The sequence below is a fragment of the Fodinibius halophilus genome (genome assembly GCF_011059105.1).
Lineage (GTDB): Bacteria > Bacteroidota > Rhodothermia > Balneolales > Balneolaceae > Fodinibius > Fodinibius halophilus.
Map to the genome: position 1 here is coordinate 1 of NZ_JAALLS010000006.1, position 57,671 is coordinate 57,671.

Sequence of the window (57,671 nt, forward strand, 5' to 3'; positions counted from 1 at the left end):
ATAAATCATACCCGGAAAGTCCGACAGACTCCTAGCAATCTCAAATCTCACAGTCTCAATACTCACCATCTCACATCTCATAGTCTCATACCTCACAATCTCAATACTCAAATCTCAAAATCTCATCTCTTTATACTCTCGACATCGATAATATTTAGGCCTGCTATCAAGACGAACATGCAACCAAGCCACACCTCCGCCGGCCGTGTTCAACCAAATGGGCTGATCTGATATCTCATCCTGAACCACCGCTCCCACCTTTTCCCAAAGGGTATGCTGTTGTTGTACCGGGGCCTCTTCCAAAAACACACCGATATGAGAATAATTCAACCCTTCAGCTACAGGCTCAGGAGCAATCAATTTGGCATCCTTCCCAAGGTTATCAAAAACGGCTATTCCCTCGTCAGTATAAGAATCATTAAAATAGGAGCGAAACGGCCCCGGATCAGGTGGTAGATCGATACCTGGGGTTCTGGTCACTACAAATTCAAAAGGTTGGTCAACGATACTTTTGTTTAAGGGCGGGCACTCCCAGTGATAAGCACGGAATGGCACCTCTGCTAAGAGTTCTATTAAAAAAGAACGAAAAGCCTCATCCCGTTGTAGCAAAAACAAAAAGTCCTGATATAAAATGGCTTTGTCACTATCATATATCTGAAACTTTATTGCAGGTGCTGTTGCCTCCAGTTCTGTCCGATCTGCCTTATACATCTGATCGTTAATACATTACATAAATTGAATCAACTTCCCACTGGTGATCACATTTTAATGAACTAATCCCCCATCTCATAATCTGAATACTCACCATCCATACCTCATAATTTCCATACTCAAAAAAGACCGTCACTCCGAAGAATGCCACTAATGAGAAGTATCAAATCAGATAATTAGCAAGCAGCTACTGCAAAGATGCTGTGCTACTATTAGGAGTTGATACTCCTCACTACGTTCGGAGTGACAACTGAAGGAAGGACTAAAATAACGGTTTATAGTCACTCGCAGCTTCGCTTAACAGGGTTACACAACAAACCCTCAGCAAGTCACTCCGAGAAATGCGATGACGAGGAGTATCAAACCAAACTACAAGCACGCCGCCATACCTAGAATTCTGTGCTACAATGCGGATTGAGACTCCTCACTACGTTCGGAGTGACAAAGAGCGGGGAAACATTAATAACACCTTGTCGTCACCGGCAGCTTCACATACCCGGCTATACGACAAAACCCCGCCCCCGTCAAGTCCCTCCGAGGAATGCCAATGACGAGGAGTATCACACCCAACACCAAGCAAAAACCCATACGCAAGAATCCCCACCCCCAAAACAGATTTATACTCCTCACTCCGTTCGGAGTGACAAGAGCGGGGAAACATTAATAACACCTTGTCGTCACCGGCAGCTTCACATACCAGGCTATACGACAAAACCCCGCCCCCGTCAAGTCACTCCGAGGAATGCCAATGACGAGGAGTATCAAACCAAACAACAAGCAAAAACCCATACGCAAGAATCCCCACCCCCAAAACAGATTTATACTCCTCACTCCGTTCGGAGAGACAACCAAGGAAAAGAGCTATTACAAAACCCAGCCATCACCAGCAGCTTCGCTTATGCAGACAACACAACGTACCCCAATCCCCAGAATGTCACTCCGAGGAGCCCACGACGAGGAGTCTCAAACCAAACTACAAGCACTCCCCCATACTAAGCCCTCCTGCCATAATACCGTTTGAGACTCCTCGCTGCACTCGGAGTGACAATGGGCCGGTGGACTATAATAACGGTTTATCGTCACCGGTAACTTCGCTCCTAAAATAAAATCACCTTCAACCATGCCACCCAATGAGTTTCACTCCCCACATCTCACATTCTCAATACTCACAATCTCACATCTCATAATCTCAAATCTCCCAATCTCAAGTTCTCTACTGAAAACCCAATCCATTTTGTTATTTTAGGAGCGATACTCTTATTTTCGACGTCCGAAAATTAACTGCGAAATTATTATTTATGTCTAAACGTACGCTTGTTACTTCTGCACTGCCCTATGCCAACGGACCAATACATTTGGGCCACCTGGCCGGAGCTTATCTGCCCGCCGATCTGTATGTACGCTATAAACGACTTACCGATCAGGATGTCATTCATATTTGTGGCTCAGACGAACACGGAGTTCCCATTACTATAGCAGCAGAAAAAGATGGGGTAAGCCCCCAGGATATTGTGGATGAGTATCATAACCGCAACAAAAAAATATTTGAAGAGTTTGGAATCAACTTTGATTACTACGGGCGCACGAGCTCCGAAGTGCATCACGAAACATCACAAGCATTTTTCAAGAAGCTTTATGGGGATGGGGTTTTCGTGCAAAAAACACAGGAGCAGCTCTATGATCCCGAAGCAGAGATGTTTCTGCCCGACCGTTATGTAAAAGGCACCTGTCCCAATTGTGGATACAATGAAGCGTACGGAGATCAATGTGAAAGCTGCGGCAAGTCGCTCTCTCCTACAGAACTGATCGATCCCAAAAGTGCTATCACCGGCGATACACCCGAAACCAAAGAAACCGAACACTGGTACCTGCCTCTTGGTGATTTTCAAGAAGATCTGGAAAAATGGCTGGAGACCCGCGAAAACTGGAAGCCCAACGTAGCCGGACAGGTTAAAAGCTGGCTCAATGATGGACTGGCTGACCGAGCGGTGACCCGCGACTTAACCTGGGGAGTACCTGTACCTATTGAAGGCGCCGAAGGCAAAGTACTGTATGTATGGTTCGATGCCCCTATCGGCTATATCTCTGCCACCAAAGAATGGGCCGAAGAGCAAGGAGATCCCGAACGGTGGAAAACCTACTGGCAAGATGAAGAGACCGATCTCATCCACTTTATTGGTAAAGACAACATCGTTTTCCACTGTATCATGTTCCCCGCCACGCTCATGGCGCACGGCGACTATGTGCTACCCAAAAATGTACCTGCTAATGAGTTTCTGAATCTGGAAGGCAAAAAGCTATCGACCTCTCGAGGCTGGGCCGTTTGGCTGGATGAGTACCTCGAAGATTTTGATGCCGACCTGCTACGTTATGTGTTAGGTACGACACTTCCCGAAACAAAAGATTCCGACTTTTCCTGGGAAGACTTCCAGAACAAAGTAAACAGTGAGCTGGCAGATATCCTCGGTAATTTTGTCTATCGAACCACCTCATTTACCGAAAATTACTTTGAAGGCACGGTTCCCGAGCTTATCAATCCCACCGAAAAGGATATGGAAACGCTCAGCCAGATCAACAAACAGAAAGAAAAGATCAGCGAAGCCTACGAAAACTTTAAGCTGCGCGAAGCCATTACCCAGACAATGAATTTGGCACGGATCGGCAATAAATACTTTACAGAGATGGAACCATGGCAGACTCGCAAAGAGGAGCGCCAAATCTGCGGAAACACCCTACATATATGCCTGCAAATTACAGCAGCACTGAGCATCCTCTTCGATCCCATTTTGCCAAATAAAATGGCCGAACTGCGAAATGAGCTTAACATCACAGAAAAACCAAATCTCAATCAAATATCGGGTAGTATTCTTCAGAGTGGATCCACTATTAATAAAGGAGCTATTCTGTTTAAAAAAATTGAAGATGAAGAAGTAGAAGAGCAACTTGAAAAACTAAAAGAACGGACTATGGAAGACGAAGCCGACCAAAAAGAATACGAACCGTTAAAAGAGAATATGCAGTTCGATGATTTCATGAAGATGGATCTTCGTGCCGGTGAAATTGTAGAGGCTGCTGCTATCGAAAAAGCCGACAAACTGCTTAAACTGAGTGTAGATCTTGGTTTTGAGACCCGTACAATTGTATCGGGCATTGCTAATGATTTTGACCCCGAAGAAATTGTTGGCCAAAAAGTTTGTGTGGTGGCAAATCTCGCTCCCAAAAAACTAATGGGGGTAGAAAGTAATGGCATGATACTGATGGGAGAAGAGGAAGACGGATCCTTAAAATTTGTTGGAACCGAGGCTACACCCGGCAGTCCAATAACCTAAAAAGTATCTGTATATCGTATTATAAGAGGGCTTTGCAAAACCTTTGATTTCGTCATTCTGAGCTTGTCGAAGAATCTCCAGTATCCATCTGCTGCCGTTGAAAGGGAGATCCTTCATTACATTCAGGATGACTGCCTGGTTTTGCAAAGGTCCCTATAAGGGGCAAAATCATTGTGTATGATTTATTTGCCCCTTATTACTATTCCACACATTTAGTGAGATACAGGGATATTAACATATTTTCAAAAATTTGATTTGTATGTGATCTTCTTGCATTACATTTTAAGGCAAAATTATTTACAACTAGTGTGAAGCACTCGATAATTAAAATTAACGGTGAATAACTTTGGCTCAGACAGAAACATCATCTCGGGGTAACTGGAATTCGAAAGTTGGGTTTATACTTGCGGCAGCAGGATCAGCTGTAGGGCTTGGCAACATTTGGCGATTCCCTACAGAAGTAGCTTCTAACGGCGGGGGCGCTTTTCTTCTCATCTATCTTATCTGCTGCTTTGCCATCGGGTTTCCCGTTATGGTTGCAGAGCTGAGTATCGGCCGAAAAACAGACCGTAACCCTGTTGGAGCTTTCAAAGCGTTAAGTTCTAATAAATTCTACCCTCTCATTGGATTCTGGGGCGTTCTCTGTGGTGTCATGATCCTCTCTTTCTACACCGTTGTTGCCGGCTGGACCTTCAGCTACGTTTTTGAAGAGATATTCTTTTTTATGGGACTCGAAAGCTGGGCCAACTATTTTGCTGAAGTCTCCAATGGCGTAAAAAATGGAATCTTTTCTACCATATTTATGGGTGCCACGGTGTCAATTATTCTGGGCGGTGTAAGCGATGGTATTGAACGGGCCACCAAATTTTTGATGCCTGTTCTTATAGGTATTTTAATTATTATGATTGGATATGTTTCCTTTCAACCGGGTGCTGGCACTGGTTTTGCCGAATATCTGAAACCGGATTTTTCTCAAATTTCTGCTCCCCTGATCTTTAGTGCAATGGGGCAAGCTTTCTTCTCTCTTTCTTTGGGGATGGGAGCTCTTATAACCTATGGGTCTTACCTAAGTAAAAAAGAAAATATCCCTGAAGCAGCCGCTTATGTAACTTTGGCCGATGTGGGTATTGCCTTTTTAGCTGGACTACTCATTATGCCTGCAATGTATATGGCCGAATCGTTTGGAGTAAGTATTTTCAGTGAGTCTGGAGAACTATTGGCCAGTACTGATCTTATTTTCCAGGTGTTACCTGCACTCTTTCACAGTTTAAGCACTACGGCCGGAATGATCTTCGGTGTTAGCTTTTTCTTACTTCTTTCAATGGCAGCGTTAACCTCTACCATTTCACTGCTCGAGGTCCCTACCTCCTACGTTATTGATGAATATAATGTAAAGCGTAAAAAAGCCGCTATGATGATCGGTGGCGGAATACTGATTATCTCGCTTATTATCTCATTTGATATTTCTTTAATAGGAACCATCGACTTTATCTTTAGTACCGTTGGCCTGCCGCTCGGTGGTTTCCTGATCTGTTACTTCCTGGGCTATGTATGGACCGTTGAAAATGCCCTTGAAGAACTTGAGCATGGTTATCCAGCTCTTGACAGCTCAATCTTTAAAGCAGTATGGCCAATTTTCATTAAGTTTCTGGCACCGCTCGCAATTTTATACAACCTGTTAGAAGCAATAGGCCTTGTATCGTACATAGAACAACTATTTTAATGCTTGTTATCCTTCATCCGACATGGTATTTTTGTGCCACTAAATTTGAAGAATTATAAAACAGATTTATGGCAAAAGTTTCGACCTCAAATTTCCGAACCGGAATGGTGATAAAAATCGACAATGAGTTATACTCCGTTGTCGATTACCAACACGTTAAACCGGGTAAAGGCGGGGCATTTCTCCGCACCAAATTAAAAGGCGTCGTCAGCGACAAAAATATCGAAAAGAAGTTTCGATCCGGTGAGGATGTTGAAGAAGTTCGGGTTGAGCACCAACCCTACCAGTTCTTATACAGAGATGGTAATCTATACTACTTTATGCATCAGGAAACCTATGAACAGATTCCTGTTGAAGAAGAAAATATCAACAAGGCTGAATTTATTGCAGAAGGCCAGGTATGTACCCTGGTTGTAGATGTGGATAACGAAAAAATATTGTATGCTCACCCGCCAGATCAGCTTATAGCTAAAGTAGCAGATACCCGACCCGGTCTTAAAGGCGACACTGCCCAGGGAGGCAGTAAACCTGCAACCCTAGAGTCTGGTGCTACCATTCAAGTACCATTATTTATTGATGAAGGCGAAGAAATAAAAGTAGATACTCGCACTTCCGAATATATTGAACGTGTAACGTCAAACTAATTTTATATCATGGATTTAAAAGTCATTGAAAATCTTCTTGATCTCATTGCTGAAAGTGAAGTCAATGAAGTATCAATAGAAGAAGGAGATTTCAAAATTAAGGTTAAAAAGAAGCCTGATGTTAAAGAATCATCAGCGCCGCAAATGCCGGTACAATATCAAATGCCTGCGCAACCGCAGCAGCCGCAACAACCCCAACCGGCGGCCCAACAACAGCCACAACAGGCGCAACAACCGGCTTCTGGTGAAGAATCATCCGGCGGTGGTGAACCTTCCGGAGAAACCGTAACCTCTCCTATTGTAGGGACCTTCTATCGGGCCCCTTCTCCTGATGATGATCCCTTTGTTTCTGTGGGAGACAACGTAGAAAAGGGTGAAACCCTCTGCATTGTAGAAGCAATGAAGATTATGAATGAAATTGAATCTGAATACTCCGGTGAAGTAAAAAAGATCCTTGTTGAGGATGGCGAACCGGTTGAATACAACCAACCTTTATTTATCATCGGATAAATCAGAAAAAAATATAATTCATGTTTAACAAAATTCTTATCGCCAACCGCGGCGAAATTGCACTTAGAGTTATTCGTACATGCAAAGAGATGGGGATTAACACGGTAGCCGTGTATTCCAAAGCTGACGAGGATAGTCTCCACGTCAAGTTTGCTGATGAGGCTGTATGTATCGGCCCTCCCCCTAGCAACGAAAGCTATCTTAAAATTCCCCGTATCCTTGCTGCTGCTGAAATTACCAATGCCGAGGCTATCCATCCCGGCTATGGCTTCTTGTCGGAAAAGGCCGAATTTTCTCGGATATGCGCCGAACACGACATTAAGTTTATAGGTCCATCTGCTGATAGTATTGCCCGTATGGGTAACAAAACGATGGCCAAAGAAACAATGATTGATAGTGGTGTTCCCGTAGTGCCCGGCAGTGATGGTGTTGTTGAAAGCTATGAAGAAGCTCGAGAAATTTGTGACGATATTGGCTATCCCGTTATTGTTAAAGCTGCCTCAGGTGGTGGTGGACGTGGTATGCGGATTGTTCACGAGGCCGAAAATCTGCAGAAGTCGTACAGTATGTGTAAGACCGAAGCGGAATCAGCTTTTGACGATCCCGACGTGTATATCGAAAAATTCGTTGAAGACCCCCATCACGTCGAAATTCAGGTGCTCGGAGACCAACACGGCAATGTTATTCACCTTGGAGAACGTGACTGTTCCCTACAGCGGCGTCACCAAAAGATCTTGGAAGAAGCTCCCTCTCCCCTTATGACTCCTGAACTCCGGGAAGAGATGGGACAGGCAGCGATTGATGCCTCTAAAGCAGTAGACTATGAGGGGGCGGGTACCGTAGAGTTTCTCGTCGATAAAGACCTAAACTTCTACTTTATGGAGATGAATACTCGTATCCAGGTAGAACATCCCGTTACTGAAGAAGTAACCAATTACGATTTGGTTGCAGAACAGATTAAGGCTGCCGCCGGACACGAGCTGGAAAAGAAAGAGCTTAAAATGCGCGGACATGCGATCGAATGTCGTATTAACGCCGAAGATCCGGAACACAATTTCCGCCCCTCTGCCGGTATGATTGATGTCTTCCATACGCCCGGGGGCCATAGCGTACGAGTTGATACCCATGCCTATGCGGGATATCGCATTCCGCCCCACTACGATTCTATGATCGCAAAACTTATTGTAAGCGCCCCTACTCGGGAAGATGCTATAAAACGCATGAAGCGATCACTGGAAGAGTTTATTGTAGAAGGCATTAAAACAACCATCCCTTACCATATTCAGCTTATGGACGATGAGAATTTCAAGAAGGGAACCTTTAATACAAAGTATCTCGAAGAGTTTACATTTAATCCGGAAAAATAGATTAATCACATTATGAGCTATCCCAGCGATCTAAAATACACCAAAGAACACGAATGGATCCGAGACAATGACGACGGTACCGCTACCGTGGGCGTAACTGATTTTGCTCAAAGCGAACTCGGCGACATCGTTTTTGTTGAAATTGAACCCGAAGGGTTTGAATTTGAACAGGATGAAGTATTTGGAACTGTTGAAGCGGTAAAAACAGTATCAGAGCTTTACGCTCCCGTAGCAGGAGAAGTGGCTGAAATTAATGAAGAGCTTGAAATGGAACCCGAACTCGTTAACGACGACCCCTACGGTGATGGCTGGATGGCAAAAATAAAGCTCAGCGATGACTCGCAGCTCGATGAGCTAATGACCGCGGATGAATACAAAGAAATCGTAGCCTAAATTAATACCGGGCATCCGTACAAACGGATGCCTTTTCTTTTATACATACCTCTCTACTTTTTATGCAACATCGACCAGAAGATTGGATTCTAATTCTAGACTTTGGCTCTCAGTATACACAGCTTATTGCTCGCAGAGTCAGAGAGTTTAACGTCTACTGCGAAATCCACCCTTTCAACAAAGATCTTAACGATTTTAACGGTAATCGCCCTGCCGGTATCATTTTATCGGGTGGCCCCAGCAGCGTAAACGACAACGGCGCTCCTGAACTCAATACCGATATCTTCAACTGGGATACCCCCATTCTCGGTATCTGCTATGGACTGCAGATTTTAGCTCATAACGAAATTCCGGGCAGCGTTGAAAAAGCCGAACGCCGAGAGTTTGGCCGCTCAGATCTTATTATTGACGACCGCAGTGATCTGTTTAAGGAGATCCCTGAAGAATCAGTGGTTTGGATGAGTCATGGCGACCATATAAAAGAACTTCCCGCGCAATACGAAATTATCGGTCATACCGACAATGCAAAGGTTGCTGCCGTTCGCCATGTTGATAAACAGATTTTCGGAGTCCAATTTCATCCCGAAGTAGTACATACGGTCTACGGCAAACAGATTCTTGGTAACTTTGTTTCTAATATCTGTAATCTGGAAGGAAGTTGGACGGCAAAATCATTTATTGAATCTACAATCACCGAAATTCGTGAAAAAGTAGGCGATGACCGCGTAGTATGCGGGCTGAGTGGTGGAGTAGACTCTACCGTTGTGGCCACCCTCGTACACGAAGCTATTGGCGATCAGCTGCAATGTATTTTTGTGGATAATGGTCTGCTTCGGAAAAACGAATTCCAGAATGTATTAGATATCTACGAAGACAAACTACACCTCCCTGTTAAAGGCATTGATGCCAGTGAGCAGTTTCTCGAAAATCTGGAAGGGGTTTTTGATCCCGAAAAGAAACGAAAAATTATCGGTAATACCTTTATCGACGTTTTCGATGAGGCCATATCGCATGATGATACCTTTAAATACCTGGCCCAGGGCACGCTTTATCCGGATGTGATCGAAAGTATCTCTTTTAAAGGACCTTCGGCAACGATCAAGTCGCACCACAACGTTGGTGGCTTGCCCGAAGAGATGAATCTTGACCTGGTAGAACCGGTTCGTGAACTTTTTAAAGATGAAGTTCGAAATGTAGGCCGCGAACTGGGAATCCCCGATGAATTTATTAAACGTCACCCCTTCCCCGGACCCGGCTTGGGAATTCGCGTAATATCTGACGTAGATAAAACTAAGTTGAATATGCTGCGCGAAGCGGATGACATCTTTATTAGCGAGCTCAGAAAACAAGATTTGTACGATGAAGTGTGGCAAGCCCTTGTAGCTCTGCTGCCTGTTCAAACGGTAGGTGTTATGGGCGATGAACGCACCTACGAATATACAGCAGCACTGCGGGCAGTAACAAGTGTAGACGGAATGACAGCCGACTGGGCACACCTTCCACATCCATTTTTGAGCCATGTTTCTAACCGGATCATCAATGAAGTTCCCGGGATAAATCGGGTGGTATACGATGTTAGTTCAAAACCGCCCTCAACTATTGAGTGGGAATAAACAAGAGAACATTTTTACTTCGTATCAGTTAGTATCAACGAATCTCATTCGTTAATTCATCTTTACGCTATATGGAATCTATATCAAAACGGCAGCAGTTCTTCTTACCACTAAGTGTACTGCTGCTACTCCCCTTATTCGTGCTGCTTCCTTTCAATGCTGAGGCCCAATCTTTTGATGAAGGGCTGAAACTATATCAACAGGGAAAGTATGAAGAAGCGGCTTCAATATTTACCCAACTGAAAACAAAACGTGGCTATCTTTTTTCAGGCAAATCCTATTTTGGGTTGGGTAAATACCTAACTGCCAAATCATATTTAGAACAACTTAGCGCTAAAGATAACTCGGAACTCTATCTGGAGGCGCAATATAATTTAGCGTTGACAGATTTCCAGCTCGGTCAGTATGGAAATGCATTAAATCGGTTATATCCCTTTAAAGATCAGCAGCGCAAAACACAGCTCGTTACCGATGCTATACATTTCTATGACGATATTTTGCACTTCCTGACGATGAACCAGCGGAAAAATGCCTTCCAACAGGCAGAGAATGCTCAAATAAAATATGATCTGGTCAAGGCTGCCTTTAGCAATGTGGATTATCCCATTGCTAAAATGCTGTACAATCAGTTGGTGCAAACGAAGATAGATACCACCATTCCGGCCATGCAGAAGTTATCGAAAATGATTCGGGATTCTGTTAGTTATGCCGTTGAAAAATCATATAACAGCCGACCGAATACGCCCAGCGGGATGACATATAATATTGGCGCCGCACTGCCCTCCTATGATAATGAATCAGCTGAATTTGAAGTTGCCCGCAACTTATATTTTGGATTTGTCTTGGCAGCCGAGACATTTAATCAGCACCACACCGATAAAAAAGCATTTATCAGGTTCCAAAATACGGCTGCTAATAAAGATACAGCAGCATTTGCTATGACTAACTTTGCATGGAATGTAAATGCTGATGCAGTTTTGGGTCCGCTTTTTTCAGAACCGGCCAAGCGGATGACCGAATATGCCGAACAGTATCAGATTCCGATGCTGGCACCACTGGCCAATTCCGGTTCTCTTAATACCGATAACCCTTATGTCTTTCAGGCTAACCCAACGCTTGGAGCACATGGTAAACAGATGGCTGAATATGCCGTAAATACCCTTAATATGGATACCCTGGCTGTAATAGCTGAAAAAAACACGCTGGGCGTAAATTCTGCTTATACTTTCCGTGACCATGCAGAACGATTAGGAGCACGGGTCTCTTACTTTTTTGTTGAAGATTTCGCATCCCAAGGTTTTGATTTAACCGATTATACCAAATACTTTACTACTGATACGGTCAAGATTGACAGCCTCCGGTACCATCATGTTGATGGCATTTACGCCCCCTTCACCGGACAGGCTGCCCCCACCCTTGCCGAACTCCTGTGGGTTGATCTGGAAGGCATGAATAGCTCTATACCCGTTCTTGGTTCTCAAGTTTGGGGAGATGCAAACATCCCGAAAGAACAACTTGATAATCGAGAAATCTATTTCTCTGAAAGTTTCTACCTCAATAAAAAAAGTCAGAAGGTAGAACAGTTTAGCGAACGTTTTAAAAAACGCTTTGATATAGAGGCTAATCGATTTTCTATGATCGGTTATGACACAGCAGAGTATATTCTCCGCACGTTAAATAGAGTAGGTAATCCTGCCCTGTTGAAAGACGCCCTGAAACATCAGCCGCTCTATGAGGGCTTAATAAGCAACATCTCTTTCGAAGGGACCCATGTGAATCAACAGGTTAAAATCTTTACCGTCTCAAAAGCAGGCGTACAACCGGTGCTTGAATACCGGTAAAAAGATTAGCGAGAATTTTCTTTCCGTTTTTCTTTAATGCGATACTGTTTTTGTAGCCATTTTCTCCATTTGGCACTTTTTCGCTTGTGCTCTTCAAATGTTTTAGAAAAGGCATGGCTACCATCCGGACTGGCTACCATATATAAATAATCATGCTCTTCTGGATATAAAGTAGCTTTAATTGCATCTAAGCTCGGGTTTGTAATTGGACCCGGCGGTAATCCACGGTATTGATAGGTGTTATAGGGATGATCTATTCGGTAATCCTCATATAGCAATCGACGTCGTTCCCCAATGGCAAAATTCACAGTAGGATCAGCCTGCAGCCTCATGCCTCTCTTCAACCGATTCCAATACAAGCCACTAATGGTTGCCTGTTCGGCTTTCGATTTCGCCTCCCACTCCACTATCGAAGCAAGGGTAATAATTTCATCAATAGAATAATCAAGCGTTTTAAACTGGGCCTTATGAGGGTTAATAACTGCCTTTTCAAATTCATTGAGAATTCGTTTAAAGACTTTCTTTGGCGTTGCTGTCCAAAATAATGAATAAGTATTTGGATACAACCGGCCAATCACACCATGGGTATCCACCTTTCCAGCACTTAAAATGGTACTATCGGTTAATACTTTTCGAAATGAAAGTGAATCAAACTGCATATTTTTTGAGACCATAGCAGCAATTGATCCCATATCTTTCCCCGGCAATATTGTGACCGAAACAGGATCCTGAATTCCACGCGCTAATTTTGAAAGAAAAGCGTCATAAGTATACTTTTGGTCAATAAGATAATGTCCCTCACGAAAACGTTTCCACCCTAAGAGCTCGGCGGCCCACCGAAGCTCTTCCCTACTTTTAACGATCCCTGCTTGGATAAGTGAATCACTTAACTCAGCAAGGTCTGTTTTTTTATCTAGATAGAGGTGGTAGGGCGAGTCCGATGCTATTGCCTGTTCGCTATTTAAGCGCGACCAGCGCGACTCTGCCACCAAAAAGGCAGATATGAAGAGTACTAAAAGCCCAAAGATGAACTCATCACTGGAAACAGCAATATGAGGCTTAATATTCAAAATAATTCCGTCTTAGAACTAACGATTCTGTAGCTTAGAAAGTAAGCGTAAAATTTCGATATACAGCCATACAAGAGTAATCATAAGGCTAAAAGAAGCATACCATTCGAAATATTTTGGTGCACCAGCCTGAGCTCCTTTCTCAATCATGTCAAAATCGAGTACCAGGTTTAAGGCAGCTACCCCAACAATAATCAAACTAAAACCAATACCCATTAATCCGCTACCGTGAATAAGGCTAACATTAATCCCGAAAAAGCCTAACACAAAGCTAGCAAGGTACACCAGAAAGATACCTCCTGTGGCAGCCACTACGCCCATCTTAAAGCGTTTTGTTACCTGGATAAGCCCCGATCGGTAGGCTATCAGCATAGCTGCAAAAACTCCTAATGTTAATATTACGGCATTAAATACAATACCTCCATAGGCCTGGGCATACATTAAAGAAATGCCCCCAAGAAAAAGTCCCTCCAATCCGGCATAAATTGGCGCTGTTATCGGTGCCCATTCCTTTTTGAAAATTGTGACCATGGCCATAATAAATCCTCCTATGGCTCCTCCCCACACAAATATAGATGAAGGAGTATACCAGCTTATAGAAGCACCTATCAGTAAAATTAAAAACAGTATACCTGTTTTGTTTATGGTGCCTTCAATGGTCATTCGTTGATGGGCAGACTGTATTTGGCCTGCCTCTTGAAAAGTCTTTTCACTTAACGTTGGGTTTCCAGAAATCATAATTTTGTCCTTTTTAAAATTCGAAGATAAATATACCGTCTTCGGAGTAGGATTAACAGAATTATTTCTCAAAAAAAATCCAATTAATCTGTAACAATCATTTTAGTTGTTCGTAAAGGTTACCGGAAGAGCAACAATTTGGATGCTTCTCAAGCTCCAAATGCCCTAAAGAAAAAGCTCCCAACTTTGAACGGTTGGGAGCTTCTTTTATTTATCAATATTACTTCTTTTAACTCCGTATTTCTAACATTAGTTTCTTTATTTTTTGTGCATCAGAATGTTGGATTAAACCTAATCCAAAATACCGGAGCCCGACTGGTTCTATTTAAATCCCAGGCCAGTTCTGCACGTATCAAGCTCGATCCTACCCCTATTCCCCCATTATGTTTTAGTTCAGAAATAGCGAAATCGCTGAATCCTCCGATCGGACTGTTTGCATCAACTAGCTTCGGGTTATAATTAACCCACCCCGAATCCAGAAATAAGCTCAAATAGAAATCATCAAAATCGATCCATTCTTTAGATTCGAAATCAGGTTCTCCAAAATGGATCTCAAAGTTATTTAGAATCATTTCGTTACCACCTCCCAGCGATTTATAAGGCAATGCGCGTAAGCTGCCTATACCCCCTAAGTATAACTGCTTAAAACGAGGTGCATTCCCGTTTATACCTGATAATCGTAAACGGTGTTTTATAACTCCCCCCGGTTCAAAATTGAGATATGATATGAGCTCACCCGTAAACTTCGTATAATCAAATTCTGAAGACCCAAAACTTGGATCCGCATATTCACTAATCCCGTTAAAGGAAACGGAAAAATGCCGGGTTAACAATAACTGTTTGGGATTGAAAGAAGCCGAAATATAAATACTGGAAAGGTTAACTTTATCGACCGGACTCCTGTTCTGAATATCAACCGGCGGATTGGATCTATATCGCCCACCTGCCCCAAATAAAGCCCAGCCCGTTTCTCTTTTGATACTGCTAAACTGGTCATCTGCGAAGGCCACTCCTCCCTCAAAATATTGCCTTGAACGTGCAAGCAGGTATGCTCCCCATCCGCGCTGATTATAATAGTCAAGATAGTCGTACCCGGCGGCAAATGACGTTAAAGAGGTTTCGTTAAGTCCTACCCGCCAGCTGTCGTTGGTTGTGGTTGCATTATGATATTCACCGCCGATAATAATATAGTCCCGTTCACCAATTGCTTTCTCAAGACCCAGTGAATATTGCCAGTCTTTCTGTCCCGTTGAATACCCCAACAATCCATGCATGCGGATATTAGGAATATCAAGCCAGTCGCCATCATCGTACCACTGCATACGCTCTTCTCGATATCCCAGGAATAATGAATTAACCCTGTTGAAATGGATCATGGGTAGATGAGGATATACAGCATACAGAGGATTCGAATTATAAGGACCTGCCTCAAACACCCCCTCAAAATCCAACCCTTCTGCATTTAAATCTGTAAAGACATGATCATTGGTCTCAGAGTGGTTTTCGTCTTTATCTTCATCTGATCCCCCGAAGAACTTTTTGATAGGGTCATTAAAATAGGGATCATTTTTGAACGGATCTTGGGTCTTTTTAGAATCACTTGATGACTGTGCCTGAACGAAACCACAAAATCCTACTATGAAACAAATGGTTAATATAAAGCTACGCATTAGTTTCCTCATCTTTATTTGTTAAAAAGTCTGTAGATATTACGTAATCAAATGATCAAAAGTTACAGCTATTGTTTGGCTTTCATTACTAATACCGTAATGTCATCCTCCTGATCTTTTGAGCCTGACCACTGGTCTTTTAATTTCGTTATTTGGGTTAAAATATCAGATGCTGAAGAATCAACCGTTTCCTTTATTGTACGTTTAATACGCTCTAAACCAAGCTGTTCACGGTCTTCATTAAAGAGTTCCATCAAACCATCCGACATCAACACTAATGTATCTCCTTCTTGTACCTGGAACTGCTTATTTTTATAGGGATATTTGACTTTGCTTCCCAGAGGCATCCCCTTCAGCAAAATCTCCTCTAATCTATTTTCTTTACCCCGATACCAAAGACAGGGTGGCATCCCCGCTGAGGTAATCTGTACCGTATCATCCTTGCATTTCATGAGCATCAAACCCATGTACATCATATGCAGATCCATATTGCGGATACCTGATGACATGCGTTCAATAATGCCCAAATTATCATGGTCATTGGCCAACGTATGAAAGTAACTCTTCGCTGTTGCTACCATGATTCCCGCTTTCATTCCATGCCCGGTAGCATCTCCTAAAGCAACGGTAAGAGTTCCGTCATTAGATATACTAAAGTCGTAATAATCGCCCCCTACCTCTTGTGCTGTTTCCATAAATACGGCGATATCCCATTTTTCAGTTTGCGGAATCTGTTTGGGCAGCATCGAAAGCTGAAGCGTTCGGGCTTTTTCTAACTCTTGGGATTTTCGTTCATTTTCAGCTTCCAAGAGTTTCCGCTCAAGTTCTTTTTGCTTATTTATTCGTTCCTGTTTGAGGGATTTTTCAGATAGGCGTTGTACCTCTTTAAGCTTTTCTTTGAGATGTTGTTGAGTCTGCGCAAAATCGCGTGACAAATATATCGACATAGAAAGAATTAGCACCGACGATCCCACAATATTTCCCCAAACCGGGTCGCCAGTAGCAATATCAAGATTGGTTAAGACAGTATAAAAAATACCACCCGCAAAACCGGCAAGACCGCCCCCAATAATTAAAACCCCTTTTTTATTATTGGAGAAAAGCTTTGTCAATACTCTTGATATTTCAACCAATGTTATCAGCACAAATAATTCACGAAAAAGACTGAGTTCCCCGGCATTAAACCAAGTGCCAACAGCCAGTAAGAGTCCAACCCCCAAAAATACCCAGAACTGCCTTGGAGTTTGGTCAGATAATAGACTGTAAGAAAAACGTAATGCATAAATCACTGACAGTAACCATGATACCAGGGAAAATCGGAAAAGAGTTATTGCCATTAACGGAGACTCTGAATAGTTACTTTTTACCAAGGAATAGGTTAATGCAGCAAGAAAAAAAGTAAATATTGCAAAATATAAGTGCTGTTTTTCTGACGGATAGAATACATATAACAAAAAATGGATCACGGTAAATGCTATCAACCCCCCGGCAAAAAACAATTGCCACCATGGTGAATTTATTGTTGACTCAATAGTAGCATCAATAGCGTGTTCTAAATCACCTATCAGAAAACGAAATCCTGCGGTGCTATTATACTCTTCAAAAGTTGAAGCCTCGTAATTAGCAAAACGAACAGCTAATACATGACGAGCCGTATCCGGTATTATTAAGGGGCGAGGTTTATTATCTCGCTTTGGGATATTTTTTTCTGGATATGTTGACACCTCCCCAATTTCATAGAGCAACTGTCCGTCTAAGTATATTTCTGAGGCCCCATTATGCTGTTCCATTATCAATGCCAAGGGATGGTTAACGAGTGAACTGTCGACTTTAAAATGAAAGCGGAACCACCCAATTCCATTCCAGTCAATAAGCCCGAGTTCAGAAGATCCCAAATAGGTACTGGCCTTTTGCCATGTTGTATCGGTAAAAGACGGTGATGCCCACTCTTCGTTATCTCCCGATTTAAATAACCAACTGTCTGTAATATAAATGATCTTTTCATCTGTACTAATGTCAGACTGACTGATTTCTACGACATTATCAGAAGTTTGAGCATAGCTCTTATGCGAAGATAAAAGCATAAAAACTGATAGCACGACTACTCCCAAACAGTAAATATGTGGAACGAAATCCCTCAAAAGAGTGCCCTTATTATTTAATTTCTAACATAATTTTTCCGGCATATGTGCGAAGCTCTATTGGCGGACCAGAATCTCCATAGCGACCCTTTATATGATCCGTTTCTATTTGTCCATCTACTTCATCTGATTCAGCGAATTGTATTTTAGATCCTCTTAGCATCAACTGATAACCAGTTCTATTCGGGACCTCAACATCTATATCACCCGCTGTAGTCTCCAGATTAATTCCTTTACCAACACGAATAAATCTAGCACTAATATCTCCGTTTTTAACGCGGCCGAGCATGGTCCCGGATATACGTTCAGATAATATATTCCCCTCTTTCGTCCGCAAGCGAAATTCTCCACTGCTACGGTCAATCCTAATATCGCCACTTTCTGACTGAGCATAAATAGTACCTTGACTATCTTTAATCTCAATATTGCCTGCCGAAGTATACCCTTTAAACTGTCCACTGGCATCAGTTACACTAATATGTCCCCCTCCTGTTTTAACCATCTGCTGGCCATGCACTTCAGCCAAAGAGATATCACCGGAAAGGGTCTTTAATTCAGAAGACATTGACTCAGGTACATATATTTTAAATGAAAAGCTAATACTCCCGCTAAAAAGCCCAGTATCTCTTTTTTTACGTTCAACAGAAGCAACAATTTCATTATCTCTTTTAAGTATTGTGATTCTGAAATTGTCAAGGTTGTTAGCATTAGACCAAAAGGAAAATCCCCTGTCTACATACAGCTCAACTGTCACCTGATCTATGGAAGAAGATGGGAGAACATCAATATTACCATTAGCTGTAAATGCTTTTAATGCTCCTGCCCCCGAAATGGAAAACTCCTTCGTAATGTAAGGTTTACTAGTGCTCGGTCGTCCATTTTCTGTGGTAGTAATTGAATCTACAACTCCACCATTAAATGAATAGGTTGGTATCACAAAGAAAAGGTAAATGGCCAAAAAACAACCTAACCGCCTTATAAATGTAGTAGCAATATTCAGCACAGCTATTTTCCAAGGTTTAAAATTAACTAAAGTCTTTAAAGCATACGGACTTCGTTAAGTGCATGTTACAAACGAAATTACAAAAGAGTTGCTAAACTAAAGATGACAGATTTCATATGCAGAAAATATTTCTAAGGAGGCAACCCTTTACCCTCAAATATTGTACAGTTAAGTAGAGAATAGTCATATGAGCTTAATTACACTAAAACCCGGGTTTGATTAAAGAAATAATAAAAGGCTGTCAGAAACGACGCCGTAAAAGCCAGAAAAAGCTCTACCGGATGTTCTATGCCTATGGTATGAGTATTACGTTGAGGTACGCCGATTCACGGGGACAAGCGGCCGAAATACTTAACGATTCCTTTATGAAAGTCTTTAACAACATTAGTTCATACGACACTAAAAGGCCCTTCAAACCCTGGCTTCGCAGAATTATCGTTAATACCTCCATTAATCACTACCACAAACATAAAAAGGACCGTCAACTGGTAGAGCTAGATCTTGTTAAACATAAGATGAGTCAAAGACCAGAAATATTAAGTGGTATATCCTATGATGAGGTTGTAGATATGGTACAACAACTTTCTCCTGCATATCGCACCGTATTTAACCTGCACGTTATCGAGGGGTTCAAACATAAAGAAATTGCTGATATGCTGGATATCACTGTAGGTACTTCAAAATCTAATTTGTCTAAAGCCAAGAAAAATCTACAGTCGATTGTTGAAAAGAATTTTAGTCAATAAAGTGTTATGAGTAAACAAAACAATAATAATAGTGATCCTTTGGAAGATTTTTTCAGGAAAAAATCCCAGGATTACAATATCGAATACCGCGAAGAAGACTGGGAAAAATTGGAAGCACGTCTCGATAAAGCGGACCAAATTCACCAACAACGACGAAATCGGTGGATTGCAGCTGCCGTAATTGCCTTGTTATTTGCTGTGCTAAGCTACATAACGTACGACCAACAGGTGAAAATAAATAAACTGACTAATCAGCTAAATAGTAAAGAGCAGCTATCTCCCCCTGGCAAGTCACCTTCTGGCGAAGGTCCTAATACTGTAAAAGATGAGAAACATCACAATCAGATAGTCGAAGAGCATGAACAACCAACGAATCCCCCTCCAACAACTGAGAAGAAGCAACTAAAATCACAAGATGGGTTGGCTCTTGATGATGAACAGAAAAGCAAAAAAACGGACCAGACTAATAAGCAAAAACTAGCTATATCAGCTAAAGATTTTGCAGAGAAAGATCCGCAGGTTGCTAAAATTTCTACAGGTTTTAATGATCTTTCGCTCTCAATTTCAACTATTGAGCCTATCAGTTCTAACACCATGACACATAAAAGATCATCAAACCAGGCCAGCAGCCCTAACCTACAGAACTCACGGCAATCATCTCGATTTACGTTTGGTTTTCTGGCGGGTCCTGACCTAAGTACCGTGGGATCAATATCCAATTTTCACAGTCCCGGCTATAAACTTGGGGCATCGATAGAATACGATATCACACAGAATCTGGCTGTCTCTGTGGGTATTCAGCGAACAACAGTACATTATCGGGCTAGTGGTAATCAATATTCACCTCCGCAGGGATACTGGTCTTATGGAGTTGTACCAAATGAAACGGTAGGTACCTGTATCCTGCTTGATATCCCGGTCAACGTGAAATATAACTTCATGTTTTTTAAAAATTCACGACTCTATGCTTCAGCCGGACTTTCATCCTATATCATGCTCGATGAAGATTATCAGTTCAATTATACAAACTATCAACCTGGTCTAAAAAAGCGCTGGCACCAACGAACCGGCACTGTTCACTGGATAAGCAATGCTACTCTTTCTGTAGGTTATGAGCTTGATTTTACGGATAAACTGAGCTTAAGAGCCCAACCATTTGTTAAAGTTCCCCTCAAAAAGGTGGGGTGGGCAAATGTCAGTCTCTATTCGCTGGGCAGTATGTTCTCTATTAATTATAAAATTAATTAACCCCAATCTGTTATGAGAGTAATTACGTAGTATGTTATCTAATGATAGTTTAAATTTTCAAATATTAATGCAAGGTAATAATCATGCGTCATTCTAAAATCACACAAAGATACCTTCGACCAATAATCATTTGTGCACTCGGACTTTTTCTCATTTCGTGTAGTAGTTCTACAGGACCACAAGATGATGATGATAATAATCCTCCGCCCGATGATCCTGATCGGCTTGTTAGCTATTCTGAGGATATCCAGCCCATATTTAGCGGCAACTGCGCAACCAGCGGATGCCATGATGCTGGATCGCAAAAAAGTGGCGTAAACTTGAGCTCCTATAATGCGGCCTTAAACAGTACAGGAAATCAATATGGAAAAAAGGTCATAGATCCAGGCAGTCCTGATAACAGTCCGCTGATGGATAAAATTGAAGATAATCCGGATGAAGGAAGCCGTATGCCCCCAAATGGGAGTGCACTTGCCCAAGCTGAGATAGACTCAATCAGGGCATGGATTGAAGATGATGCTCCCGACAATTAAAAAACTATTGTTATGAATATATCTGATCCCCCTGTGAAAAAGTTATATTACATTTTTGCCGGACTGTTTCTACTCCTGCTTGTGCCAAACGAAGGTATAAGCCAGAGCTACTTAACCAAATCGGGACATGTAGAATTTGACTCTTCTGTACCTCTCCATTCTTTTACGGGTGTCTCAGACCGGCTTGTGGGTAAAATAGACCTACAAAATTCTACAATCGATTTCTATGTGGATGTACACACCATAGAAACGGGAATCGGCAAACGGGATCGGGATATGTTAGAAACACTCGATGCTGAGAACCACCCTTTTGCAGAGTTCTATGGCAAATTAGTTTCTGACTTTAATCCCCAAAACAGCCAACCTCAAAATGTAACCGTTGAGGGTGAGTTTACTGTACATGGGGTTTCACAACCGTTAACAATCAACGGAACACTTCAAAAAAACAGCAACGGCCTACATGTAGAAGCCAGCTGGACCCTTAATATGAAAGACTATAACATCAAACCACCAGGAATTCTATTTTACCGGGTGAGCGAAAAAATTGATGTCTCTATTTCTGCAACATTACCACCGAAAACAAAAACCAAATAATTTATGAGATTTTTAAAAGAAATTATTCTGTTCGTCTTATTTTTGCTTTTCATATCTGTAAGGGGCAATGCCCAAATGGAGCGTCAACGAGCAAATGTAACAGAACCGGTAGAAACGTTTTGGACTCCTACCCTGATTTCACAAACTACAACAGAAACTCTGCAAGCACGGAATCTCAATTCCACCATCATGCACAGTTTCGGTATTGCAACAACTAATGCAATACAAAATTTCTTTGGGCTAGATAATATTCAAAATGTCCGTTTGGGATTAGATTATGGAATAACCGATCAGTGGGCTGTAGGAATTGGGCGCTCTTCCCGATTCAATGTAGTTGACATACGTACTAAATATGCTATCATGCAACAAACTACAGATAACTCAAAACCTCTGAGTGTTGCCCTCAAGGGAGATTTGGGCATTATTACCCAAGAAAACAGGCAACCTTTCAAAGATGATGTCAGTATCCTACTATCAGCAATTGTTTCTAAGAAATTTAATCAAACTCTTAGTCTACAGTTATCCCCGATGTATGGATATTATAGCTCTGTGGGCGCAGGGCAAGAGAATCATCTCTTCTCTTTGGGGGTGGGCTCTCGTATTACCCTTTCGGAACGTTATTCCCTTATTGCTGAATACTACCCAGTCATTGGTAAACGAAATAGTGATACTAATAACGCTTTTTCACTGGGTTTAAATATTCAAACCGGCGGCCATGTTTTTCAGTTATTCTTCGCCTCTACACGTTGGCATCTTGAACAATATGTTATTGCTAACAATAGAGAGCAGTTTTGGGCCGGTGACTTTCGATTCGGTTTCAATGTTAACCGTATATTTGGCCTCTAATCAAGAAGGGCAACTACATCTTGTGCAACACCTCTATTGTACTCAAAGGCTAAATTTTTGTAGTTAATAATATCCACAATGGTACCAATACCACAAAGACCAACTGTTAAAAGATAAAGAATACCCATACCAATCTGGCCAATAATAAAACGATGCACACCAGCTGCTCCAAAAAAACCAACAAGAGCAGTAAATAAAATAATCTGAGGTTCTTTGCGGCGGGCTCTATAAACGCGGGCAAAACGCTGTGCTCGTTCATCATCCATCGACGATAAAAGCTTAGCAATATATGCTCCTTCATCGCCCTCTAATTCAGGTAAATAATCAATCATTCGAGCCATAATAACTGTTGTTTGTTTCGTTAGGTGTGACTTTAGTATATATCAAATATCCTATTCTTCCAATTAAAATAATAATAGCAAACGGGCCTAATATATTTGACTGCATGGCATTATCGATATTTCCATCAAAAGTATAAGCGATAGAATGCCCCAACCCATCACCCGGACAAAACGAAATTCCGAGCTGCTCAAAAACACATAATCCGGGTCCGTTTGCTATTTCAGGATCCATAAAAGCAAGTAAAAGTAAGCCCGCGGTAAAAGCGGCTATTTCAAAGTAATTTTTAAAAAGATATTTGAGCTGTTCTTTCATAGCTTTTTAAGCTTACGCTTTGGGCTCTTTCAATGTTTCATATTTATTTATCCAACGCTCGGGGGAAAATATATGAAATACTCAAACTCAAGCTATTATAGCGATATATCTTGCTTGTAGAAAGATATCCATTCAACGAAAGACTCCAATAATCATTAACCTGGGCTTTAACGGTTCCCGTGGCAGCTAAAAAGGTGCCATCCCTGTTACTATGTTTTCCCAGAATCTCGATTCGACTTGTAAAGGACGGATCAGTACGCTCATTTTTATAATTCAAGTCTATTCCCACTCCTTTTACGAAAAGATTGTCAGGTGTATAGTATGGTACTCCCCTAAGATAACCTACCTTTGAATTAGCATACGAGATATCTGCCAGCGGTCGTATCCCAGCCAAGTCATTTGCAAACGGAATTTCATAATAAAGCTTCAACAGCCCTTCATAGGAATAGTTATTGTCACTGTACCAATTCGCATTCAGTGAAAGAGTTGTCTGGAAACGGTTACTAATCCAGTAATCTTCCCGATAGATAGCCCCTTTTATTTTATTGATATCCTGCTGTAATCCCGAATTAGTAAATACCGGCTGAAACTCCAGATCAATAGAGGTATACGTAGAATCTTCTGCGAACCAATATCCTGCCTGTAAACCCGGTTTAATAGCATTGTTTTCACTATATATTCCACCTCCTATTTTTAATTGACTGGCTTGACTATTAAAACTCTTTCGCCACTGATATTTAACATTATATAAATAGTCTAATCTATTGTTATTTAATGTCTTAGAACTTACGTATCGATCATTTAGAGATACCTTATGAATAACATTTCTCCGATCACCCCATTCTCCGAAAAGGCCTAGTGACCCAGTGTTATTATCAAAGTTATCGGATGTAAATGATGCTTCAGACCCAGCTCGAAACCCTTCATTCTTTCGATAGTTATCTGATATTGATTGGGCTAAACTATCAGAAAAGAAAGCAGGATATTGCCTGTAGAAAGACTTTTGCTTTTCATATCCCATATAACCGACTTCATTGTGTACCAGCTGCCGACTCTGTTGTGAAGCTTTATTCTTAGTAAAAAGGGGATACAGCGTACTATATCCCTTATCCCTGAACTCTGCATAGATAAGCTGTTGCCCAACGTATGTACGCAGTGAATCGTTTTCCGGTGATTGTTCCAGGTATTGAGTGCTACGATCTATAAATGCTTTATACCGCTGTTGCTGCATCAACCACCCGAGCTCTGTTTCTTTAGCAATACTATCAGTTTTTTGCGCCCACATGCCGGCCCGGGTCAACTGGTTTTTCTCTGCATATCGATACGCAATCTGGTCGGCATATGTATCTAACTGCTCCTCAACAAAGGCTGAATCCGGAAAAGACTGTAATAATGTAATGGTCTGATCTGCATCGGCGTAAAAAATTGATTGTTCAATGGCGTAACCGTACAATGAATCAGAATTGGGATTCAGCTCAATTAATTCTTTAATATATTTTTTCCGCTTTTCCCATGTATCGGACTCTTGCAACAACGTTTTTAGTAGTTCAGGATCATCAGGTGACAGATTATAGGCCCTTTGCAACCATTGGTCCTGAAACTTTTGATCCGGTATCCCAAACCGATCAGTAACCATATCTTTAAACTTCAGTATTGATGAATCCCGGTACTTTTCCCAAAGCTTTTCTGTAAACGTATACGCCCGATCAGCAGCTCCCTCCCATCCGTAGTACTTCAGTAACCTGGCAATATCCTTCGTATACCAATTCCCATCATTCATCAACTGCCGTTCTAATACGGTAATCGCTAATGGTGTTCTATCAAATTCAATAGCCAAAGAAATAACCTTTTCTTTTAGCTTGCGATTATTGGGCTTATTACTATAAGCTGCTAATGCCTTATCCAAACGTTCATCTCTCCACTGCTGAGTCTCTTCTATTTCGTCGGCGGGAGGATTCAAATACTCCTCATACTCCTTCTTTATATTAGAGACGAGTTGCTCCCTGTTGGTACTGTCCCCGGACTCTAAGACAGGCATTTCAAGGGTATCAGCAGTTGTTTTAAACTGATATAAGACCCCATCCCACAATGGCGAGCGTTCAAATGTTATGTTTGAAGCAGCCAATGCATTCTCTACGGTAGATTGGTTCTCTTCACTCACATAACTAAACCAATATTGTACCTTATTTTTGGCAAACCTCCGGTCCAGGGGAAGGGTTGAAACCTTTAACACATTATCTGAAAATTCATATCGACTATATGTATTCAACCAACGTTGTGCAATCGGAGCCGCATCTTTTACAGCTCGAAACCTGGAAAGAGGGTATCGCTCCAGGGTTTCATCCAAACGACGTTTAAACACCTCATATAATCCAAAATCATACTCTTCATTACTGTGCCACCCCAATCCCCGTGGATTTCTACTGCGGAACTTATCGTAAGAGCGTTTTTTTACTTGGAATACATCATCAGGATGGACAAAATGGGTCCATATACCGGTAATAAGAAAGAGATTATTCTGATTAAAATTGGATGCATCGCTATTCACATAACCACTTGTTATTCGGGGGTAATCAAAGAGCTCAGGTGCAAAGGGTTCCGGTCCGAACTCACGATCGCCCCCTTCCTCAAAGCTACCCAGGTAGATTGAACTCATATATTTGACACTCGGCAACGTCAGAGAAACAGCTTGTAACCCCAATGAATCAATATTATTGGTCGGCGGTACATACGATACGGGAAAATCTCCCAGATTATCTATCCGCCAGCGCTTTTTTACGGCCTGGAGAGAGGCCTGCATAAACTGAATATTATCCCAATCCTCTTTCCAAAGAGAAAAGTGGTTATACCCATGCAATCCCAGTTCGTGGCGGGAGTCACGAATATCACGGGCGATCCAGGCACTGGCATTCTGCTGTTCTCCGTCAACCATTAACTTCCCGAATTTCCACTCTTTAAAATCGAAAGGCGGTACAACAACTGCATTGTAGTTAAACGCTATTACCGCTGTATAGTCCATATCATAGTTATTAGCCAACTCCTTCATCTCCGGCCACCATATACGTGCTACAAAATCAGCATGTGTTGTATCATATTCCTCATCTACAGGTTCTAACTTTTCGTTATACAGCGGGGCCGGGAAGTCATCCAAAAATATGGTACTTACATTTGCAACCCGGTAGGGTATGCCTTCTAGGGCTTTTAATCCTGTAGAAAACAATAATCCCCTGTAGCTTTTATCCGTCATTACCGTAGTATTAAAGTAGATAGCGCGCCCTTTCCCTACCTCTCTTTCTATAATAGCGGGATAATCCCGATCGGATGATGCTGTGGCCAACACCGCCTTTTCATCAACGAAGTATTCCCCACCAAAACCATTATGAATAAAGGTAGCCCTGTTTTGATATTGCTCACCTTTGTAATGGGGAAAGATATGTTCCTGAAATACAAACCCTTCGGCTTGTTTATTCAGCTGTGGATCGGTTCTTGGATCGATACCGGTAAAATATTGAAACCGTTCATCGTACAGGGGAGTTAATATTACTATCTCTCCCCCTTCGGCCACAAACTGCAGTAGTCGTTCAACTTCCTGATCCTCGATCTGTTCAACACGATCCGTTGTAAGATATAATAGCTTTATGGATTCCGGGATTGTTAATTGCGAAGCTCCCAAAGTAAAATCAAAGGTTTGGTAGGGTATTTTAGCATACTCCAATGCATGGGTTACATTGGAATTAATTGAGATGGAGGATGAATCAAACCGGTTTTTTACGACCATTGCCAATGGCTCCGACTCCTCAAAGTTCGGTATTTCCGTTTTCGAGTCCGATGAACATCCCCATCGGCAGCCACTTATAGTAGCTACAATCAAAATAACGGCACACAAATGAGGGCCTAGCCTATTCATCAAACATTGTATTTCTTTTTCCTGGGTAAATATGAAACAAAATATCTTTCACTTTTGATTCGGTGGGACGATTTATGATTTCGTACACCCTTGTAGAAGGCCCATCATAAAAAACACTGACCTTTCTGTCAGGCAATTTTTCAAAATCTGCCAGCCACTGCTCTAAATCACGCATTACTGCCGGTGAATCGTATAAAATACCCTGCTGAATATTTCCATAAGGGGCTTTTTCTGTAAACACAAATATTGAGGCCGGGGGTACCACCTCAACAGACGTTGAGGTTAACTGTTGTTGGTACAACGAGTCGATAGCGCCGTATTCATCAAGAAAATATTCATAATCCATATAAAAGTGCCTGTTTTTGGCCTGTATCCTCTGTACTTCGGGCCCCACCGTAGCATAAGAGTACGGTAATCGCTCATCAATAACCTGGTAATAGGCTTCAAAAAAACCATTGGGCATGGTAGAAGGTAATACTCTACTTACTCTAATCCCACCCTGCAAGTAGATTAGGCTTGCGATCATCCCCACTAATAACACCCATGATATACTATAAACGGTGGATTCTGCAAGGTTGATCAATCGATCACATATCTCAAAAACTACTGCTATCATTAAACATGCCAGAACCCCTATCATGAGGGCATATAGCTCGTTCAGTTGGGCCGTATCAAGCCAAAAGAGTGCCGCAAAATCAAGCACCGGGGTATATCGTAAGGCGATAACAATAAAAACCAGTACGAAAATGATTTCATCGCGAACCGAAGAACTATCTTTTAAGAAATAATCAATGATATAATAGCCCAATAGTCCACCCGCAATCATTATGTACACCTTACTTAGCTCCTGAATGGGAGAGATCAATTCCGGGAAATAGCTGTAGGCCTGAATGTCGTAAAGTTGAGATAATAAAAAGGATTGGGGCTCGGTGCCCTGAAAGTAGCCATAGATGATAAATGGCAACAAAATGATAATTACCAAGCTTACCAGATATAAGGAAAGCCTCAAAAAGGATTTAAAATATCTTCTTCGGGGCAAGGTCAATAATCCCAGAAATGAAAGGGGTAAGAGTATAACAAAGGCAACAAACAAATTAGTAAATCCCGTTGCTATAAAGCCAGAAAAGATGTAGAACCATGGACTTTTATAGGTGGCCCGGAGGTTTCGGATAAAAATAGTGAGCGTTGGCAATGCAAAACAAAGAGCTAAATCAACGCTACTGGCTTCTACCTGTTGATCTAAAGAAACAGGTAAGAATAACATTGGAACTACAGCATACAGTGACATCCCAATAATGGGTGCAAAGGGATACCTGTTTTTAGTGATGTCCCGGGAAATCCAATAGACAATAATACACAGGAAAAAACTTGTGAGTGCACCCAGCAGATGCAATATCATTTCCGGGCTTACCTGCGTTAACATACTAAAAACGCTGACCAAGGAATGCATCCCACCCGGCACAGGGGCCTCGGTGAAATAGTTCTGCAACCTCATTTCCTTGATGCGATTAAGCTGATCAAACCACCCCCGGCTAAAAGGAGAAGCATTTTGCAGGGCCGGATACATCCGAATAAGACCACCTGCAAGGGCGATACCAAACACCAAAAACCAATGCCCTCCCTCACTGACCTCAATGGTGAATATATTTTTTACCTTCGCCTTAAGAACCTGCCAATAAGAGTTTTGATCGTCTTCAATTACTTGCACCTGCCTGATGAGGGATTGCAGTTCCCAATTTTGAATATACTCACTTAGGCTGTTGGCATCACTACGATACAGGTGCACAATAAACGGAACCAGCAGTAACATGACTGCCAAGCTTATAAAATCATATATGTGAAATATGGTGAGAATAAAAACCGAAATAATAATCCCCCCTCCGAGTCCAATCCATGAATAGATAAGCTTTTCAATATTGGGCAGTGTTTTAGTGTGGGATAAAAAAAGTGGGGCGATAAAACCAAACAGCAACACGAATGCAATTACAATGCGCCCTGCTGCAAATAAAGCTTCTACCACATATGGCAACTGAGTAAATACGTCCACAAGAATCAGTTTTTATTAGGCTACCCACCAATTATTGCTGCGTGCTGGATATACCCTTTGAGATATCGTTTAACTCTATTGTACTTATAAAATAAGGCATGCCTAATGTATCTAATCTATTTCGTGCCATTCTTTTAAGATCATTAGTTTTAGCAAAATCAACTATCAAAAACGGCAGATTATATTTTTGCTTTAACGTAGTGATTTTATCTGCTTTTTCTTGATAAGATTCTTTTGGTCGTAGATGATAATCTTTTCTTTCAAAATTATATGCAGTTGCCACATCTTCAATGAGTACTGCATCAATATATTTATGGGTTTTATCGAGCATAAACAGTCCTGCATTTTGTATAACTATAGCCTCCGGATATCGCTCTTTAATACCTGCAATTACCTCAAGCATGTATGGTTGCAGATGACTGCGTTCTGTATAAGGTGCAACATCATCAACGGTATCTAAAAACAATCCGTCGTAGCCCTTGACCATGATGTTGGGTAAAACCTTATCAAGTAGAATAGAGCGAGTTGTAGAGTCAGCCAGATTAAGGTAGGGACTGTCCCAGTTTTCATTCATCCCGATGAATCCCTGCTCCTCCATCAGAGGATAGTACCACCGATACTTATTAACCTCTCCCAATGATATGTAACCCAACAACGTATTCTCAGAGGTATTTAACGTATCAACAGCTGCTTTTGTGTAATTTTCCGGCTCTACAATTAACAGATCATATTTTGAAGCTACCTTTTCGAGAGAAGAGATATGTTCATAACTGACTGCAAACGGTTCAGGATCTAAGGATTTTCTTGCGGAATCAGTATTCTTACAAGCATCCACTAAAATAGTGATAGCACAAAAAACAATAACTAGCTGTCGTATCATTCTAGGTACCCTCACCCAATTCACAAAGGTCATTCCAGCTAAAGTCATTAAGCATTTCTACTGCTGTAGGTATCAGAATCATATCAAACTGGATATCAGCCCGCTCTATAAGCATAGATGTCAGTTCATCCAGCCAATCTTCGCCTGTTTTAGAATCGTTACCTTTATTGCTTTCGATAAACTGTGCGATAAACTCAAACAATCCAACGACTTTACCCGTCCATACAATTTCATCGCCTTCAATACCATTGGGGGTTCCCGAACCATCAACCCATTCATGGTGGGTGCTTATACCCTGCTTTATATTTTCGTTCAGCGATAAATGTCTCACAAGCTTATATCCCAGCACGGGATGTTCCAGATCTGATCCTACAGTTCGTTTTTTAGCGTTTTGACGAAGACTCAAATACCCAATATCGTGTAGTTTAGCTGTCATCAGTATATTTTCTTTTTCCTCTTCTCCCATTCCAAAATAATCACCAAACGCATTACATAGAGCCATCACCCGGTCGGTATGATGGGCCGTTTTATCTCTTTTCTGCTCAATTTCTCTGAGCATTTGATAATAAGTTTCGGTGATTCGACTGGTGATGTGTTTATTTTGATCCTGATAACGAAGTAGCTGCAACAGGGTTTCTATAATAACATCATAGTTTACCGATGATTTAAACGTCTCTTTCTGCTCTCCCTTGAGTGTAAGAACCAAAAATACACTCGGTGACAGCGTATTCAACGGCTCAATAACCAACTGATCCTCTCCATCATGCAGATCCAACTGATCTTCCAGATAGTCCGTAAGATCCTCGACACTTTCTTTATCCCCATCGAAATACTGAATATTGGCAACAAAGTTATCAGCCATATTCGCTTTTGCCACTACCTTTGGCTCGCTGAGATCGACCAAGGCCGCCGATTCCGCCCCTTTAACGCCTGTTAGGTGCCCAAGCAATACATTGGCATAGCCAGTAATTTCAAGCCCCTCAGACTCCAAAGAGCTAAGCTCTTCCTCTAATCCCCTTCCCGTTGTCTCCGTTTTGGCATCTTGTTTATCACACTCAGTCAACCATTTCGAAAGAATACGTCCAATTATAGAGAGACGCGGAATGATACCACTGGGATTCTCCACATACGGCCCCGTGCAATACATCCCACAGAATTCATCCTCATTAAAGAGGGGAATACGGTGACAGTGTCCGATGGGAAAAGAGGCCCCTCCCATCTCTTTCATCTCCTCACTGATAACTACCCTTTTCTCCAGGTTATCGAGACGGCGTTCAAATTGTGCAACCTTTTCACTTCTTTCAGTGCTGTTCAGCTTACTAAGTGAAAATTTACTTTCCAGGTTTTCAGTAAGTACCGAACGGTGCTGAAGTTTTAACTTTCCCTTTTCGTCTTTGAGATATACAAAGTGAACAGGAGCATTGTACAATATATCCATCCACTCAGCAGTTTCATGAAATTTTGGGCTATCACTTCGTGATAAATACTCAGCTGCTAAAGCCCAAAACTCCAGTTCATCTTCCAACTCAAAATCTTCAAGTGAAAAAGCGGAACCTAATCTCTTGGCAATGGTCTGTACGTAGCTTTTAACATCTTTCATAATTATAAAATCTAAAATGCAGAATAGTAGTAGTAATCTAAGTTTTGAAAAAATCTCTTGGCCATTATGCCGGATACGAGCGCAAAACAGATTGCCCCGGCCAACAAACCGATGGCAGCATATTCGAGCGCAAAAATTCGGCTACAGATATATCCGACAAAAAAGTTTGCCGCTAATCCTGCCAACATTGAATACATCGAATATTTGGGTTTATGTAAGGTGAAAAAGAATAGAGTATGCAGCAAGCCAATATTTAAAAAAATATATGATATACTGGCAATCCAGAACACCTTGGTTGTCATAGGGTTCGCAAAAAAGTCACGGATTTCCGGAATTTCATTTTCAAAAACCCGTAAACTTATTACGGAATAATAGGTAAGGGCTATTGAAACTGCGCTCACTATTAATAATAGTAATACTTGACGAAAATAAAACCTCTTGTAGAATTTATTAAACGAATTTAGTTCACTGAATTTTGCTTTCTTTTGTAACGGCACTAAGTAGTTAGAAAATGCTTCTACGCTATATTCCAGTACTGCCACGCTTAAAACAAGAGTCAATAGTGCCCAATCCATCCCCAGTTCATAGGGAGTGTTAAACCAGATAATATATGGCGGAGGTGGTGGACCGGCCGACCATGCCAGAATTCGATCCAGAAAAAGAAAGAGAAAATATCCCAATCCATAAACAAAATAGCGATAGTTAATATAATAGCGTACCTCCGGTTTGGTTAGCGACTGTTCAATATTCTCATCGGCACTAAACCGTATTTTGAGCTTAAAAAAGAGGTAGGCATAGCCATATAACATGGCTGTGGTTAATGCCATAGCCAACCACTGAGAGAGATATATGCCCATATCCATTACCTCCATATTGAATAGGACAACAAAAGTTCCAACTACAATAATTACTAATATTGGTATTTGCTGTTGCAAGGCATATAAAACACCGGATCCCAGCAGAAGCAGGCTAATCAAGACCATATAGATTAGTCCCAATAAAATCATGGCCTGGGGGTAAAAAGGGATAAGTAAATTAATTATGAAAAAGACCAAAGAAGCAATAAAAACCGTTGCAACACCCACACTCAAGATCTGTTTGGCTGCTTCAAAAGCCAAAAGATAGTTATTATTACTCTTATGGGTTGTAACAGATCTACCTAATACCTGGATAAATCCACCGGTAATTACAAAGGCGGTAATAGTACCAAAAGCAACAACAGTGGCCTGGGCTTCATTGAACTCCAACCATGCCCATAATGAATATCTGAAAATAATAACCGCTGCAATCTGGCTCAGCATGGGCAACGAAAAGAGTAATCCCTTACCATAATAAAAGCAAAAGAATTTTAGCTGCTCCCAAAAACCGGTCGTTCCTATCTTTGCATCCAGTTCCTCATCTACTTCTTCCTCACTTTGCCGCGCTTCCTTTTTCAGTTCGTCATAAATTTCATCGGCAAGCTCAAATATAGAATCATAACCGAAATCTTGCTTTACATCTACCTCGCGAACCCCGATAGATTCAATTGTTGCAGCTACTGCCCGGGTGCTTAGCGGATTACCAAGCAGATCTTTAACCTCCTTTTTGAGCTCATCAACCGAATCAATGGTTGCGCTTTCTATGTCGGGGGATTCAGCCATATTCCACAACCTCCTCTAATAATCTATTCACAGAAGGCAATTGCACCTCATTATATTTGGGAATATGCTTTTGTTCATGAAAAGACTGGTAGAGATTGCGATAGTTTGTTACAGATTTCGAAATGGTGTACTTGAGCAGTACTCTTGACCGGGCCTTTTGCCCAAGTTCTATTCGAAGGTCATCATCTTCTAAAAGTTTTATAACTCCATCTGCTAAATCCCTGGCATTTCTAGGTTTACACAAAACGCCGCATCCCTCAACTGCTTCTCTTACCCCCCCCACATCGGTTGCCACCACAGGACGTGAACAGCTCATAGATTCTAGCACCGTGTATGGAAACCCTTCTGATATTGAGCTTAAAATTGATATATCTCCCTCGTTAAATATTTTACTGGGGGTATCGTGATACCCTCCAAATTCAAAATGGTCTTCCAGATCCAGTTCTTCAACCAAGTCTTTGCACTTCTGTACATAGGCCTTATCGACCTCTAAACTACCATAAATAATATATTGGACATTCGGCACATCGCGACGAACAAGCTCACAAGATCGAATCATCGTTTCAATATCTTTCAACGGAAACACATGTGCCACGGCAACAACGGTAGGGCGATCCCGGGTATGCTTTGGCTTTTCTTTCGGCCTGAAGAGATCAGCATCTACCCCATTATAGATAGGCCTGATGCGATTTTCTGTAGCTTCATATTTCTTCTCCCATTTTGCATTGATGGACGTTACCGGGGCAATACGGTCTGCAAAGTGATAAACTGTTCGCGTTATAAATGTAGCCATATTTATCAACAACCTTTTCGAAAAGTAAGAGATATCTGCTTGGCTAACATTGATTAAACGCTCGCGAATGTATACCCCATGATCGGTGACCACCATGGGGGTACCATATTCAAATTTTGCTGCGATAGAAGAAATAGCCGGAAAACCCGCCATTGTCGCATGCGTAGCACTTACCTCCGGTATATCTACTGCCAATGGCATCATGAAGTGATAGATCCAACGCATACCGAAAGTCACATCCAGCACTTTTGGATGTTCACTCGGGCTATAATCACCCATCTCCTCAAAATGTTGTTTGAGCCGTTGTTTAAATATTTTCCATAATAACGGGTGCCCAAGGGTCTTTTTATAATCGTACCGTTGAAAAAACTTCCAAAATCCATAAATAAGCTCTCCTGATTCCCGGGCAGATTGAAAAGGATCAAAAAGGTGATCCAAAAAACGGCGATACATCGGCAAAAAGAGCTGCTTGATAACTTCGCTTGATGTTTGTGACTTCTTTAACAGATGTTCCGAAAATGGACGACTTTCATCAAAATAACTTACAGGCTCTTCAACTCCCCACAAAGGAACATGAATAATAGATTTTATATTAGACATTCTTCGATATCGAGGCTCTACATAAGGACTTCCTGTGAGGGCCATGATAACAAAATCAATCTCATCCACTAATTCAGTACATAAAATATGGGCCCAGGTAGACACCCCTCCACCGGAATACGGATAGGAACCCTCAGTCTCGAGCAATATGGTAGGTTTAGATTTATCCATTATATAACGGGGACTCCTTTAACAACAAATCAAACACTCCGCGATATCGCTTAAAAATATTCTCCCAAGTATGCTGCTCAGCTAATAACAGGGACTTTTCACGAATATATCTTTCCCATTTATATGGACGATACCATAACTCTAACGTTTTGCGCAGCAATTTATTAGAATCTACACCTTTATTTATTATCAGGGCATATTTTTCTGTAACGTCACCTGCTTGCCATCCGATAGGCAACACTCTGCGTGCCAATGCCTCAAATAGTACCAATGGCTGTGATTCATTATGGCTCGTTATGCATAGGGCATCCATTTCATCAATATAATTCTCAGTAGATTGATTCCAGATGAGTTCTAATTCGGAATATTGCTTACTTTTTTTCTTCACCCCCCCTGCTAATTCCGGTTCATTAGCGTCGCAGCAGAGCATAAGAAACTGTATATCAGCAATCTCCATCTGGCGAGCGGCATCGACCAACTCAAAGAACTTCATAGGATTCTTCATTTCAGCGCATCGCCCTACCCATCCTATTGTCAGGGGGTCCTGATGGCTTTTGTGCTCTTTTAACCAACTCGCTGGAATCCCGTTGGGAATATACATCACATCATCTGCCCCCATATTCTGTTGTTCCGTAATATTGCACTCTGAAACAGAAACAGTAATATCAGCTGCGAGATAGATATCCCTCGCCATGCTTTTAAACATTTGTACGTACTGTTCCTTCTTTCCCCTGTTATCGGGAATTTTATATCCACACTCCAGTGCAACGGCCCCCATATCAACCTCCTTCCAATAGAGGGCGTGTTCGGTAAGCAAAAGAGGTTTATTGGTATCTTCAGCCCACTCTTTTCCCAACCAGCCGGCAAAACCGGTATTAGCGATATGTACAAAATCACATTGATTTACCAGCCGACTCGTTTTTTCCCTTAGCCGGTTTTTCCACCGGTACGACTCAACCTGCCAGTCTTTCCGCAAATCCGGGGGCGGAATACGACAAAAGGAATGCACATGCTCCGGAATTTGATATAATGCTTCTGAGACCTGGGCATTTAGATACTGGTCTGTTGCAACCTGCAGAATATGAAAGTTCTGGTTTGGGCAGTTTTGAATATATTGGTGAACCCATTCGCTCACGCCCCCCCGGTACCAAGGATAAGTTCCTTCTATAACCAATAATATATCCGTGTTGCTCATAAATAAGGCCCACTGTAAATGAAAAAGCTACGACTTGGAATGCATTCGCCATAAAACAGAACCAGTTTGAACTAACAACCGGGAAACCATTTGATACTCTTCGGTGGTAAACAATTTGTTTCTTTTTAAAACGAATAGCCCAAACATCTCTGCATCTTCTGGCACTTTCATTTTATTCATCAGTAGCCTTTTTTCATCCGCAGCAAAAAGGGGAACCGTAATCTCAGAGGAGAGATCATATTTTTTTGAATATTCCTGCATAATTCCCTCTCCTTCTCCAAACACATTATTTGAAAGATAGGCCTCCCCTTCACTTTGTAATCTTATAAATGTCTCTTCATTCAGCAGATCCTTAGAAAAGTCATATCCATTGGGAGAATAATTATATAAATCACAAATAAGTTGGGGAACGCCATCTCCCGTTATTTCACAGAAAGCGATATAATCTAAATTGAACTGCTCAAAAATATCGCGGCAAAGATCCTTAACAAGCGTCTGAAAGTCGCTATTCCGGGCATCAGACATAATTTTTTTGATTAATCTATTCTTCCGTTGTACCAGATCACCCACTTCCGGAACAACTACATTAGTAATCAGTTGTAGTTTTATGGTCTCGAGCAATTCATCGTGATTATTAATGACTTCAGATTTGTTAATTACTTCAGCTGCCCCATAATCCAAAGCCTTCTTCTTTTTCTCTTCTGTAGGCAAATTACTCATTACTAACACCGGAATCTGCTTCTTAAGCGAATCTTTTTTCAAGACCTGTACAAAATCCAGGCCATTTAACCCCGGCATATATATATCAGCAATTACAAGGTTTATCGGTTCTTTCGATAAAATATCGATACCTTCTTGTGCATCGTAGACATGAATTACCTTATAATCATCGGATAAAACTTTATCGATGAAAATATGCATTGGTTTATCATCATCGATTACTAATATTTGATAATCCATTTTATTTATATTTTAAAACCCTTAATATTTTTTGCGTTAAAAACGCTACACTAACCCAAGTTTGTCATCTATAGACCATCTGGTTTAGCATCCTATTAATGGTACTGAACTATTAATAGTACAGTAACTACTAATAAATCGATCCAACAATATACTTATCGTCCAAATGATTGTTTTACTAAGTATAGAAAATTTTAATAAACTTTTTATTAAAGCGTTAATCTTATTCAGTATATCAGTTCTTTGCTATCACAATGCCTTTAGCCAATCAAATAAAGACAGCTTAACGGTAAAGCTAGATCCCATTACCATAACAGCAATTCAATCTACCATTAGTACAGAAGCTGCCCCACTCTCTTTCACTACGGCAATCAGGAATAACCGAGAGCTCAACCAATCGGCCTCGCTTTCGCTTAAGACCGTTACCACTCAGCTACCCGGACTTTGGGTAGGTGACCGAAATAATTACGCCCTCGGTGAAAAATTGACCATTCGAGGTATAGGATGGCGAGCAGCTTATGGCGTCCGGGGTATACAGGTTATTCTCAATGGGATTCCCCTCACTGTAGCAGATGGACAGACCATGATTAATATTGTAGATCCTGCTTTTATTCGTCGTGCTGAAGTCGTAAGAGGACCTGCAGCTACATACTGGGGAAACAGCAGCGGCGGTGTACTTTACCTTTCTACAACGCCATCACACAACAACGATTCTCACCTAAGAATGCGTACCATGGGCGGTTCTTTTGGCATGCGAAAAGCTGAAGTGGAATACTCGATCTCTAACCCCGACCATCAAATGGCGATTCATTCAAGCTATTTAACTTCTGATGGGTTCCGTAATTACAGTGGCGTTAAGATGCTTCGGTCAGGTATTACCGGAAAAACAACTTTGACATCTAAAAGTCAACTCAAATACCAAGCAGGGGCTATTTATATGCCCAAGGCTCAACATCCCAGCAGCTTAAAAAAGCAACAGGCCAAGGAAACTCCAACAATGGCCAGATCTCTCTTTGCTGATTCTGCCAAAGCCGGCAAAACCATTGGCCAGGGCCAAGCCGGACTTTCATACATTCTTAACACCCCGGCAGGACTTCTCAACATAACCGGCTATGGCATCTACAGAGATTTAAGTAATCCCCTCCCCTTTGGCATTATCACGGTTAACCGCTGGGCAGGCGGCCTCCGAGCTACTATCGATAAAAGCTGGGAAAACCTTGATCTGCAAATGGGGCTCGAATCTAAATTACAAAACGATGACCGTACGGAATTCGAAAATATCGGAAACGCCCAACGCGGTACTGTTACAGTGGACCAAATTGAACGCGTATGGAATCAGGCAGCCTTTATAAATAGCACCTACTCATTAGGAAACATAAACTTCATGGGCGGTATTCGTTTTGATCGCCTAACCTTCGAGGCAGATGCCGACACAAATCAACAAGCGGGTAAACGTACTTTCCAATCACTTAGCCCCAGTATAGGAATAAGCTACACCCCCTCAACACATACCATTTTTACAAACATAAGTACCTCTTTTGAAGCTCCCACAACAACGGAATTAGTAAACCGCCCCGGTAATGGCAACGGCTTTAATCCATCCCTAAAACCTGAAAAAACATTGGGACTGGAAGTTGGCATCCGAAATACCAAAAGCAGTTCTCCAATAATTTATGATATTGCCACATACAGGCTCTGGGTTAAGGACATGCTTCTCCCTTATAAACTAAGTTCTGACGGACCTACCTACTACCGTAATCAAGGCCAAACAACTCATACGGGTGTTGAGGGACGTGTTGCAGTACAATTCAACCCCAGCTGGCAATTCAGCACAACAGCAAATGTTACCAAAGCTATTTTTAAAGATGCCTTAAACGATGATATCACCGGAAATGAAGTACCCGGGATTCCTAAATTCAGACTAAATAATAAACTTAAATGGACATCCGGAACATTTTCCGGGGACCTAACCTATATATACAATAGCGGGTATGCTGCTAATAATAAAAATAGTGCGTATAATGATCGTTACGGGGTAGTAAATATTAAGTTGAGCTATTTGCGATCGATAACAGACCATAATGTGAGGTTTCAACCATTTATAAATATTGAGAACCTGTTAAATACCCGATACAACGGTTCTGTTGTAGTTAATGCCTATAAAGGAAGATATTATGAACCTGCCCCCGGCCGAAACTGGCAATTGGGCGTATCAATAGCTTTTTAAAAGCTCCATTAGAGGCATTCAAAAAAAATTTGTAACATTTAATAGTTTTCTTCTCTTGTTTATAAGGGATAACTAATAAGGAGACGGCAAACATGCTAAAGCATCTACTGATTGTAGTATTAATTGCAGGAGGTCTATATTACTATTGGACTACCCGACCGGTAACACATGGGCCAGGTGTTGTTGCACCTGAAACGCCTGTTCAAAAAACCACCTACAATAGGGATAAAATTGACTATAAGGAGTTTACAATAATCCCTAAGGCCAAACTCAAGCTCGAAGCTCGTATTCTATCTATTCAACAATATTACTTCGACAAATACACAGATTTAACACCTACTGATGTTGTTTTTGGCTGGGGACCGATGTCTGATGAGACCAACCTTGAATCTCTGATGGTACGTCAGTCGGAACGTAGCTTTTACTGGGAGATGGCCCGCCCTCCGCTCAAACAACAAAAAATGTGGAAACATGCAGCCAACATGCATCTTATCGGATCTACCCAAAAAATTCGTGATAAAATAAGTTCACTGCGGCAGGGCCAAATCGTACAAGTAAAAGGATTTCTCGTTAATGTGAGCTCACCGGAAGGGTGGGAACTTAAAACATCTTTAACCCGAGATGACATTGGAGACGATTCCAGCGAAGTAGTTTGGATAAAGAGTCTTACAATTCTTTAATTAGGGGCGGTACAGTTCGAATCCAATTAAAGAATATTTAAATAACTTATATGTCCTGGTTTAAAGATGTAATTGTTGATATTACGGTAACTGCCACAATTATTGCTACTGTCTTAATTGAACATTCCCTGCTGTTCTGGCTTCTTTGGGGATATACCGGCCTTTTACTTTTAGTGAAACTGATTGTTCTCGTCGGCGACGATTTCCTAAACATGATGAACAAAGCTAAAACAGAAGCACCCAAGTGGTTTAGCCATTTGTTATATGCTATCAATACCGGCACCCTGGCTTACTTTCAGCAGTGGTACCTGGCCGGTGCATGGTTACTGATATGGACCTTATCTTTTATCACCCAACGAAAACTGGATCGTGGTTAAAACTACAGATGCTCCTTTAAAAGGGTACTTTCTGCCGAACTAACGTTTTTCAAAAAAAATGCCTTTCTTATTTGTGTATCTGTAGCTTCCATATATCATAGATGTTTGAAATAGTATACACTTGCTGATCTCACACCAACTCAAAGTTTAATATACAACATGATACGCTCAGTTAATTACCTTCTTTTATTGATAACAGTTGTTTCACTCGGGGCATGTAGCAGCCAAACCGGTTCTGAGATTAACTTTTCTGATAATAACGGGGACATCAGCCTGCCGGATGGTTTTAAAGCAACGGTTGTAGCCGATAGCATAGGTCAAGCCAGACATATAACAGTAAATAATAATGGCAATATTTATGTTGCCCTGCGCGAACCTCATAACGGAAATGGAGTTGTTGCTTTGGCAGATGAGGATAATGATGGCCAAGCAGACATCACGAAATACTTCGGAAATTATAGTGGTACAGGAATTCAGGTTTATAATGGCTATCTGTACTTTGGATCTAATACTGAAATCGTTCGTTACAAACTGGGTGCAGATAAGCTGGTACCCAGCGGTAATGCCGAAGTCGTTGTTGAAGGATTTCCACAGCAACGCCAACATGCTGCCAAATCCATTACATTTGATCAGGATGGCCACCTTTATGTTAACATAGGAGGACCATCAAATGCATGCCAGGAAGAGATGCGTACTCCCGGCTCTCCGGGTATGGCCCCCTGCCCTCAACTCGAAAGTCATGGCGGCATCTGGCAATTCGATGCTAACCAAACAGGACAATCGCTGCAAGAAGATGGAAAACGATATACCACCGGAATTCGCAATGCCGTAGCTCTTGATTGGAATACCCACACCGATCGTCTTTATGTAGTACAGCATGGCCGCGACCAACTGCACACCTTGTGGCCAGATTATTTTACAGCAGAACAAAATGCTGCTCTACCTGCAGAAGAGTTCTTTGAAGTGCAGGAAGGCGATAACTTTGGATGGCCCTATACTTATTATGATCAACAAAAAGAAGAAAAAATGCTCGCCCCGGAATATGGTGGGGATGGACAAACAGTAGCAGAAGAAGGAAAATATGAAGACCCCATCTTGGCTTTTCCAGGTCACTGGGCCCCTAATGATGTGCTCTTTTATGGAGGGGCACAATTTCCCGATAAATACAAAAATGGAGCATTTATTGCATTCCACGGCAGCTGGAACCGGGCACCAGAACCCCAACAGGGATATAAAGTAGTATTTGCGCCTTTTGATAATACTGAACCTACAGGTGATTATTGGGAGTTTGCCGATGGCTTTGCAGGTAAAGACAGCCTTCAGTCTCCCGGAAATGCCGAATACCGACCAATGGGATTAGCTACTTATAACGACGGCTCGTTATTAATTACAGATTCTCGAAAAGGAAAAATCTGGCGCGTTGTGTACACAGGGAACTAACCTGTATACATCACGGTTTCCAATCCATAGATTCCAATAATAACCCAACCCTTAAATAGATATCTCAACATCAAGTAACCCATGGCTTCATCATCTAAAAAAGTAATCTACGCCGCATTAATAGGAAATGGTCTAATATCAATTACGAAATTTTTTGCTGCTTTCTTTACCGGCAGTGCAGCAATGATGTCAGAAGGGATTCACTCTGTTGTTGATACCGGGAATCAGCTGTTACTCCTTTTGGGGCTTAAAAAAGCAAAGAAACCTGCTGACAAGGAATTTCCTTTCGGCCATGGTAAGGAAATATACTTTTGGAGCTTTGTGGTGGCAATAATGATTTTTGCAGTAGGAGCCGGTATCTCAATCTATGAGGGTATTCACAGCCTCTCCGATCCCCATCCGATAGAAAACCCATTAATCAATTATATTGTTCTGGGCTTAGCAATGGTTTTTGAGGGCTTTGCCTGGTATTTTGCGTGGAAAGAATTTAACGCTGCTCGCGGCGAACGCGGTTACTATGAAGCGGTCCGCAAAGAGAAAAATCCCACTACATTTGTAGTCCTTTTTGAAGATACAGCAGCAATGCTTGGGTTGGTTGTAGCATTTATTGGTATTGGGCTGGGACAAATTACCGGACTCCATTTTTTTGATGGCATAGCTTCTATTATTATTGGGCTCATACTTGGTTGTACCGCCGCTTGGCTAGCCTACGAAACAAAGGGTTTACTTATTGGAGAAAGCGCCGATAAAGAGATCATCAAAGGCATCCATGCTATAGCTTCTGATCATGACGCAATTATCAAAGTAAACGAAGCATTAACTATGCACATGGGACCAGAATACATATTGGTAAATATTAGTGTAGACTTTAGTGATTCTTTGGGGGTATCCACTTTAGAAAATGATATATCGAGGATCACGAAAGAAATAAAAACACAATTTCCACTCGTTAAACGAGTTTTTATCGAAGCCGAAGACGCCTCTGAACATTAGTATTAATCAATTTTAGTAAATCACGGTTATGTTTAATCGTTTTCTAATTCTAATAGTACTGCTTCTCTTGGCAAGTGGTATATATTCAGCTTCGGCACAAGCAGATAAAAATACTCCACCCCCTTCATCTGCTTCCCAAAAAAAGTTCTTCGACCATTTTAACTGGATCCCCGCCGATGCTAATAATGTCCACGAATTTCATATTGTCGGGGGCTATTCATTTCACTCTAGCCGAGGGTTTTGGGGAAAAATACCAAAAGGTGAACTCCAGGTTTTTGGGTTACGATACAATCGCAAAATACTAGAGCTCAATAATAAGCACCTCATTGAATATGTTACTGAGCTAAACCTATCTGTGGATTATACCTTGGTACCCACCAAGTATGATTATGGGGCAGGTCACTTTTGGGGATTCGGGGCTACCCCCTTGGGGTTTCAACTCAACTTTAATGAAATAAATACGTTACAGCCTTTCTTAAAAACGTCTACGGGCTTCATGTACTTTAGAAAACGCTTCCCCAGCGAAGAAGGAATGAGATTCAACTTTACCCTGGAATTAGGAGGTGGCGTAGAATTATTATTAACTGATAATATTTCTTTTACCCTAGGCTATAAATATCATCACATGTCCAACTTCTTTTTTGGTACTATCAATCCCGGTATCGACTCCAACATTTTTTATACCGGGATCACAATTTTCTAGGAAATGTAATACAATCCGAATGCCACGGGAATACGTATTGTTAACCAAAGGCAATTTGAAACAAACTACCCGTCATGAAATATCTGGTAACTTTATCGTTTAGCATTGTTTTAATTTTAGGATGTCGTAGTTCTGACCAAGATCAAAAAGTAAATGTGCAATCTGCATCCCTGAATACAAATCACCCGCATACAGCTCAAGCGGATACCATAGATAAGTACGAAGTTCAAAAAACAAAAGAGGAATGGAAACAAATATTGACCTCCTCTGAATACCGCATTTTACGGGGTCGGGGCACAGAACTCCCCTACGTCAATAAGTATTATGACAACAAAAAAGAAGGAGTTTACTACTGTGCGGCCTGTGGTCAGCCTATTTTTACATCAAAAACAAAATATGCCTCCGGTACTGGATGGCCCAGCTTCTGGAAACCCATAAAACCATCAGCGATAGGTGAAAGAGAAGACAATAGTTTTTTCATGACCCGTACCGAGGTTGTTTGTGGTCGCTGTGGCTCTCACCTGGGACATGTTTTTGAAGACGGTCCCGAACCCACCGGATTGCGCTACTGTCTTAACTCCCTGGCATTAGATTTTGAAGAAAGAGATTTATCTGAAACTGATGTTCAAAACTTACCCATTAAAGATGGTAGATGAGCACAACTAAGTAACCACTATTTCGTAGCAAAGGACAGATTTAAAACATCTGTCCTTTTTTTATGGACCTAATTTTCATTAATTGCCGTTAACCATCCAACTTAAAAAAGACGATTTTATGGCCAAATCAGAAAATAGAGTAATACTCGAGGGGAAATTTAACCCCAAGATAAAAATATACTTACTGGTCTACCTCTCACTGATATTAACTGTTACTGTTTTTGGAATTTTATTGCTCCCTGTTTTATGGATCGTGGGATGGACTTTCGTTAAACGTTACTTTAACCGTTTAAGTGCTGAACTCACAGACCGGGCATTACGATTCGAAAAAGGACTTCTCTTTCATGTCGAACGTACTATTCCGCTGGACAAGATCCAGGATCTTACCTTTAAAGAAGGTCCCCTGTTGCGTTTCTTCGGGCTCAGTATCTTAAAAGTTGAAACAGCCGGCAGTAGTGGAGCAGGTCAAGCCGATCTTACCCTTATCGGTATTCAAGATGCATCAGCTTTTCGTAACAAAGTGCTAGAACAGCGCGACATGGTGACCGAAAGTAAATACAGTACCGGCAGTGCTGAAGCAGATGCCTCGACACTGTCAGTACTTAAAGAGATCCGTGACTCAATTCAAGTTATTGAACAAAAGATAGATGGTTAGTTTTTATCAGCAGCTATAGTTTTTTCTGCAATTTTACCATTGTAGAGATAGAAAACGCCCATCGCTATTCCCCACTGTACGGCTATTGTTGCCACTGAAAATGCACTCAGTGGATTATACCAGCTTTCTGGGGCATAGGAAGTAATACTGAGGTAGATCCACCAGACGAGAAGTGATATCACTTCTACGGGTACCACATATTTGATAATGACCGTCCACCATTTACCGAGCTGTACTTTACTTTCCTCATTATTGACAATCTGCCGACGGAACTCATCGGGATTGAATTTAATAATCGCAAACGACATAAAAGCCCCGGATACCATCAATCCTACTGCCCATACGAAATCCTGGTTGGCCAGAATATCCGTGGAAATTGCAGAAGGCATCCCCAGAAAAAAGCCAGTTACACAAATTGCAATGGTTGCATTCTTTCGGGGAAATCCCATATCTACCAATACCCTGCTGGCCAGTTCAATCATCGAAAGCAGGGAACTAAAAGCGGCAAAGGTTAATCCCAGGAAAAATAAGATAGCAAAAACAGTACCTCCGGCCATTTCATTGAAAAGCTGAGGCATCCACATAAAGGTGAGTCCCGTAGAGGCGGGTCCGGAGGTTTTCATAATATCCAGTATTTCACCATTGCCCATGGTACTGCCCAGAGTTCCGAAAACAGTAGCAAAGATCGTCATTGCTGCCAGTAACGAAACTATATTATTTCCAATACCCGTCTGGAAAGCACTTATAGTCACATCATCCTTTGCACGCATATATGCCCCGTAAGTAAGTATAAGTCCCCATGCAGCCCCGGTATCCCAGGCATTCTGTGTTAAGGCCTCTAACCAGAGACTCGGCTCACTTAGCATCGACCAGTCAGGGGTAAACAGGTACTCAAGTCCCTGCCCGCTGCCCTCTAATGTAACGGCCCGAATTAGTGATATTACAACCACCAGCAGTAATGAAGGGATCAACACCTTATTGATGCGCTCGATAGATGAGATACCTTTCACAACGATAAAGCCGCCCAGTCCCATCATCACTGCATGAAAAACAGAGGGCCAGGCCGACCCTTGGAAACCATACCACACGGCTTCGGCCTGTTGTATATTGGCAGGCAAACTGCTGGTTATTGATTCAATCAAATAGTACAAACACCAACCGGCCACAACGCTGTAGTAAAACATTATTGCCGTTGCCACAAAACCGATAAAGCTACCCATCCAGGCATACTTTTTACCGACTAATTTTATAAAGGAACCTACAACCCCTTTGCGACCGTGCCGACCTATTCCATATTCTGCAATTATCAGGGGGATAGAGAACAAGAACAGGCAACAGATCCAGGCAACAAGAAAAGCACCCGCGCCCTCTTGCCCCCCATTTTGTGCTGCAATACGTGGGAAGCGCCAAATATTACCTGTCCCAACAGCAATACCCAGTACACTGAGGATTAACCCCAGCTTTGATGAAAATAATTCGGTGCCTTTATTCTTGGAGCCCATATAGTAGTTCGTTTTAGTTACTTTTTATGATAGATCTCTATTGCGCCTATTTTTAAGGAATTTTTCGTGGAGTGGCAACCCTCAAATGCAAATGTTACCAGATTTTAAAAATATTTGATTTTTTTTTGCGTTAAAGACGCAGAGAAATTGATCTATCCTATGGGATATCGATATTTTGATTCTATCACACCTATGGCTATTATTGCCTGCTACAGAACAGAAACTTAATTGTCTTTAAACAATATAGGCGCGAATGTTTTCGAACCATACCTCGACCAACCGTACTTTAGCCCTATTTACTTTTTTAGCTTCTCTCATTTTATACATGTTCACAATGGCTCCCACGGCTAGTTTTTGGGATGCCGGTGAATTTATTGCTGTTGCTCACGGCTTGCAAGTGAACCACCCGCCGGGGGCACCTTTCTATTCACTGTTGGGTCGCCTGTTTTCTATGTTTATGCCAACTTCATATGTGGCCGTAAGCATTAATTTTATTAGTGCCCTCAGTTCGGCCCTGACGGTGATGCTGCTTTATCTTATCAGTGTTCGACTTGTCCGCGAATGGAAAGGCGCACCAGAAGATATGATCTCCATTGATAAGATTGGAATGTATGGGGGCTCACTGCTGGGCGCATTAACCTTTGCTGTTACCGATACCTTCTGGTTTAATGCTGTTGAAGCAGAAGTTTACGCAATATCCCTCTTCTTTACTGCAATGGTGGTCTGGCTTGCATTGGTATGGGCCGAAAACCATGACGCCCCTCACAATGAGCGCTGGTTAATTCTTATTTCTTATTTGTTTGGACTTGCTTTGGGGGTCCACCTATTAAACCTACTCGCTCTTTTCTTTGTTGCTCTTATTATTTATTTCAAAAAGAAAGAGTTTGACTGGGTCTCCTTTTCGCTCATGGCTGGTTTGGCATCCGTCTCCTTTTTACTGATATATCCCTTTACCCTGCAATCCATTCCCTCTATCATGGAGAGCATCACAAAGGCCAGTTACGGTCTTATTGGGCCGATGAGTTTTATCGTAATGGTTCTTCTAGCTATTACATGGGGACTGTACTATACGCATAAGAACAACCATCGCATGGCTAACATTATGATATTATGCTATACGATGATTTTAATCGGCTACTCTTCTTATGCCCTGATCTTTATTCGTTCATCTGCCGACCCACCCATTGACGAAAACGATCCGGAAACTGTTGAGTCATTCATCGATTACCTCGAACGCAAACAGTATGGAGATACTCCCCTGTTAACCGGCTATACCTATGATAATAGTAAAGGGAATATCAACAGAGAAGATGAATCTTTCTTTCCACGACGATATTCTACCGCGCCACGACATATTCGGCAATATTCCCAATACTCCAGTGACCTGGATTTCTTCCTGGATTACCAGCTCAAACATATGTATTGGCGATATTTTGCCTGGAACTTTATTGGCCGCGATGCTGATATTCAAGATGCCGGATGGCAGGCTGGATTTGTAGATACCGAACACGAAGATAATCCCGCTCACAACAGCTACTACTATATCCCATTTTTACTGGGGCTTTTTGGAATGCTCTTTCACTTCCAAAATGACTGGAAACGCGCACTGTCTGTATTTGCGCTCTTTGCATTTACCGGGCTGGCCATTATCGTATTTCTAAATCAAACTCCCATGCAGCCGCGTGAACGCGACTATGCCTATGTGGGCTCGTTCTTTGCCTTCTCCATATGGATTGGTATGGGGGGCATGGGACTTATAGAATTGATCAAAGAATACCTGAACAGTAATAAAATAGCAGCCTATGGCACCATAGGAACGTTACTGTTGGCTGCTCCCGTACTGGTAGGCGTACAAAATTTTCACGATCACGATCGCAGCGAACGCTATGTAGCCCCCGATTATGCCTATAACCTTTTACAATCGGCTGCACCCAACGCTATTCTCTTTACGAATGGTGACAACGATACTTTCCCCCTTTGGTACCTTCAAGAGGTTGAAGGTGTTCGTACCGATGTGCGTATTGTTTGCTTAAGTCTGCTCAACACCGATTGGTATATAAAACAATTGCGCGACCAGTGGTCGCATGAATCAGCTCCGCTACCGATTTCTCTTTCTGATGATGAGATTGAACAGATGACCCAGAATTACAATCTGCATGAGCCGGATACTATTTCCATACCGGTTAATAAAGATCTTTTGCGCAGTGCATTCTCCGGAGACAACAAATACAAAGAAAAGATAGGAGTTAAACCTGATACGTCTTTGGAAATCTATTCCAAAGGGGTTGATTATAACATACCGGTAGATTCTCTTGATAATGAAGTTTCATGGTATTACAAGGGACGTTCGTTAGGCAAAGGACGTGACGGCAAACAGCGCCATTATACACAGGTCCAAGATGAAGTTATCCTGGACATCCTTAAAACGAACCGCTGGTTACGCCCGGTATATTTTGCCAATACGGTCTCGCGACAAAGCCAGCTAAACTTGCAACCTTACTTCCGATTTGAAGGCAAAGCCTACCGGGTAGTACCCGACAGGCATCAGGGAGATCGATACGGCTGGATCAATCCTCAAATTCATGCTAAGCGTCTTAAAAAGTTCCGGTTCCGCCAGTGGAATAATCCCGATACCTACCTGGACGAAAATATTCGTCGCATGCTAAGCAACTACCAGGTAAGTATCACAGAATTAGCAAACAAGTATAAAGAGCTTGGCAAGCCCGACAGTGCCCGATACTGGCTAAAATGGGGACAAGAACGCATTCCCTTCCTTAAAGCCTCTTCTGGGTTATATCCCCTGGTGATGTATGCCTACAACTATGCTGATGTTGGCGGAACTACCGAAGCTTTAAAATTGGCAGAAAAAGCAGAAAAAAAAGCAATAAAGATGCTTGAAGAAAACATGGTGAAGTTTACAAATCTGCGCCAAGAAATTGATCAGCTCAATCAAGAAACCGAAGAAGCTCGTAAAAATGCTAATATGAGTAAGCAGCAACAACTGCGTGGGCGTATTCAAAATGTGATGCAGCGCCGACAAACAATTTCTCGAAACTTATCCCGAAGTAGAGACTTCCTTGTTATCATCCAGCGAATCTACTATATAACAGGAAATGACGAAAAGGCCACAGCGCTTTATGAAACCGTAAATAATCTCTCGGGTGGACAACTTCCCTTCCCCGATTCTAAAGAAGCCAGTAAATCTAAGATTAAGCAGTATGGCCTTTAAGAATGCTTAATATTTATTGCATTAAAGAAATCTAAAATTTCTTATTCTTGATTCGGAATAGTATATTTCATCGTAATTGAAACTACCTCTACTTAAGTTAGTACTCAATGGTTCACCAGTTTACAAAAGAAAATATTGATGCTATCGCCAATGTGCTCAAAACGGAGGCGAAACCGTTAGGTAATGATGTCTATCGCCTTGAAGTTTCAAATGATGAGGAAGGTCGAAAACTGGCCCTCGAGATTCATCTGGGCCTTGATATTCATGGCGATAATATGAATATGGTTTCGGTATATGCCCAAAATACCTTTTTACAGCTTCACAACTGTACCGCTTTTATAGCCAGCGATATGCTCAAACAGGTTACGTTTTTTGGAAAAGAGCAAGAGCGTACTTCCGGCCTCATTGTTGAACAAACAGCGGGTTGTAGCCTATATGCTAATGTAGGTGATGCCATACTCAACAGTGATTTTACCCAGCTGCCTGAAGACTTGATGATGTGTGCCGTTGCCCTTTCTCTTACAGAATCGGTCGACCTGGATGACTTTTCATTTGAGGAAGATGACCAGTAATGGCATCCCCATCAGCTGATATTCAGGTTTTCAACCAAACAGAATCTGATATTCCAATCGCTGCTGAAAAATACAGTTCAGTAGCTTCCACCCTTTTTGAATCAGAAGGTTGTGCATTCAACTTTGTAGAAGTTGTTTATGTGGATGAAAACGAAATTGTCCGTATTAACAAAGAGTATCTCGAACGAGATTATGTGACCGACATCATCACCTTTCGTTATGATGAATCTCCTGACAACCAAGCCATTGAAGGCACCATGTTCTGTTGTGCTCCCCGCATTCGCCAACAAGCCGCAGAGTTCAACGAATCCCCAAAAGAAGAGTTTTTACGGATTTATATTCATGGTTTACTACACCTTGCAGGCTATGAAGATAAAACGGACAAACAAAAACAACAGATGACCGCCAAGGAGAATGAATACCTTGGCAAGAGCTAATTGGTCCTGAAAAAATCTTGTTCCCTTCTAACTACTTCGCCATATTTTCGTATAGGGTTTCTGTGAGTAATATATAACCGGATTGTACTATGGAAAAACAACAGTTAGAGGCCGATAAGAATAACAAAAAAGCACTTGATGTAGCTAAAGATAAAACACGGGAACATGCCCGGCATCTTTGGCAAATCATTGCACGGCACAGTAGAATTGAAGATCTCACTAAATCCACGCCCCCCTCAAAGAGTACCCCGAAACGTAAAAGACTCTACAGTTCCACCCTCATCAATATTCTGTCTGCTGTACCCTACCTGCTGGGCATCATGTTTTTAGTATCCTTTTTTTGGGATTTTAACGGAGTTTCGACCGAACTTTGGGGAATTACCTTACAATACGAAGGCCTTCTGAAAATTGTGAGTGTCAGTGGGCTAATAGGCTTTTTTACCAACTGGCTAGCTATTACCATGCTTTTTAAGCCGGCCGAAAAACGCCCCATTTTGGGTCACGGTCTTATTCCTGCACAAAAAAACCGTATTGCTTACCGCCTTTCTCAAGCCGTATCCGAGGATCTGATAAATCCCGAAATCATTAAAAAGAAAATTACCGAATCCAATGTAATAAGCCGGTATCGGGAGCAATCCACAGAATATATCAAAAGCATCATTGATGATCCGCAGTTTAGGGATGAGCTCAAAGAATGGGTTATTGTATACCTGGATGAAATGATCGCTGATCCAGAAATTCGCGGGGCTATTGCCGAACGTATTTTGGTACAAATTGAGGATGCAATTCACGATAAATCATTCGAAAAAGTAGCATTGAAAGCCTATTCTTTCATAAAGGGACAAGAAATGCAGCATATTATTGAGGAAGCACTGATACAGATTCCAACCTCAGTCGAAAGCGGGCTTAATAAAATGGATGACCTACTGGATGAGCTTCCTAAAAAAATTGATAACAACAGTGATGCCATTGAAAACATCGTAACTTCACTGCTTTATAAACTCATTAATCAACTAAATGTCCAGAAGTTGGTAGAAGAAAACCTACGCAGTTATGACGAACAGCATATCTCAAATATTATAAAGTCTGCCACCAACGAACAGTTACGCTATATCCAATATTTAGGAGCCATATTGGGACTTATAGGTGGATTCATTATCTGGGAGCCCCTTCTCAGTATTTTAATACTTGCTGTTTTATCCGGAAGTTTGCTCATGCTTGATACTCTTCTAATGCAACGGGCAAAAGAGTAGATCAGTAGCCGTTATAGCCTGCGGTGTTTTAGCGATGGAATGTTACTCCGAACATGTTTTAGTTTATCAGGATCAATCTGCCCGTAGGCAACCCCGATATCAGTTCCGGCATTGGCAATAACCTCCCCCCAGGGATCTACAATTATAGCATGGCCCCAGGTTTTGCGGTTCGGACCGTGCATGCCTGTTTGGGCCGGTGCAAAAACATAAGCTGTATTTTCTATTGCCCGTGCCCGAAGTAGCACCTTCCAATGATCTTGTCCTGTAGTGTAAGTAAATGCCGAGGGTACTGATAGCACCTGTGACTTACCGGCCAGCGCCCTGTATAATTCCGGGAAGCGAAGATCATAACAAACCGTTAGCCCCCATCCTCCGATAGTTTCATCTTCATAAAAAGTCGGTTCTGCCATTCCGGGCTCCACATAATCCGATTCACGATATGACTCTTCATCCCCCAAATCTACATCAAAAAGATGAATCTTATTATATGATATTTTTTCGGTACCATCGGGACCGTACAGGGTAGAATGGTTAAACACCTTCCCTCCTTCGGCAGGAACAGGATAACTTCCTCCCATCAGGTAAATTTCAAACTCTTTCGCTATTTCTGATAAAAATTGCGGCAGGCGTTCAGCGATCTCATCAGCGCGTTCCATTCGCATCGATAATCCACCGAGAAATGCAAAGTTCTCTGGTAAGCCCACTACTAACGCACCATTTTTTGAAGCTTCTTTGACGAGATCATAGGCTTGTTCCAGGTTCGCATCCAAATCCGTTTGGCTATTCATCTGGATGACAGCTGCTTTATACGATGATGAAAACATAACAATAACTCATTTATTGGGTTCTAATTAATCCCACCGACTAAACATACACTCATAAACATAAAAAGGTGTGACACTTTCATGCCACACCTTTAGAGTAAATTTTTGTCGGGGTAAAATCTACTATATCAGTTGTTTGATTTTGCTCCCCGGTTCAAGTACTCATCATACAGCTGAGTATGGCGACTTATCATCGGGATTTTATACCCACGGATAAACACCTGCTCAATATGATTCATCGGTTCAAAGGGGTCCCCATCCGAGATAAAGAGGTTTGCTTGTTTTCCTTTTTCAATACTGCCCAGCTTATCATCAACACCAAATATCTCTGCAGAATTAAGTGTAATAGCCTTGAGCGCCTCTTCCTTACCCAACCCATAGGTTGCTGCATATCCGGCATGGTAAGGAGCGTTACGAACATTCTCAACGCCACCGGTAGCAATAGCTACTTTAACACCGGCTTCGTGCAGCTTCCCGGGATTTTGGTACGGGCGTTGATAATTATCATAATCTCTTTCGGGAGTATAGAGCGTAGAGACCAAACACGGGAGACCGGCTTCCGCAATCTCTTCTGCTACACGCCATCCATCCTGAACACCGGCCAAAATAAAGCGGGCATCGGGATGTTCTTTGGTCCATTCTATCGCATTTAAGATATCTTTTTTGGCATCAACAGAGATTATTACCGGTATTTTGCCCGTAATAACTTCTCTCATCGCCTGCATTTTTTTATTTCCGTCGGGCTTACTCTTATTCTCAGGATTTTTTTCATAAGCCGACATCATCTTGTGGTAAAACTCAGCCTTTGACCAAAGATCGTTTAGTGTCTTGAGCCTTTTCTCATATTGTTCTTTAATCTTTTTATCGCTGCGATCATCCCACCAGCCTCCCTTTTGGGCACTGGGCCAGTTTAAATGCAAGCCTGCATTTGCAGATACAGCCATTGAATCCGGAGAGTAACCATATAGATCTATCAGAGTACTTTTTCCAGAAATTAATCCTGAAACCGGGAGAGAAACCACATGGGTAACGCCATTTACCCGGGTTACAGGGATACTAACACTGCTGGGATTAATAGCAGTAAATGCTCTTACATGAGGATTGAGGTTACCCAGTTCGGCCTGGTCATTTGTTACCGCTACAGCCCCGATCTCCTGGAGCCCCAGTTGCGTTCCTGCATCCATAAATCCGGGATATATATGCTTTCCGGTGGCATCAATACGCTGGTAATCGGCGGTTATTTTGGCATTTTGACCGACGTGAACGATCTTTTCACCGTCAATTAATACCACACCATTTTCAATTACCCCATTGCTTACGGTATGGATAGTAGCATTTGTAATCGCAAACTTGCCATATTCAGCTTTTTCGGTAATTTGAGCCTCAACGTTCATCCCGATAACAAAAACCAACAGGCACGTTGTCAATAATGATTTGAAATACTTCATAAGAATTCCTGCGTCTTTCAATTTCAATTAATTTCTACTCTGATTGAGCTTCATGCCCTGCTTGGTAAAACGAATTTCAGCTCCTCGCAGACATGTATTATTCTGGCGGCCGTTTTCATTATACCAACGGCTGCGACCTTCATCAAAATCCGTTTCGGCGTCTGCCTCCAATCGCATATCGTCTTTATCTTCGGAACGATCAAAGTATTTCTTACCGTCTACGAAGGTTTTCTCTGCAATACTGTAGATGCTCAGAGGATGACCATCCCATATAGCCACATCTCCATGCTTTCCTTCTTCAATGCTGCCTACCTTGTCATCGATACCCAGCTGCATAGCAGGGTTAATGGTAATCATCTTTAGCGCATCCTGCTTGGAGGTCCCACCATAATGTACCGCCTTTGCGGCCTCATGGTTAAGGTGACGAATAAGCTCACCACTGTCGGAGTTAATACTGTTTCTGACGCCATTAGCGTTGAGTATAGAGGCGTTATAAGCCGTAGAATAGTAGACCTCAAACTTATAGGCCCACCAGTCTGCAAATACCGAGGTATAAGCATTATTCTTTTTCAGTTCCGGCGCCACTTTAAAGGCTTCATTCGCATGCTGGAACGTAAAGTTTTCGATGCCGTAATCGTTGAAAACGCGCATCAGCATTACAATTTCATCAGCACGGTACGAATGTGTATGCACCCAAACCTCACCTTCGATAATATCGACTAGAACCTCTAAGCGTTCGTTTTTAGCTACAGGTACAGGAGGAGTATCCAGGTTGCCGTTTTCATAAGCTTTCTTGGCATCCAGGTATTCCTGTCGATTTCGTCTATAATCGAGAGCAGCATCAAAATGGTCACGAATAACTTGCTCAACACCCATGCGAGTACGGGGCTTTACATCAAAACCCTGTCCATGCACACGAGTGGGATTCTCCCCCAGGGCAAATTTAATCGTCCGCGGTGCTCCTTCGAACCGCATCCCATCCATATTGGAACCATACCGAAGCTTCAGGGTCTCATTTTGTCCACCAATAACATTTGCCGAGCCGTGCATCAGGTGAATAGAGGTTACGCCACCGGCCAGTGCCCAATAGATATTGATATCTGTGGGATCGATCGATTCCTCCATCGATACTTCTGCCGTTACTGGGTTTGTCCACTCATTAACGTCTACAGCAGCAATATGCGAATGGGCATCAATAATACCCGGCATCACATATTTTCCACTGGCATCAACAGTCTTGACGCCTCGCGGAGCTGAAAGGTCTTTTCCAATATCCGTGATAACTCCATCTTCAATCAAAACATCAGTATCGGCCTTATTGCCATCGGTGATGGTCATTACCGTACCATTTTTGATCAAAACAGAGCCTGTTTCCTGTGCATATCCGCTAATGCTAATACACAGTGCTATGGTTAATAATAATATCTTCTTCATAATGTGTACTAGTTGGAAGATTTTGATTCAAATTCTGTGAGCTCGCCATCAGTAACAGAGTAAAGGGCCTTGGCCTTTTCCTCAGAAAATGGTTTAGAAAATACCGTGAAACTGGCCATGTTGCCGGTCGCGACATCTCCCATCTTTTGACCGTACCCCAGAATTTCTGCTGTTGTCTGCGACAGCATTTCCAGGATTTCTTCTTCTGAGAGGTTCCCCTCTTCTTTAAGCGTTGTGATATTGTCTTGAATATCAGCAAGCTTAAAACCATTAGAGGCATAACCGACCTTTACACCGGCATCAAGCAGTTTCCGAATGTTTTGGATATCTGCCTTATAAGCTGTTAACTGACGTTCCCGAAATACGCGCATCTCTTCGGTTACCTCTTCGAGCTCTTCTCGGGGTTCGCTTTCCTCTTTCTTCTCTTCAGCCTTTTTCCATTCGGGCTTTTCAGGGAGGTCGATACTTGCCAATACCGAAATGTTGCGTTTCTTCAACTCATCAGCCTTTTTGTAAGCTTCTTTTCCGGATACGATCACAACCTCAAATCCTAATTCATCTTGCAACCAAAAAAGGCGTTCGATGTTTTCTTTGCTGTCAACTACAAAGTAAAAAGGCTGATCTTGGTCCATCACCGGATACAATGTCTCCAACACCTTGTCTTTTTCCGGTGCTGAATAGTTCCCGGAGGTTGATGCATAATATCTCTGTTGCTGACGTAACGCTTTGGCATCATTAAAAAGCTGGCGAAAAGTCGTCATCACCCCCATTGTTGTGGAAGGATAAGCCGTGCCCCCTGCCTCTTCGAACTGGGCTAAAATACCAATTCCATTTTCAAGAACGTTGTCTTTTGTGTTCTCACCATCAATTGAGAACAGGTCCACTTGTCCGGCCAACATTCTTCCCTTGAGCCCAATAGCAGCCGTTGTAAATCCATGTTTCGGTGCTTCCTCAAGCACTTTGTCATCAAACTTCAACTGGTCTGCAGGTACCCTATCGGGTTGTATTCCTGCCCTGGCATAACTGGGATTTCCGGGTTCATCCGGTTTTTTTGAATCATTTTCAATGTCCGGACTTCCCCATAATGCCAAACCATCAATAAAGCCGGGATATACGTGAAGGCTGTCGCCGCCATCACGAACATAGGCATCAAAAGGAATGTTAGCATTTTTGCCCAGCGAGGTAATAACCCCGTTGCGCCAAACAATTGTTCCACTTTTAATGGTCTCTCCATCTGCAGTATGGATCGTCACATTTTTAAAAGCCTCAGCAGGTGAGGACTGTGACCAGCCTTGCAGTGAACATACCATCAGAAGAAGGATACATAAAACAGTAGTACGCACTGACTTCATAAGATAGGTATTGGATTATTGTTTAGATTTCGAAATGAAATAATAACATTCTGATAACGATATAAAAGACCCAAAACGATAAAAGATGTAAAGGGAAAACAGCTTGTTTTTTATACCATCAAGGGGGTAATGTCAACCATTCCCCTCCCTTGATGTCACTGACCTTAAACCAACTCTAGTGCTGCCTAATTAGACCTGCATTACACCCGTTTTGAAATCTTCAATCTCAGGATTGTGATCAGCACATTTTATCGAATGAGAAATTCTATCGCGGGTATCAAGGGGATTAATAATACCATCTACCCACAGGCGTGCCGCAGCATAACGGGCATCTGTCTGATGGTCATACCGCTCGCTGATCTCTTTCATAATTTTTTGCTCCTCCTCTTCGGTAATCTCCTTACCCTGCTTTTCGAGTGATGATACCCGAATTTGGGTCAATACTTTCGCAGCCTGTGTTCCACCCATTACTGCAATTTGGGCCGATGGCCAGGCATACATAAAACGAGGATCGTAGGCACGGCCACACATCGCATAGTTTCCGGCCCCATAACTGTTTCCTACTACAATTGTGATCTTCGGAACGGTACTGTTTGAAACGGCATTCACCATTTTAGCACCGTCTTTTATGATGCCGCCATGCTCTGCGCGTTTACCAATCATAAATCCGGAGACATCCTGCAAAAAGACCAATGGTATTTTTTTCTGATTACAGTTCATAA

48 protein-coding genes (1 of these 48 running past the window's edge) are annotated in these 57,671 nt (G+C 41.9%); 25 read left to right on the forward strand and 23 right to left on the reverse strand.

Annotated elements, in window-relative coordinates:
- Positions 1-114: 114 nt before the first annotated feature.
- Positions 115-711, reverse strand: coding sequence for a DUF6940 family protein (locus G3569_RS05875; protein ID WP_165267039.1), 597 nt, complete (start codon positions 709-711; stop codon positions 115-117).
- A 427-nt stretch (positions 712-1,138) separates the two neighbouring features.
- Complete coding sequence (locus tag G3569_RS05880; RefSeq protein WP_165267041.1) at positions 1,139-1,423, reverse strand: hypothetical protein; 285 nt, start codon at positions 1,421-1,423, stop codon at positions 1,139-1,141.
- A gap of 586 nt (positions 1,424-2,009) precedes the next feature.
- Between G3569_RS05880 and metG the strand changes: the two genes are divergently transcribed.
- The 8 genes from metG (at position 2,010) to G3569_RS05920 (ending at position 12,131) form a co-directional block, all read left to right on the forward strand.
- On the forward strand, positions 2,010-4,040 hold the full coding sequence (gene metG, locus G3569_RS05885) for a methionine--tRNA ligase (RefSeq protein ID WP_165267043.1): 2,031 nt from the start codon (positions 2,010-2,012) through the stop codon (positions 4,038-4,040).
- Between the two features lie 346 nt (positions 4,041-4,386).
- Positions 4,387-5,763 carry a sodium-dependent transporter gene (locus G3569_RS05890; RefSeq protein WP_165267045.1) on the forward strand — a complete coding sequence of 459 codons (1,377 nt, stop codon included), beginning with the start codon at positions 4,387-4,389 and terminating at the stop codon, positions 5,761-5,763.
- A gap of 68 nt (positions 5,764-5,831) precedes the next feature.
- Positions 5,832-6,407 carry an elongation factor P gene (gene efp / locus G3569_RS05895; RefSeq protein ID WP_165267048.1) on the forward strand — a complete coding sequence of 192 codons (576 nt, stop codon included), beginning with the start codon at positions 5,832-5,834 and terminating at the stop codon, positions 6,405-6,407.
- Positions 6,408-6,416: 9 nt separating this feature from the next.
- A complete protein-coding gene (accB, locus tag G3569_RS05900; protein ID WP_165267049.1) occupies positions 6,417-6,917 on the forward strand; it encodes an acetyl-CoA carboxylase biotin carboxyl carrier protein in 501 nt (166 codons plus the stop codon).
- A 20-nt stretch (positions 6,918-6,937) separates the two neighbouring features.
- Positions 6,938-8,284: an acetyl-CoA carboxylase biotin carboxylase subunit gene (gene accC / locus G3569_RS05905; protein ID WP_165267051.1), complete on the forward strand. Its 1,347-nt coding sequence runs from the start codon at positions 6,938-6,940 to the stop codon at positions 8,282-8,284.
- 12 nt (positions 8,285-8,296) lie between these two features.
- Positions 8,297-8,677, forward strand: a complete 381-nt coding sequence (gcvH, locus tag G3569_RS05910) for a glycine cleavage system protein GcvH (protein ID WP_165267053.1) — start codon at positions 8,297-8,299, stop codon at positions 8,675-8,677.
- 62 nt (positions 8,678-8,739) lie between these two features.
- Positions 8,740-10,290: a glutamine-hydrolyzing GMP synthase gene (guaA, locus tag G3569_RS05915; RefSeq protein WP_165267055.1), complete on the forward strand. Its 1,551-nt coding sequence runs from the start codon at positions 8,740-8,742 to the stop codon at positions 10,288-10,290.
- Positions 10,291-10,361: 71 nt separating this feature from the next.
- Positions 10,362-12,131 (forward strand): ABC transporter substrate-binding protein, encoded by a 1,770-nt coding sequence (locus tag G3569_RS05920; protein WP_165267057.1) that lies wholly within the window; start codon positions 10,362-10,364, stop codon positions 12,129-12,131.
- A 5-nt stretch (positions 12,132-12,136) separates the two neighbouring features.
- On the opposite strand, the gene mltG is transcribed toward G3569_RS05920, so the two are convergent.
- From mltG to G3569_RS05945, 5 genes are all read right to left on the reverse strand, one after another.
- Positions 12,137-13,201 (reverse strand): endolytic transglycosylase MltG, encoded by a 1,065-nt coding sequence (gene mltG / locus G3569_RS05925; protein ID WP_165267060.1) that lies wholly within the window; start codon positions 13,199-13,201, stop codon positions 12,137-12,139.
- 18 nt (positions 13,202-13,219) lie between these two features.
- Positions 13,220-13,939 (reverse strand): Bax inhibitor-1/YccA family protein, encoded by a 720-nt coding sequence (locus G3569_RS05930; RefSeq protein ID WP_165267062.1) that lies wholly within the window; start codon positions 13,937-13,939, stop codon positions 13,220-13,222.
- A gap of 272 nt (positions 13,940-14,211) precedes the next feature.
- The gene (locus tag G3569_RS05935; RefSeq protein ID WP_165267064.1) at positions 14,212-15,609 is read right to left on the reverse strand and encodes a BamA/TamA family outer membrane protein; all 1,398 of its coding nucleotides are present in this window, start codon (positions 15,607-15,609) and stop codon (positions 14,212-14,214) included.
- A 68-nt stretch (positions 15,610-15,677) separates the two neighbouring features.
- Entirely contained in the window at positions 15,678-17,693 is a 2,016-nt protein-coding gene (locus G3569_RS05940; RefSeq protein WP_165267066.1) for a PP2C family protein-serine/threonine phosphatase, read from the reverse strand.
- 70 nt (positions 17,694-17,763) lie between these two features.
- Positions 17,764-18,708, reverse strand: a complete 945-nt coding sequence (locus tag G3569_RS05945; protein ID WP_165267068.1) for a DUF4097 family beta strand repeat-containing protein — start codon at positions 18,706-18,708, stop codon at positions 17,764-17,766.
- Positions 18,709-18,968: 260 nt separating this feature from the next.
- Between G3569_RS05945 and G3569_RS05950 the strand changes: the two genes are divergently transcribed.
- From G3569_RS05950 to G3569_RS05970, 5 genes are all read left to right on the forward strand, one after another.
- Positions 18,969-19,499, forward strand: a complete 531-nt coding sequence (locus G3569_RS05950; protein WP_205720051.1) for an RNA polymerase sigma factor — start codon at positions 18,969-18,971, stop codon at positions 19,497-19,499.
- Between the two features lie 6 nt (positions 19,500-19,505).
- Positions 19,506-20,747, forward strand: coding sequence for an outer membrane beta-barrel protein (locus G3569_RS05955; RefSeq protein ID WP_165267070.1), 1,242 nt, complete (start codon positions 19,506-19,508; stop codon positions 20,745-20,747).
- Positions 20,748-20,830: 83 nt separating this feature from the next.
- The gene (locus tag G3569_RS05960; protein WP_165267072.1) at positions 20,831-21,280 is read left to right on the forward strand and encodes a c-type cytochrome domain-containing protein; all 450 of its coding nucleotides are present in this window, start codon (positions 20,831-20,833) and stop codon (positions 21,278-21,280) included.
- A 12-nt stretch (positions 21,281-21,292) separates the two neighbouring features.
- Positions 21,293-21,874 (forward strand): YceI family protein, encoded by a 582-nt coding sequence (locus tag G3569_RS05965; protein ID WP_165267074.1) that lies wholly within the window; start codon positions 21,293-21,295, stop codon positions 21,872-21,874.
- 3 nt (positions 21,875-21,877) lie between these two features.
- A complete protein-coding gene (locus G3569_RS05970; protein ID WP_165267076.1) occupies positions 21,878-22,720 on the forward strand; it encodes a DUF5777 family beta-barrel protein in 843 nt (280 codons plus the stop codon).
- Here the strand turns inward: G3569_RS05970 and G3569_RS05975 are convergent.
- Genes G3569_RS05975 through G3569_RS06020 form a run of 10 tightly spaced genes read right to left on the reverse strand, consistent with a single transcriptional unit; the run spans position 22,717 to position 37,167 of the window.
- Positions 22,717-23,061 carry a TM2 domain-containing protein gene (locus tag G3569_RS05975; RefSeq protein ID WP_165267078.1) on the reverse strand — a complete coding sequence of 115 codons (345 nt, stop codon included), beginning with the start codon at positions 23,059-23,061 and terminating at the stop codon, positions 22,717-22,719. The genes G3569_RS05970 and G3569_RS05975 overlap by 4 nt on opposite strands.
- Positions 23,045-23,374, reverse strand: coding sequence for a DUF2752 domain-containing protein (locus tag G3569_RS05980; protein ID WP_165267080.1), 330 nt, complete (start codon positions 23,372-23,374; stop codon positions 23,045-23,047). The genes G3569_RS05975 and G3569_RS05980 overlap by 17 nt, the downstream gene beginning before the upstream one ends.
- A 43-nt stretch (positions 23,375-23,417) precedes the next feature.
- Positions 23,418-27,281, reverse strand: a complete 3,864-nt coding sequence (locus G3569_RS05985; protein ID WP_165267082.1) for a DUF2194 domain-containing protein — start codon at positions 27,279-27,281, stop codon at positions 23,418-23,420.
- Positions 27,274-29,328: a hypothetical protein gene (locus tag G3569_RS05990; protein ID WP_165267084.1), complete on the reverse strand. Its 2,055-nt coding sequence runs from the start codon at positions 29,326-29,328 to the stop codon at positions 27,274-27,276. The genes G3569_RS05985 and G3569_RS05990 overlap by 8 nt, the downstream gene beginning before the upstream one ends.
- A gap of 31 nt (positions 29,329-29,359) precedes the next feature.
- Entirely contained in the window at positions 29,360-30,208 is an 849-nt protein-coding gene (locus G3569_RS05995; RefSeq protein ID WP_165267086.1) for a glycoside hydrolase family 191 protein, read from the reverse strand.
- Between the two features lies 1 nt (position 30,209).
- Positions 30,210-31,808, reverse strand: a complete 1,599-nt coding sequence (locus G3569_RS06000) for an HD-GYP domain-containing protein (RefSeq protein ID WP_165267088.1) — start codon at positions 31,806-31,808, stop codon at positions 30,210-30,212.
- A gap of 11 nt (positions 31,809-31,819) precedes the next feature.
- Positions 31,820-33,448 carry an exopolysaccharide Pel transporter PelG gene (gene pelG / locus G3569_RS06005; RefSeq protein ID WP_165267090.1) on the reverse strand — a complete coding sequence of 543 codons (1,629 nt, stop codon included), beginning with the start codon at positions 33,446-33,448 and terminating at the stop codon, positions 31,820-31,822.
- Positions 33,441-35,012 (reverse strand): GT4 family glycosyltransferase PelF, encoded by a 1,572-nt coding sequence (pelF, locus tag G3569_RS06010; protein WP_165267092.1) that lies wholly within the window; start codon positions 35,010-35,012, stop codon positions 33,441-33,443. Before pelF ends, pelG begins: the two co-directional genes overlap by 8 nt.
- The gene (locus tag G3569_RS06015) at positions 35,005-36,207 is read right to left on the reverse strand and encodes a glycosyltransferase (RefSeq protein WP_165267094.1); all 1,203 of its coding nucleotides are present in this window, start codon (positions 36,205-36,207) and stop codon (positions 35,005-35,007) included. The genes pelF and G3569_RS06015 overlap by 8 nt, the downstream gene beginning before the upstream one ends.
- A gap of 27 nt (positions 36,208-36,234) precedes the next feature.
- Positions 36,235-37,167 (reverse strand): response regulator, encoded by a 933-nt coding sequence (locus G3569_RS06020; RefSeq protein WP_165267096.1) that lies wholly within the window; start codon positions 37,165-37,167, stop codon positions 36,235-36,237.
- Positions 37,168-37,333: 166 nt separating this feature from the next.
- Here G3569_RS06020 and G3569_RS06025 point away from each other — a divergent pair, with 166 nt between their 5' ends.
- The 8 genes from G3569_RS06025 (at position 37,334) to G3569_RS06060 (ending at position 44,898) form a co-directional block, all read left to right on the forward strand.
- Complete coding sequence (locus tag G3569_RS06025; protein WP_165267098.1) at positions 37,334-39,394, forward strand: TonB-dependent receptor family protein; 2,061 nt, start codon at positions 37,334-37,336, stop codon at positions 39,392-39,394.
- Between the two features lie 92 nt (positions 39,395-39,486).
- A complete protein-coding gene (locus tag G3569_RS06030) occupies positions 39,487-40,074 on the forward strand; it encodes a hypothetical protein (RefSeq protein WP_165267100.1) in 588 nt (195 codons plus the stop codon).
- A gap of 50 nt (positions 40,075-40,124) precedes the next feature.
- Positions 40,125-40,451 (forward strand): hypothetical protein, encoded by a 327-nt coding sequence (locus G3569_RS06035; RefSeq protein WP_165267102.1) that lies wholly within the window; start codon positions 40,125-40,127, stop codon positions 40,449-40,451.
- Between the two features lie 159 nt (positions 40,452-40,610).
- A complete protein-coding gene (locus G3569_RS06040; RefSeq protein WP_165267104.1) occupies positions 40,611-41,891 on the forward strand; it encodes a PQQ-dependent sugar dehydrogenase in 1,281 nt (426 codons plus the stop codon).
- Between the two features lie 81 nt (positions 41,892-41,972).
- On the forward strand, positions 41,973-42,884 hold the full coding sequence (locus tag G3569_RS06045) for a cation diffusion facilitator family transporter (protein ID WP_165267106.1): 912 nt from the start codon (positions 41,973-41,975) through the stop codon (positions 42,882-42,884).
- Between the two features lie 28 nt (positions 42,885-42,912).
- Positions 42,913-43,587 carry an acyloxyacyl hydrolase gene (locus G3569_RS06050; protein ID WP_165267108.1) on the forward strand — a complete coding sequence of 225 codons (675 nt, stop codon included), beginning with the start codon at positions 42,913-42,915 and terminating at the stop codon, positions 43,585-43,587.
- 74 nt (positions 43,588-43,661) lie between these two features.
- Positions 43,662-44,243 (forward strand): peptide-methionine (R)-S-oxide reductase MsrB, encoded by a 582-nt coding sequence (msrB, locus tag G3569_RS06055; RefSeq protein WP_165267110.1) that lies wholly within the window; start codon positions 43,662-43,664, stop codon positions 44,241-44,243.
- A 118-nt stretch (positions 44,244-44,361) separates the two neighbouring features.
- The gene (locus tag G3569_RS06060; RefSeq protein ID WP_165267112.1) at positions 44,362-44,898 is read left to right on the forward strand and encodes a PH domain-containing protein; all 537 of its coding nucleotides are present in this window, start codon (positions 44,362-44,364) and stop codon (positions 44,896-44,898) included.
- On the opposite strand, the gene G3569_RS06065 is transcribed toward G3569_RS06060, so the two are convergent.
- Positions 44,895-46,400 (reverse strand): sodium-dependent transporter, encoded by a 1,506-nt coding sequence (locus tag G3569_RS06065; protein WP_165267114.1) that lies wholly within the window; start codon positions 46,398-46,400, stop codon positions 44,895-44,897. The two genes, G3569_RS06060 and G3569_RS06065, sit on opposite strands and share 4 nt — an antisense overlap.
- 334 nt (positions 46,401-46,734) lie before the next feature.
- Here G3569_RS06065 and G3569_RS06070 point away from each other — a divergent pair, with 334 nt between their 5' ends.
- From G3569_RS06070 to G3569_RS06085, 4 genes are all read left to right on the forward strand, one after another.
- Positions 46,735-49,629: a glycosyltransferase family 117 protein gene (locus tag G3569_RS06070; protein WP_240894620.1), complete on the forward strand. Its 2,895-nt coding sequence runs from the start codon at positions 46,735-46,737 to the stop codon at positions 49,627-49,629.
- Between the two features lie 107 nt (positions 49,630-49,736).
- Positions 49,737-50,201 carry a hypothetical protein gene (locus G3569_RS06075; protein ID WP_165267118.1) on the forward strand — a complete coding sequence of 155 codons (465 nt, stop codon included), beginning with the start codon at positions 49,737-49,739 and terminating at the stop codon, positions 50,199-50,201.
- A complete protein-coding gene (gene ybeY, locus G3569_RS06080) occupies positions 50,201-50,638 on the forward strand; it encodes an rRNA maturation RNase YbeY (RefSeq protein ID WP_165267120.1) in 438 nt (145 codons plus the stop codon). The genes G3569_RS06075 and ybeY overlap by 1 nt, the downstream gene beginning before the upstream one ends.
- Positions 50,639-50,727: 89 nt before the next feature.
- Positions 50,728-51,891, forward strand: coding sequence for a DUF445 domain-containing protein (locus G3569_RS06085; protein WP_165267122.1), 1,164 nt, complete (start codon positions 50,728-50,730; stop codon positions 51,889-51,891).
- A gap of 11 nt (positions 51,892-51,902) precedes the next feature.
- On the opposite strand, the gene G3569_RS06090 is transcribed toward G3569_RS06085, so the two are convergent.
- From G3569_RS06090 to G3569_RS06110, 5 genes are all read right to left on the reverse strand, one after another.
- Positions 51,903-52,715: a carbon-nitrogen hydrolase family protein gene (locus tag G3569_RS06090; protein ID WP_165267124.1), complete on the reverse strand. Its 813-nt coding sequence runs from the start codon at positions 52,713-52,715 to the stop codon at positions 51,903-51,905.
- A 128-nt stretch (positions 52,716-52,843) separates the two neighbouring features.
- Complete coding sequence (locus G3569_RS06095) at positions 52,844-54,163, reverse strand: amidohydrolase family protein (protein WP_205720052.1); 1,320 nt, start codon at positions 54,161-54,163, stop codon at positions 52,844-52,846.
- A gap of 27 nt (positions 54,164-54,190) precedes the next feature.
- Positions 54,191-55,597 (reverse strand): amidohydrolase family protein, encoded by a 1,407-nt coding sequence (locus G3569_RS06100; RefSeq protein ID WP_165267126.1) that lies wholly within the window; start codon positions 55,595-55,597, stop codon positions 54,191-54,193.
- 8 nt (positions 55,598-55,605) lie between these two features.
- Entirely contained in the window at positions 55,606-56,949 is a 1,344-nt protein-coding gene (locus G3569_RS06105) for an amidohydrolase family protein (protein ID WP_165267128.1), read from the reverse strand.
- Positions 56,950-57,138: 189 nt separating this feature from the next.
- Positions 57,139-57,671 carry the 3' end of an acyl-CoA carboxylase subunit beta gene (locus G3569_RS06110; RefSeq protein ID WP_165267130.1) on the reverse strand. The gene runs 1,096 nt beyond the window's last position, so 533 of the gene's 1,629 nt are visible here — the last part of the coding sequence; its start codon lies off the right edge, out of view; its stop codon occupies positions 57,139-57,141.

Excerpts from the sequence above, each read along its gene's own strand:
- G3569_RS05875 (WP_165267039.1), bottom strand. The coding sequence starts at position 711 with ATGTATAAGGCAGATCGGACAGAACTGGAGGCAACAGCACCTGCAATA.
- metG (WP_165267043.1), top strand. The coding sequence starts at position 2,010 with ATGTCTAAACGTACGCTTGTTACTTCTGCACTGCCCTATGCCAACGGA.
- efp (WP_165267048.1), top strand. The coding sequence starts at position 5,832 with ATGGCAAAAGTTTCGACCTCAAATTTCCGAACCGGAATGGTGATAAAA.
- accB (WP_165267049.1), top strand. The coding sequence starts at position 6,417 with ATGGATTTAAAAGTCATTGAAAATCTTCTTGATCTCATTGCTGAAAGT.
- accC (WP_165267051.1), top strand. The coding sequence starts at position 6,938 with ATGTTTAACAAAATTCTTATCGCCAACCGCGGCGAAATTGCACTTAGA.
- gcvH (WP_165267053.1), top strand. The coding sequence starts at position 8,297 with ATGAGCTATCCCAGCGATCTAAAATACACCAAAGAACACGAATGGATC.
- guaA (WP_165267055.1), top strand. The coding sequence starts at position 8,740 with ATGCAACATCGACCAGAAGATTGGATTCTAATTCTAGACTTTGGCTCT.
- G3569_RS05920 (WP_165267057.1), top strand. The coding sequence starts at position 10,362 with ATGGAATCTATATCAAAACGGCAGCAGTTCTTCTTACCACTAAGTGTA.
- G3569_RS05930 (WP_165267062.1), bottom strand. The coding sequence starts at position 13,939 with ATGATTTCTGGAAACCCAACGTTAAGTGAAAAGACTTTTCAAGAGGCA.
- G3569_RS05935 (WP_165267064.1), bottom strand. The coding sequence starts at position 15,609 with ATGCGTAGCTTTATATTAACCATTTGTTTCATAGTAGGATTTTGTGGT.
- G3569_RS05940 (WP_165267066.1), bottom strand. The coding sequence starts at position 17,693 with ATGCTTTTATCTTCGCATAAGAGCTATGCTCAAACTTCTGATAATGTC.
- G3569_RS05955 (WP_165267070.1), top strand. The coding sequence starts at position 19,506 with ATGAGTAAACAAAACAATAATAATAGTGATCCTTTGGAAGATTTTTTC.
- G3569_RS05960 (WP_165267072.1), top strand. The coding sequence starts at position 20,831 with ATGCGTCATTCTAAAATCACACAAAGATACCTTCGACCAATAATCATT.
- G3569_RS05965 (WP_165267074.1), top strand. The coding sequence starts at position 21,293 with ATGAATATATCTGATCCCCCTGTGAAAAAGTTATATTACATTTTTGCC.
- G3569_RS05970 (WP_165267076.1), top strand. The coding sequence starts at position 21,878 with ATGAGATTTTTAAAAGAAATTATTCTGTTCGTCTTATTTTTGCTTTTC.
- G3569_RS05975 (WP_165267078.1), bottom strand. The coding sequence starts at position 23,061 with ATGGCTCGAATGATTGATTATTTACCTGAATTAGAGGGCGATGAAGGA.
- G3569_RS05980 (WP_165267080.1), bottom strand. The coding sequence starts at position 23,374 with ATGAAAGAACAGCTCAAATATCTTTTTAAAAATTACTTTGAAATAGCC.
- G3569_RS05985 (WP_165267082.1), bottom strand. The coding sequence starts at position 27,281 with ATGAATAGGCTAGGCCCTCATTTGTGTGCCGTTATTTTGATTGTAGCT.
- G3569_RS05995 (WP_165267086.1), bottom strand. The coding sequence starts at position 30,208 with ATGATACGACAGCTAGTTATTGTTTTTTGTGCTATCACTATTTTAGTG.
- G3569_RS06000 (WP_165267088.1), bottom strand. The coding sequence starts at position 31,808 with ATGAAAGATGTTAAAAGCTACGTACAGACCATTGCCAAGAGATTAGGT.
- pelG (WP_165267090.1), bottom strand. The coding sequence starts at position 33,448 with ATGGCTGAATCCCCCGACATAGAAAGCGCAACCATTGATTCGGTTGAT.
- pelF (WP_165267092.1), bottom strand. The coding sequence starts at position 35,012 with ATGGATAAATCTAAACCTACCATATTGCTCGAGACTGAGGGTTCCTAT.
- G3569_RS06015 (WP_165267094.1), bottom strand. The coding sequence starts at position 36,207 with ATGAGCAACACGGATATATTATTGGTTATAGAAGGAACTTATCCTTGG.
- G3569_RS06020 (WP_165267096.1), bottom strand. The coding sequence starts at position 37,167 with ATGGATTATCAAATATTAGTAATCGATGATGATAAACCAATGCATATT.
- G3569_RS06025 (WP_165267098.1), top strand. The coding sequence starts at position 37,334 with ATGATTGTTTTACTAAGTATAGAAAATTTTAATAAACTTTTTATTAAA.
- G3569_RS06030 (WP_165267100.1), top strand. The coding sequence starts at position 39,487 with ATGCTAAAGCATCTACTGATTGTAGTATTAATTGCAGGAGGTCTATAT.
- G3569_RS06035 (WP_165267102.1), top strand. The coding sequence starts at position 40,125 with ATGTCCTGGTTTAAAGATGTAATTGTTGATATTACGGTAACTGCCACA.
- G3569_RS06040 (WP_165267104.1), top strand. The coding sequence starts at position 40,611 with ATGATACGCTCAGTTAATTACCTTCTTTTATTGATAACAGTTGTTTCA.
- G3569_RS06045 (WP_165267106.1), top strand. The coding sequence starts at position 41,973 with ATGGCTTCATCATCTAAAAAAGTAATCTACGCCGCATTAATAGGAAAT.
- G3569_RS06050 (WP_165267108.1), top strand. The coding sequence starts at position 42,913 with ATGTTTAATCGTTTTCTAATTCTAATAGTACTGCTTCTCTTGGCAAGT.
- msrB (WP_165267110.1), top strand. The coding sequence starts at position 43,662 with ATGAAATATCTGGTAACTTTATCGTTTAGCATTGTTTTAATTTTAGGA.
- G3569_RS06060 (WP_165267112.1), top strand. The coding sequence starts at position 44,362 with ATGGCCAAATCAGAAAATAGAGTAATACTCGAGGGGAAATTTAACCCC.
- G3569_RS06065 (WP_165267114.1), bottom strand. The coding sequence starts at position 46,400 with ATGGGCTCCAAGAATAAAGGCACCGAATTATTTTCATCAAAGCTGGGG.
- G3569_RS06070 (WP_240894620.1), top strand. The coding sequence starts at position 46,735 with ATGGCTCCCACGGCTAGTTTTTGGGATGCCGGTGAATTTATTGCTGTT.
- G3569_RS06075 (WP_165267118.1), top strand. The coding sequence starts at position 49,737 with ATGGTTCACCAGTTTACAAAAGAAAATATTGATGCTATCGCCAATGTG.
- ybeY (WP_165267120.1), top strand. The coding sequence starts at position 50,201 with ATGGCATCCCCATCAGCTGATATTCAGGTTTTCAACCAAACAGAATCT.
- G3569_RS06085 (WP_165267122.1), top strand. The coding sequence starts at position 50,728 with ATGGAAAAACAACAGTTAGAGGCCGATAAGAATAACAAAAAAGCACTT.
- G3569_RS06090 (WP_165267124.1), bottom strand. The coding sequence starts at position 52,715 with ATGTTTTCATCATCGTATAAAGCAGCTGTCATCCAGATGAATAGCCAA.
- G3569_RS06095 (WP_205720052.1), bottom strand. The coding sequence starts at position 54,163 with ATGAAGTATTTCAAATCATTATTGACAACGTGCCTGTTGGTTTTTGTT.
- G3569_RS06100 (WP_165267126.1), bottom strand. The coding sequence starts at position 55,597 with ATGAAGAAGATATTATTATTAACCATAGCACTGTGTATTAGCATTAGC.
- G3569_RS06105 (WP_165267128.1), bottom strand. The coding sequence starts at position 56,949 with ATGAAGTCAGTGCGTACTACTGTTTTATGTATCCTTCTTCTGATGGTA.